This is a genomic window from Paenibacillus sp. VTT E-133291 (genome assembly GCF_002264395.1).
In the GTDB taxonomy this organism is placed as follows: Bacteria; Bacillota; Bacilli; order Paenibacillales; family Paenibacillaceae; genus Paenibacillus_AQ; species Paenibacillus_AQ nitricinens.
This window is the reverse complement of the sequence record NZ_NFVA01000061.1, coordinates 1-43,157: the sequence shown is the minus strand read 5'-3', so window position 1 is coordinate 43,157 and position 43,157 is coordinate 1. Positions and strand designations below refer to the sequence as shown.

At 43.8% G+C, this 43,157-nt stretch carries 46 protein-coding genes, 1 riboswitch and 1 other annotated feature; of the genes, 28 read left to right on the top strand and 18 right to left on the bottom strand.

From position 1 onward, the window contains the following. The first annotated feature begins 184 nt into the window (after window positions 1-184). Entirely contained in the window at window positions 185-853 is a 669-nt protein-coding gene (locus CA598_RS21555; RefSeq protein ID WP_094877849.1) for a YutD family protein, read from the top strand. Window positions 854-976: 123 nt separating this feature from the next. On the opposite strand, the gene CA598_RS21550 is transcribed toward CA598_RS21555, so the two are convergent. From CA598_RS21550 to ylbJ, 4 genes are all read right to left on the bottom strand, one after another. Beyond that, window positions 977-2,416 carry a S41 family peptidase gene (locus CA598_RS21550; protein ID WP_094873290.1) on the bottom strand — a complete coding sequence of 480 codons (1,440 nt, stop codon included), beginning with the start codon at window positions 2,414-2,416 and terminating at the stop codon, window positions 977-979. 20 nt (window positions 2,417-2,436) lie between these two features. Next, the gene (locus CA598_RS21545; protein ID WP_179283728.1) at window positions 2,437-3,618 is read right to left on the bottom strand and encodes a copper amine oxidase N-terminal domain-containing protein; all 1,182 of its coding nucleotides are present in this window, start codon (window positions 3,616-3,618) and stop codon (window positions 2,437-2,439) included. 157 nt (window positions 3,619-3,775) lie between these two features. Next, complete coding sequence (locus CA598_RS21540; RefSeq protein ID WP_042191633.1) at window positions 3,776-4,579, bottom strand: NAD kinase; 804 nt, start codon at window positions 4,577-4,579, stop codon at window positions 3,776-3,778. 76 nt (window positions 4,580-4,655) lie between these two features. Then, the gene (gene ylbJ, locus CA598_RS21535) at window positions 4,656-5,918 is read right to left on the bottom strand and encodes a sporulation integral membrane protein YlbJ (RefSeq protein ID WP_094877847.1); all 1,263 of its coding nucleotides are present in this window, start codon (window positions 5,916-5,918) and stop codon (window positions 4,656-4,658) included. 412 nt (window positions 5,919-6,330) lie between these two features. On the opposite strand from ylbJ, the gene CA598_RS21530 reads away from it, so the two are divergent. Continuing rightward, window positions 6,331-6,714: a globin domain-containing protein gene (locus tag CA598_RS21530; protein ID WP_094877846.1), complete on the top strand. Its 384-nt coding sequence runs from the start codon at window positions 6,331-6,333 to the stop codon at window positions 6,712-6,714. A gap of 36 nt (window positions 6,715-6,750) precedes the next feature. Then, the gene (locus CA598_RS21525; protein WP_094873295.1) at window positions 6,751-7,461 is read left to right on the top strand and encodes a DUF2225 domain-containing protein; all 711 of its coding nucleotides are present in this window, start codon (window positions 6,751-6,753) and stop codon (window positions 7,459-7,461) included. A gap of 92 nt (window positions 7,462-7,553) precedes the next feature. On the opposite strand, the gene CA598_RS33050 is transcribed toward CA598_RS21525, so the two are convergent. Continuing rightward, on the bottom strand, window positions 7,554-7,784 hold the full coding sequence (locus CA598_RS33050) for a hypothetical protein (protein ID WP_042130921.1): 231 nt from the start codon (window positions 7,782-7,784) through the stop codon (window positions 7,554-7,556). Continuing rightward, the gene (locus tag CA598_RS21515; RefSeq protein ID WP_042130920.1) at window positions 7,781-7,972 is read right to left on the bottom strand and encodes a YycC family protein; all 192 of its coding nucleotides are present in this window, start codon (window positions 7,970-7,972) and stop codon (window positions 7,781-7,783) included. The genes CA598_RS33050 and CA598_RS21515 overlap by 4 nt, the downstream gene beginning before the upstream one ends. A 118-nt stretch (window positions 7,973-8,090) precedes the next feature. Here CA598_RS21515 and CA598_RS21510 point away from each other — a divergent pair, with 118 nt between their 5' ends. Both CA598_RS21510 and CA598_RS21505 read left to right on the top strand, forming a co-directional pair. Next, window positions 8,091-9,890, top strand: a complete 1,800-nt coding sequence (locus tag CA598_RS21510) for a M3 family oligoendopeptidase (RefSeq protein WP_094877845.1) — start codon at window positions 8,091-8,093, stop codon at window positions 9,888-9,890. 426 nt (window positions 9,891-10,316) lie between these two features. Further along, window positions 10,317-10,727: an O-methyltransferase gene (locus CA598_RS21505; RefSeq protein ID WP_094873297.1), complete on the top strand. Its 411-nt coding sequence runs from the start codon at window positions 10,317-10,319 to the stop codon at window positions 10,725-10,727. Between the two features lie 139 nt (window positions 10,728-10,866). Here CA598_RS21505 and CA598_RS21500 read toward each other — a convergent pair whose 3' ends face one another. Next, a complete protein-coding gene (locus CA598_RS21500) occupies window positions 10,867-11,097 on the bottom strand; it encodes an alpha/beta-type small acid-soluble spore protein (RefSeq protein WP_042130917.1) in 231 nt (76 codons plus the stop codon). Window positions 11,098-11,298: 201 nt separating this feature from the next. Further along, on the bottom strand, window positions 11,299-12,273 hold the full coding sequence (locus CA598_RS21495) for an aldose 1-epimerase (protein ID WP_094873299.1): 975 nt from the start codon (window positions 12,271-12,273) through the stop codon (window positions 11,299-11,301). A gap of 134 nt (window positions 12,274-12,407) precedes the next feature. Continuing rightward, window positions 12,408-12,647: a binding site (T-box leader), on the top strand. A 61-nt stretch (window positions 12,648-12,708) separates the two neighbouring features. On the opposite strand from CA598_RS21495, the gene trpS reads away from it, so the two are divergent. Next, a complete protein-coding gene (gene trpS / locus CA598_RS21490) occupies window positions 12,709-13,695 on the top strand; it encodes a tryptophan--tRNA ligase (RefSeq protein WP_094873300.1) in 987 nt (328 codons plus the stop codon). 1 nt (window position 13,696) lies between these two features. Here the strand turns inward: trpS and CA598_RS21485 are convergent, their stop codons facing one another. Continuing rightward, window positions 13,697-13,885, bottom strand: coding sequence for a hypothetical protein (locus CA598_RS21485; protein WP_042130914.1), 189 nt, complete (start codon window positions 13,883-13,885; stop codon window positions 13,697-13,699). 108 nt (window positions 13,886-13,993) lie between these two features. Next, window positions 13,994-14,995, bottom strand: coding sequence for a metal-dependent hydrolase (locus CA598_RS21480; protein WP_094873301.1), 1,002 nt, complete (start codon window positions 14,993-14,995; stop codon window positions 13,994-13,996). Window positions 14,996-15,236: 241 nt separating this feature from the next. Between CA598_RS21480 and cyoE the strand changes: the two genes are divergently transcribed. Together cyoE and CA598_RS21470 are read left to right on the top strand one after the other, a co-directional pair. Beyond that, complete coding sequence (gene cyoE, locus CA598_RS21475; protein WP_094873303.1) at window positions 15,237-16,169, top strand: heme o synthase; 933 nt, start codon at window positions 15,237-15,239, stop codon at window positions 16,167-16,169. Window positions 16,170-16,186: 17 nt separating this feature from the next. Then, window positions 16,187-16,810 (top strand): SCO family protein, encoded by a 624-nt coding sequence (locus tag CA598_RS21470; RefSeq protein WP_306440482.1) that lies wholly within the window; start codon window positions 16,187-16,189, stop codon window positions 16,808-16,810. 122 nt (window positions 16,811-16,932) lie between these two features. On the opposite strand, the gene CA598_RS21465 is transcribed toward CA598_RS21470, so the two are convergent. Together CA598_RS21465 and CA598_RS21460 are read right to left on the bottom strand one after the other, a co-directional pair. Then, on the bottom strand, window positions 16,933-17,280 hold the full coding sequence (locus tag CA598_RS21465; RefSeq protein WP_094877844.1) for a DNA primase: 348 nt from the start codon (window positions 17,278-17,280) through the stop codon (window positions 16,933-16,935). A 131-nt stretch (window positions 17,281-17,411) separates the two neighbouring features. Continuing rightward, complete coding sequence (locus tag CA598_RS21460; RefSeq protein ID WP_094873305.1) at window positions 17,412-18,599, bottom strand: MFS transporter; 1,188 nt, start codon at window positions 18,597-18,599, stop codon at window positions 17,412-17,414. Between the two features lie 270 nt (window positions 18,600-18,869). Between CA598_RS21460 and CA598_RS21450 the strand changes: the two genes are divergently transcribed. From CA598_RS21450 to CA598_RS21390, 13 genes are all read left to right on the top strand, one after another. After that, window positions 18,870-19,307, top strand: a complete 438-nt coding sequence (locus CA598_RS21450; RefSeq protein WP_042191604.1) for a hypothetical protein — start codon at window positions 18,870-18,872, stop codon at window positions 19,305-19,307. 61 nt (window positions 19,308-19,368) lie between these two features. After that, window positions 19,369-20,514, top strand: coding sequence for a transglutaminase domain-containing protein (locus tag CA598_RS21445; RefSeq protein ID WP_094873308.1), 1,146 nt, complete (start codon window positions 19,369-19,371; stop codon window positions 20,512-20,514). A 263-nt stretch (window positions 20,515-20,777) separates the two neighbouring features. Next, window positions 20,778-22,853: a peptidoglycan D,D-transpeptidase FtsI family protein gene (locus CA598_RS21440; protein ID WP_094877842.1), complete on the top strand. Its 2,076-nt coding sequence runs from the start codon at window positions 20,778-20,780 to the stop codon at window positions 22,851-22,853. Window positions 22,854-22,879: 26 nt separating this feature from the next. Further along, on the top strand, window positions 22,880-24,985 hold the full coding sequence (locus tag CA598_RS21435; protein WP_094877841.1) for a peptidoglycan D,D-transpeptidase FtsI family protein: 2,106 nt from the start codon (window positions 22,880-22,882) through the stop codon (window positions 24,983-24,985). Window positions 24,986-25,062: 77 nt separating this feature from the next. Continuing rightward, a complete protein-coding gene (locus tag CA598_RS21430) occupies window positions 25,063-25,818 on the top strand; it encodes a Cof-type HAD-IIB family hydrolase (RefSeq protein ID WP_094873314.1) in 756 nt (251 codons plus the stop codon). Between the two features lie 36 nt (window positions 25,819-25,854). Further along, window positions 25,855-26,340: a DUF456 domain-containing protein gene (locus CA598_RS21425; RefSeq protein WP_076285251.1), complete on the top strand. Its 486-nt coding sequence runs from the start codon at window positions 25,855-25,857 to the stop codon at window positions 26,338-26,340. Window positions 26,341-26,367: 27 nt separating this feature from the next. Beyond that, window positions 26,368-27,996, top strand: a complete 1,629-nt coding sequence (locus CA598_RS21420) for a putative polysaccharide biosynthesis protein (protein WP_094877840.1) — start codon at window positions 26,368-26,370, stop codon at window positions 27,994-27,996. Window positions 27,997-28,074: 78 nt separating this feature from the next. Beyond that, the gene (locus tag CA598_RS21415; RefSeq protein WP_042130904.1) at window positions 28,075-28,419 is read left to right on the top strand and encodes a thioredoxin family protein; all 345 of its coding nucleotides are present in this window, start codon (window positions 28,075-28,077) and stop codon (window positions 28,417-28,419) included. 90 nt (window positions 28,420-28,509) lie between these two features. Further along, a complete protein-coding gene (locus tag CA598_RS21410) occupies window positions 28,510-29,487 on the top strand; it encodes a COX15/CtaA family protein (protein ID WP_094877839.1) in 978 nt (325 codons plus the stop codon). Window positions 29,488-29,596: 109 nt separating this feature from the next. After that, entirely contained in the window at window positions 29,597-30,331 is a 735-nt protein-coding gene (locus tag CA598_RS21405; RefSeq protein ID WP_094873320.1) for a Cthe_2314 family HEPN domain-containing protein, read from the top strand. A 101-nt stretch (window positions 30,332-30,432) separates the two neighbouring features. Further along, window positions 30,433-30,572, top strand: a riboswitch (SAM riboswitch). A gap of 100 nt (window positions 30,573-30,672) precedes the next feature. Next, entirely contained in the window at window positions 30,673-31,689 is a 1,017-nt protein-coding gene (locus CA598_RS21400) for a methionine ABC transporter ATP-binding protein (RefSeq protein WP_094877838.1), read from the top strand. After that, window positions 31,689-32,348 (top strand): methionine ABC transporter permease, encoded by a 660-nt coding sequence (locus tag CA598_RS21395; protein ID WP_094873324.1) that lies wholly within the window; start codon window positions 31,689-31,691, stop codon window positions 32,346-32,348. The genes CA598_RS21400 and CA598_RS21395 overlap by 1 nt, the downstream gene beginning before the upstream one ends. A 58-nt stretch (window positions 32,349-32,406) precedes the next feature. Next, a complete protein-coding gene (locus CA598_RS21390) occupies window positions 32,407-33,255 on the top strand; it encodes a MetQ/NlpA family ABC transporter substrate-binding protein (protein ID WP_094873326.1) in 849 nt (282 codons plus the stop codon). Window positions 33,256-33,409: 154 nt separating this feature from the next. Here CA598_RS21390 and CA598_RS21385 read toward each other — a convergent pair whose 3' ends face one another. Then, entirely contained in the window at window positions 33,410-33,658 is a 249-nt protein-coding gene (locus tag CA598_RS21385; protein WP_042130899.1) for a NifU family protein, read from the bottom strand. Between the two features lie 81 nt (window positions 33,659-33,739). On the opposite strand from CA598_RS21385, the gene CA598_RS21380 reads away from it, so the two are divergent. Next, window positions 33,740-33,994, top strand: a complete 255-nt coding sequence (locus CA598_RS21380; RefSeq protein ID WP_094873330.1) for a YuzB family protein — start codon at window positions 33,740-33,742, stop codon at window positions 33,992-33,994. A gap of 68 nt (window positions 33,995-34,062) precedes the next feature. Here CA598_RS21380 and CA598_RS21375 read toward each other — a convergent pair whose 3' ends face one another. Continuing rightward, the gene (locus CA598_RS21375) at window positions 34,063-35,124 is read right to left on the bottom strand and encodes an NAD(P)/FAD-dependent oxidoreductase (RefSeq protein ID WP_094873332.1); all 1,062 of its coding nucleotides are present in this window, start codon (window positions 35,122-35,124) and stop codon (window positions 34,063-34,065) included. A 49-nt stretch (window positions 35,125-35,173) separates the two neighbouring features. Further along, window positions 35,174-36,280 (bottom strand): aminofutalosine synthase MqnE, encoded by a 1,107-nt coding sequence (gene mqnE, locus CA598_RS21370; protein WP_094873334.1) that lies wholly within the window; start codon window positions 36,278-36,280, stop codon window positions 35,174-35,176. 374 nt (window positions 36,281-36,654) lie between these two features. Between mqnE and CA598_RS21365 the strand changes: the two genes are divergently transcribed. Beyond that, window positions 36,655-37,014, top strand: coding sequence for a HesB/IscA family protein (locus CA598_RS21365; RefSeq protein ID WP_094877837.1), 360 nt, complete (start codon window positions 36,655-36,657; stop codon window positions 37,012-37,014). Window positions 37,015-37,115: 101 nt separating this feature from the next. Further along, window positions 37,116-37,568 carry a GNAT family N-acetyltransferase gene (locus tag CA598_RS21360; protein ID WP_094877836.1) on the top strand — a complete coding sequence of 151 codons (453 nt, stop codon included), beginning with the start codon at window positions 37,116-37,118 and terminating at the stop codon, window positions 37,566-37,568. Between the two features lie 164 nt (window positions 37,569-37,732). Here the strand turns inward: CA598_RS21360 and CA598_RS21355 are convergent, their stop codons facing one another. Beyond that, on the bottom strand, window positions 37,733-37,942 hold the full coding sequence (locus tag CA598_RS21355; RefSeq protein WP_094873338.1) for a hypothetical protein: 210 nt from the start codon (window positions 37,940-37,942) through the stop codon (window positions 37,733-37,735). A 332-nt stretch (window positions 37,943-38,274) separates the two neighbouring features. Between CA598_RS21355 and CA598_RS21350 the strand changes: the two genes are divergently transcribed. Both CA598_RS21350 and sda read left to right on the top strand, forming a co-directional pair. Continuing rightward, a complete protein-coding gene (locus CA598_RS21350; RefSeq protein ID WP_042191569.1) occupies window positions 38,275-38,937 on the top strand; it encodes a YheC/YheD family protein in 663 nt (220 codons plus the stop codon). 314 nt (window positions 38,938-39,251) lie between these two features. Beyond that, window positions 39,252-39,395 (top strand): sporulation histidine kinase inhibitor Sda, encoded by a 144-nt coding sequence (gene sda / locus CA598_RS21345; RefSeq protein WP_036685584.1) that lies wholly within the window; start codon window positions 39,252-39,254, stop codon window positions 39,393-39,395. A gap of 131 nt (window positions 39,396-39,526) precedes the next feature. On the opposite strand, the gene CA598_RS21340 is transcribed toward sda, so the two are convergent. Beyond that, a complete protein-coding gene (locus CA598_RS21340; protein WP_094877850.1) occupies window positions 39,527-40,501 on the bottom strand; it encodes an NAD(P)/FAD-dependent oxidoreductase in 975 nt (324 codons plus the stop codon). 331 nt (window positions 40,502-40,832) lie between these two features. Between CA598_RS21340 and CA598_RS21335 the strand changes: the two genes are divergently transcribed. Together CA598_RS21335 and CA598_RS21330 are read left to right on the top strand one after the other, a co-directional pair. Then, window positions 40,833-42,026 (top strand): NAD(P)/FAD-dependent oxidoreductase, encoded by a 1,194-nt coding sequence (locus CA598_RS21335; protein ID WP_042130890.1) that lies wholly within the window; start codon window positions 40,833-40,835, stop codon window positions 42,024-42,026. 1 nt (window position 42,027) lies between these two features. Then, on the top strand, window positions 42,028-42,306 hold the full coding sequence (locus CA598_RS21330; RefSeq protein WP_094873340.1) for a hypothetical protein: 279 nt from the start codon (window positions 42,028-42,030) through the stop codon (window positions 42,304-42,306). Between the two features lie 51 nt (window positions 42,307-42,357). On the opposite strand, the gene hemQ is transcribed toward CA598_RS21330, so the two are convergent. Next, complete coding sequence (hemQ, locus tag CA598_RS21325; RefSeq protein WP_094873342.1) at window positions 42,358-43,110, bottom strand: hydrogen peroxide-dependent heme synthase; 753 nt, start codon at window positions 43,108-43,110, stop codon at window positions 42,358-42,360. Window positions 43,111-43,157: the final 47 nt, after the last annotated feature.

The following is a 43,157-nucleotide window of genomic DNA, read 5'->3' as shown; positions in this document are numbered from 1 at the left end:
GTTCGCCTGAAAGCTTTCCGAAGGAAAGCTAGCATCGTAAGCATACACTGTTGATTGATTTCAACCGCTGATGCGGTTCAAATAAAAGAAATTAATCAACAACAGCGACCGAAAGCCCAATATTTCTCGGAAATGACGGTATAATCAACGCACCCTCCCCACAGAAAGGCAGGCGACAAAAGGTTTGATCGTTATAGGCGGAAAAGGCTACGAACTAATGTTAGATCATAAGGATGGTTGGAATCCGGAGGCGTTTCGCGGAAGATATAGCGAGGTGCTGGAAAGATACGACTACATTATTGGTGACTGGGGTTACAGTCAGCTGCGTTTGAAAGGCTTTTATCGGGACAACCACCCAAAGGTGAATCGGGATACAGCGATTTCTGGTATGGTCGATTATATTAATGAATATTGCAATTTTGGCTGCGCATATTTTGTGTTGCATAAGTTAAAAGAGGTACCACAAGAAGGTTTGTTCAAGGATATTCTGATCAAAGAAATACCAGAGCCGAGTGAGGAAGAAGATTCGGAGCTAGAAGCTGAAGATAATGATGGAGCGGCTATAGATAAGGAGCTTTCCTCTAAAGAACCATCATCTAAGCAAGGCTCGAATTCATCTGCTGCATTTAAAGAAATGACTTCTGCTAAGGAACGACCTTTGAGAGAACATCAAAGCCGAAATCACCGGGGGAAAGATTCGCAAGGGAAGAAATCCAAAAAGGAATTTCAAAGCAGACCACCCCAAGGTCAATCCCAAAAGCCCCAACATACACAAAAGCCTCAAAATAATCAAAACACACAGAACACAGAAAACACACAAAACACACAAAACATAGAAAATCCACAATCTTAATGATTAAAGCTGACCATAAGTAGAGTCCTTCTACGAATGAGACAGCTTTTTTCTTTTGAATAGACAGGTACAAAAAAGGCAGCAAACCTCCATCTCCGGAGAATTGTTGCCTTTTCTTATGGATTATTTTATAGATAATTTCAATTGCTTCTGTGTAGCATTGTAACTCCATACGAGGGCCGGAAACTTCTTCTTAAAGGCATTTAATTCAATGTAGGTCTCACCATTCTGAGATAGCGCCTCTTTGGAGGAAAGCGTAAAGCCGGTGGACGCGCCTGTTCCGCTCTTTACGATGACCTTCTTGTTCTTGGCATCCCAGGTGATTTCGCCCTCGACAAGTGCAGCCAGCACAAGCGATGAAGCATAAGTTTTATCACCCTGTTTCACAAGACCAACATTACCAGCAAAAGGAACGCCATTGATATTTAAGATATGATGATCTCCGGTGACTTCTAAAGTCTTCATTCCAGCAATCTGCAGGGCGGTAATCAGCTGTGCAGTTTTTCCCTTTACCTCAATATCCGGTGCGAGACCGATGTGATTAAAGTCTTCTTTTTTAGGTGTTAGATATTTCTGCGTGGTCAATTTCAGCATGTCGCCATTAGACACTGGAAGTAGGCTTTGAATACGCGCTTTGCCGTAAGAACGAGTGCCTACAACAGTAGCCAGCTTGTTGTCGCGCAGGGCCCCCGTAAGAGCTTCCGACGCACTTGCAGTGTATTCGTTGGTTATAATTACGACGGGCACACCAATTTTGCTGCCACTAGTAATCGTAACAGGAGTTAACGCGCCACTTTGATCAGAGGTATACATCATGATGCCTTTATCCATAAAACTAGAGGCAATGTTGTATGCCGAATCCATGTAGCCACCCAAGTTATCACGTAAATCAAGCACCATGGATTTCATTCCCGCTGCACGCATCTTCTTCAGCATAGCGGCGAATTCTTCATCAGAATTCTGTGTGAAACCACTTAGTGAAATATAGGCAATCTTCGGACCAATGAGGGTTCCAAAAACGGAAGTCGAGTTCAATTCATTTCGGGTGACAATATAAGATTTTGTGACCCCATTTCTGAGGATCAGCAGGGTGACCTTAGTGCCCGCGGCTCCACTCAGTTCCGAATCATCCGTTTCGTCAACAGGTATTCCGTTGATTTTGAGAATCGTATCGCCGCGTTTCAAGCCTGCCTTTTCAGCAGGAGAACCTGGAGAGATTTCTTCGATGTAGAGCTCTATCGGCGTATATTGAAGTTTAACACCGATTCCAACGTATTCGAGATCAACCGCATGCTCAAATTGCGCCGCTTCCTCGGAATTGAAGTATTGGCTGTATGGATCATCCAATGTGTTCACCATGCCGTCAATTGCTCCGCGAATCAAAATATCTTTATCTACATCTGAAAGGTTATAGTTCTCCAATAGCTTCATTACTTCATTAATAAGATCACTGTTGTCTGTGGAAGCTTTAGCGGCATCTGCGGCGGAAGCCAGTGGAGCAAATGTAATAGATAAAGCTAGACAGCTCGTTAACAGTGCACTTATTATTTTTTTTGATTTCATGGAATCAAACACCCTTTTTATTAGGATTTCACAAGTTTATTGTAGACGTTATATGTGTCATCGATTGTCCATATACCGGCATCCGACTTGGATAGAATATAGATAAGGCCTTGCTCATAAGTCTCTTCTTCACTAGCTTCCTTGTCTTTGCTTTCTACATATATAGCAGCTTCTTTGGCACTGTAATAATAAATATTTGAAATGCCTGGAGTATAGGTAATATCATACGAAGCAAAGAAATCATCCAAATCTGCCTTAAGAGAGGAATCATATTCTTCTCCATAGGAAGTCATCGTGGAAAGAACTGCTGTAGGATTCTGTTCGTTCATTGCTTGATAATACTTGTTAACAGTACCTTTGATGGCATCCGCATCGTTTTGAGGGATGTTGGCTGCTGGTTTTATACCTTGTTCATGCGTAAGGAGAATGGTCGAACTTTGGGATTCCACGGATGAGATCTTCCAGCTTCCGTTCTTGCGGACCAGGGTATATACGTATTCATTCTCTGTATCAGGAGTATAAGCCCCACCTATTCTGCGAGAACTTTCAAGTGTATACACAGTGGCTTCGTCAGCCTTTATGTCGAGGATTTCCAAGCTATCAATCGTATTCTTTATGTCGAAAGCTTTAAAAGATTCCTTGAGCTCGGCCACTGATGCTGCGTCAGAGGATTCCTCCATAAGGGAATAGAAGCTAGTCGCATTTTCTTCATTGAAATATTTATTAGCCAAACGAACTAATGCTGTAATGGCTGCTTCGTCCTTATCTTTGGAGACAGGAGTAGTAATCTGTACACTTCTATTGGTGGAATTCCAGACGGCCGTCCCCCCGGTTGCCTCAGCAATAAAACGCAAAGGGATGTATGTAGTGCCAGCAGAGGAAACTGGTGCAGTGGTTAGTTTTTTAACGGTTCCATTAACAGTAGCACGGTTACTGCCAATTTTGAGGGTAATCGCAAGATTTGAGCCTTTACCTGTTACTGTTCCAGTCTTAGCATCCCAGAGCACTTGAAGTCCAAGCTTCTCAAAGACAACCCGGAAAGGTACAAGTACAGAATTGTTCGCTAAGTATGGGGATCCAGCGGTGAAGGAAACCTTACTTCCGTTAATATAAACATCAATGGGTTTCGAAGCTGCAAAAGCCGGGACTGCAAGTATAAGGGCCAGTAGACTTATGCTAATGAGGGATAAAAATTTTTTCAACAGTACTCTCTCCTTTTATGTAACTCTTTGTAAAATAGCCTCATTATACCATTTGGCTTCTCTCTCAGTCTATCAGTTGGTGTTAGTTTTGTCACACAAAAAAGCCGGAGAAATGGATATCTCCAGCCACTGAAAATCGTTGGATCGAAGGTTAATCTTAAACCAAAAAAGCTTCACGTACACGGTTCCAGAACGGAAAAGGACGGTACCGGGCGAAACTGACCTTCTTGTCCGATACTTGGCAGCGTACTGAAATCAGATCATCTACCGGGATATTATTATGATCTATCGTGAGTAGTAAGCGCTGATCCTTACATGAAAGAATATCGCAATGGTGATGCTTCGGCAGTAGTAATGGCGACCCCATTGTTCGAAATACACGGTTGTTAATGGAGGCGATTTCGGCAATCTGCAGCGCTTCTATAGATGGGTGAACCATGGCTCCCCCAAGGCTTTTGTTATAGGCCGTGCTACCAGAAGGAGTAGAAATACAAAGTCCATCACCCCGGAACATTTCGAAGGTAACATCATTGATGTCAACTTGAATCATTATAGTTCCATCTACCCCTTTAAGGGTGAATTCATTTAGGGCAATGTGGGACGAAGAACCGGATTTCTTGTGAATTTCCAGCTCAAGTAACGGATATTTCACGATACGAGGTTTCTGAGGCTCAGAATCTTCGGTTCCGCACATGTAGTCGATTAACGTGGGAAGCTCTTCGGCTTGCCAGTCCGCATAGAAGCCTAAGTGTCCTGTGTGCACACCTACGAAGGCTAGATTGGGGATTTGATCGATAAAGGTATGAAAAGCGTGCAGCATTGTGCCGTCTCCGCCAATAGAGATGACGATTTCGGGAGACTCGGCATCCAGTTGCAGGTCCCGCTCCGCCGCCAGCTTGTGAAACTGCTCGGCAAGTTTGATTGATAGTTCATCACCGCGGTCCAGAACATAATATCTCAAGATGTACAGGCTCCTTTTGTATAATTCAGTCATACACCGATCATAATCAATCTTGACCCGGAACACAATATGTTAATCAACTTCGCCGTACCCATCGAATCATTGTAATGAATACAGGGATAAGCAGTGAGACTAGAATTGCAGCTGTTAATAATAGGCTCAGCAGGGCGAGGCTTGCCGTGATCCCTGAGGCAGAAGGAGTAAAGGCCGTAGAGGCTGGTAATGATATCCATGTGGTAGACAGTCCTGTGTTCATCACAGGCTTCCAGAGCAGCAAGACCAATCCTGATGCGAGTATGGCGTGAATTAGCCGTGCAGTCAAAAATGGCAGATACCGAAGTCCCGTACCGTTCAGAATACTTGCCACCTGGGCATGTACAGATAATCCGCCCCAGGAGAGGATGAAGGCAGCAGCTGCTACCTTGAACTGAAGCGGGATGGAAGCTGCGGCTTCACCTGCTGAACGGGCACCGATCGTCACCTCAAAGAATCCGCTAATGAGAGCCTGAGCTAGTTCTGGAGGACCGCCTACAAGGGACACAAGATGTCCTGTCATGTTAAAGAGGGAGGATAGGATACCGGCACGGGCCAGCAGTTCCATTAGCACATTGAAGAATACAACCAAACCGCCTACGACAATAATCAGCTTTAGCGAGGACTGGATTGCTCCCTTTAAGAGCTCCCCAAAGCTCCGTCCATCTTTACGCCGAGCCTCCTCCATGGCAAGAAGTGCTGCATGGATTCTTCCAAAACCTTTTTTGGCTGGAACAGAGGGGGCAGTAGAACTAGTTATGGATGGGTCTTGGGAGGGGGATCTCTGTTCTTTGCGTCCATGGAACGACATTAGCAAGCCAACAATCAAACCGCTCCCATAGTGAGCAAGGGCTAGGATGAGCCCCAACGATGCGTCTCGAAAAAAGCCTACAGACACTGCGCCTAACAGAAAGATTGGATCAGAGGAGGTTGTGAAAGCGACTAATCGTTCTCCCTCTACTCTGCTAATCAGATTCTGTTCCCGCAGCTTAGCGGTTAATTTAGCGCCAACAGGATATCCTGATACATATCCCATCGCAGCGACAAACCCGCCGCTTCCCGGTATACCAAAAAGAGGGCGCATCAATGGATCTAACAGTGCACCAAAGAGATGAACGATCCCTAGACCTAGCATGATTTCGGATATGACGAAGAATGGAAATAGGGAGGGGAATAACACATCCCACCAGATGGCCAGGCCTCGTAAGGCTGCGCCAAGGGATGCCTCCGGATGAAGCAACATCAGCAGCATACAGCCCGCCAATATTAATCCCAGCAGTGGGCCGCCAATCTTTTTAAAAGTCATAATTAACGCCTCCTGATCTATGGTTAGATGTATGCGAAAAGAAGGACAAACAGCACAAAAAAAATAAAGGAAGCGGTTACATAAATCGGTGCTTTTTCGCTCGAAATATGATATTATGTAAATAAGAAATGCACCCTCTGTTACAAGAATAAATGGGATGGAGTGATGGCGATGAGCGTTGTAGCCGGAGTTCTCGTTTGTGCTTTTGTATATGTGATCCGTGTCTCTCTCGTCCCTGCAGGTGATGAAGAATTTCGGACCTACTGACAATAACCTCCAGGCGCTAAACTATAGTTTAGCGTCTTTTTTCTGCCGTTTAGGGGCACTTTCGACGGATATCCGAGCCGTGCTTTTTTTTGGTATAATAAAATAAGAAACGTTTCATTAATATGGAAGAGAGCTGGTTACCTCAATGAATCCAAATGAGAGTATATATGAGAACTTAGGAGGAGCTGAAGCGCTACATAAATTGGTGGAAGTGTTCTATGCCAAAGTGCAGCTTCATCCGCAGCTGGGTCCGTTATTTCCTGAAGACATTTCTCCTGTTCTGGAGAAGCAGTATCAATTCCTGACACAGTTTTTTGGCGGTGGCCCATTGTATTCAGAACTGCATGGACATCCCATGATGAGAGCAAGGCATATGCATATTCCCATTACTCCAGAACGTGCTGAAGAATGGTTGCAGTGTATGAAAGAGGCGCTTGTGGAGACCGGCGTAGAAGAGCCGCTGCGTTCCTTCGTGCTTAGCCGCCTTGCAGGTCCCGCACATCATTTTGTTAACATGCCCCAGGAATAATAAGGGACAGGTTGATCCTGAAAGGAATGAGAGTACTTGCCAGACTTAATACCCCTATATTCTATTAAGGTCAAATGTTGCAATTGTGAACATGAATTTTCAACCTCTCGCGTACGCCCTAGTCTAAAAAAGGCTATTCGCCGCGATGCTGATTTTTGTGCATATTACAAAAACGAGAATCCGGATTATTATGTTGTACGTGTCTGCCCAAGTTGTGGGTTTGCCTCTACAGAAAATTCAGCGGACAAGCTGACGGATCTGCAGCGAAAAGCATTCAATGAACAGGTAGGAAAACGATGGAAGAGCCGTGACTTTGGGGATAAACGAAGCTGGGAAACTGCACTCGAGACCTATAAACTGGCGCTTTTATGTGCTCAAAGTATTAACGATAAGGATCGAATTATTGCAAGTCTGCTTCATCACATTGCCTGGTTGTACCGGTATCAAGGGAATACGGAACAGGAACAACGCTTTTTGCGCTATTCATTAGCTGAATATGTGAAGGTATACGAAAAAGACGGAATAGCTGGCAATGATGCCCGGCTCATGTATCTTATCGGCGAACTTAACCGGCGCATTGGAGAGTTCTCTGTGGCTGTAATGTGGTTCTCCCGCCTGATTAATGATCAGAAGATTATGGATGCTGCGATGATTCGAGCTGCCAGGGAGCAGTGGGTTGTGCTAAGAGAGCAAATGCGCGGCGAAGCTGTAGATATGGATGCCGATGGATTGCCTTCAGGTTCTTAAAGCTTTACAAACAACAAAAAGCGCAGAAGAGAGTAATGCTCTCGTCTGCGCTTTATAAAAATGGTAAGATTGGGATTTAGATGAACTTCTCTTTATCGAACTGCCCGATCGAATAGGAGGTAATCTCCGTCGTTATCTACAACTGTAGGGCTAGCGCTGCAACATGGGAAGACAAGTAGTTTTTTCTTGCCGTCACGAACGATTTGCAATTCTTTTGGCTTCATAGGGAGAAGAACATTCTCCGAGTTGCAGAAAGGGCAATACTGCACATACATATCGCCTAAAATAATGTCATAAGGCCAGGTATGACTAAAAGGAATCATTGTGAATCCTTTCCAGAAGGAGACTCTTCATTTCCATCCTCAGCTTGCGGTGAATTCTGCTTTTTGGATAGCTCAGCTATTTTTTGCAGTAAAATATGTTGGGGCATATGCATCAAGTGTTCCAGTGGAACGCCTAGTTGCTTGGATAACGTTATGGCTGTTTCCGGTGAAATTTGTAGTGGCTTCATATGGATGCCCTCCTAAAGTTTATCGGCTATGAATGTTCCGGTATCGTTATTCACTTTACCATGGTGTTAAGTCAATTACAAAGAAAACCAAATGAGAGCAAAGGAATGGTGAGAAGACATGAAACAACCATTATCACTGACTTGGGAACTTGATTCCATATTTCATGGAGGATCGTCCTCTACTGAGTTAGAAAGCTTTTTAAAGAATCTTGAACAAGATATTGCAGCCTTACAGGGTCTGGTGAAGAATGCCGTAGCTCCAACGGATGTTGAGTCTACAAAGGCGCTGGACAAGGTTATAGAACTGCTTCAGAGCTGTTCAGGAAGACTTGTGGAGGTCTCTTCCTTCGCAGACTGTCTGGGCGCTCAGAATCAAATGGACAAAGGTGCGGTAAGACTGGCGGCTCGAGTGACAAGTATGCGTGCCGGATTCGAAGGCATTAACTCACAATTCAGTAACGTGCTTCGTCAGACTACGGACAAGGTATGGGCAGAGTGGATGTCACGTCCTGAGATTGCTCCATTAACGTTCGTGCTGAGCGAGAGCCGTGACTTGGCCCGTGAGAAGATGAGTCCAGAGTTAGAAAGCTTAGCGCTTGAACTAGCCGTTGACGGATATCATGGATGGAGCGGGCACTATGATACGATTGTAAGCTCGATTAAGATCCCATTTGAGGATGAAGAAGGAACAAAGCTGCTCTCCGCAGGTCAAGCTTTTAACAAGCTGGATGATCCAGATCCGAAAGTACGTCAATCCATGTTCCATAAATGGGAAGAAGCATGGACCGAAGCAGCAGATAACTGTGCGGATACCTTGAATCACTTAGCAGGCTTCCGTCTGAAGCTCTATAAAGGAAGAGGTTGGGAAGATATTCTGAAAGATCCGCTGAGCATCAATCGCATGTCACAAGATACTTTGAATTCGATGTGGGACGTGATTACGAATAGCAAGCCTGCACTCGTGACCTATCTTCAACGTAAAGCCAAGCTGCTTGGACTGGATGCTCTTTCCTGGGTAGATGTCGAAGCGCCAGTGGGTAAATCTTCAGGTAAAATCCCATATGATCAGGCTGCTAAAGATATCGTTACCCAGTTCCGCAAATTTAGTCCGAAGATGGCGGAGTTTGCAGAGCGTGCTTTTGATCATAACTGGATTGAGGTGGAGGATCGTCCGGGGAAACGTCCTGGAGGATTCTGTACTTCCTTCCCTGAGAGTAAGGAATCGCGGATTTTCATGACTTATAGCGGTACAACGTCCAATGTTTCAACCTTGGCGCATGAGCTGGGACATGCTTATCATTCTTATTTACTGGATGATCAACCTGTATTTAATCAGAACTACGCTATGAATGTTGCAGAGACTGCTTCAACCTTCGCAGAGGTCATTGTGTCTGACGCTCAGGTTAAAGCCGCTAGCAACGCTGAAGAGAAACTGGCGCTGCTTGAAACGAAAATTCAAAATAGCGTAGCCTTCTTTATGAACATTCACGCCCGATTCTTATTCGAGACTCGTTTTTATGAAAAACGTAAGGAAGGCCTTGTAAATGCTGAGGAGCTGTCTGAATTGATGGTGGAAGCACAGAAGGAAGCCTTCTGTGGGGTGCTTTCGGAATACCATCCCCATTTCTGGGCTTCTAAACTGCATTTTTATATCACCGATGTGCCGTTCTATAACTTCCCTTACACCGTTGGCTACATGTTCAGCACAGGCTTGTATCGACTGGCTCTGCAAGAAGGAGCGTCCTTTGCAGACAAATACGATAGCTTGTTGCAAGATACTGGTGTGATGACTTTAGAGGATTTGGTACTTAAGCATCTGGGTGTGGATCTTACGAAGCCGGACTTCTGGCAAGGTGCTACAGATCTGATTGTAGCTGACATTAATGAGTTCTTGGAGATGACGGAGCAATTAGTTTGAAAAAGTCTAAACTAAGACAAATTTAACGGTAGAAAAAACAATAATTTTTCAGCATGAACACGCAAAAGCCCCTGAAACAGGGGCTTTTTTTAATGATAAAATGTCGAAAAATCACGATTTATAAAAAGAAATATGCGATTAATCTATGGATTTTGCGCATACATAGGGATAATAACCCAATTTTGCCGAATAATGTTGTTTGCCATTTGTCAGTAACCTATAATGAGTCTTAAGACTTATATAAGGCGCGCTAGAATACCACTTGGCTAAGCTCACAAAACTAAGCAAGCGCTTACGAAGTCAGTTCTGCGAAGTGAATTTGAATGAAGCTATGCTCACAAAACGAAGTAAATGCTTTCGAAGCAAGTTTTGTACGAAGTGAATTCGAATGAAGCTATGCTCACAAAACTTTTAGGAGGAAAAGTAATGCTTAAGACGGAACAACTATCATTAGCGAGACAGATGGACATGGTGTTTAAGGAGCTACAGGAAGAATTATCGGGATTAACTTCTGGTACGGTTTTTGTGCAAATACGAAATAACATGATTGGAAAATTCGGGATACGACATAATCCTCTTTCTGGGCGAAGTGGGGGATTCACTGATGCAAAAGAAGGGATGACAGATGGACAGCAGTCTTCTTTTCGACTAATGGCGCTGGAAAGCCTGAAATACAAGCGGCGTTGGACGCATGGCGAGATTTCTTATGAATTCGCCATTAGACAGGGAATGGTGATTGTAGATGCTACATTGGAGTCCAATTATAATATGGCAAATCTAATGATTCGATCGCCTCGTAATGCCTATGCTGAAAGCTCTGAACAATTTTTCGGTTAAGCGTTGTTTACATAAAATTTCAATATATTGTGAAAATCAAAAACCCTCCCACAGCTTCAGAAAGAAGTGTAAGAGGGCTCAAAAGCTACTCGGCTTTAGGCTTTATACCTAGCCGGATAAAACACTTAAGATAACGTTGTTACTGACGACCAGACAGTTGTTGTTCTGCCAGTTGTACTAGACGTTTAGTGATGTAACCGCCCAGAGAACCAGTTTCGCGAGAAGTGTAGTTCCCGTAATAACCGTCAGCTGGGATCGTTACTCCAAGCTCCTGTGCTGCTTCATATTTCAACTGTTGCAATGCTGCAGTTGCTTGAGGAACGACCAGGTTATTGGAACGGCTGCTACGACCTTGACCTGCTTGACCCATGTGTGTCACCTCCTTCGCCCGTTGTGAAGATAGTATGAGCGCTAAGAGGTTAATTCATGCATCACTTCGAAAGGTTTTAAGGATGGTAATTATTAGTGGAATAAAAGTGAGGATAGGAATCCTTTATTGCTAGGGATTTACAAAAAAATCGGTCTTCCCTTACGTAATCGCAAGGCAAGACCGATATAGTGTATATGTGCTTTAAATCTCAGGATAGATCATTTCCAGCACGGTGGATAGATTCTGACTCTGACCAGGTTCTATCGTTAAAAGACCTGTGAAGGAAGCATCCTCGGATACATTCGGTGCATTCGCGAGCCAAGTATAGGGCTCAATGCACAGAAATTGTTCGGCGGGTCCTTTGGTATATAGCACCCAGTGACGGAATAGATTCTCGTCAGCAGTATAACGAAGGCCATAACCATCATCGCGTAATAATAAGGCTTCTACAGGTTGTTTTTCTCCAATACGTAGAGCAGTATCAAAATTAGTTCCCTGCATGTTCATTCCGGTGTTCAAGGCTTCCAGATCACCAAGTGGAATTAGATTGCCGCTAGGGAGCAATTCATCATTCAGTTCATAAATACTATTTACCGGGAGCTTAAGATTCCAGCGCTCAGGTTCTCCATCAATCATAAACCAGGTGTGATAACCGATTCCAAAAGGAATTCGGTGATCTCCAAGATTTGTAACCTTTAAAGTTTGGGTAAATCGGGCTTCCTGAAGCCTAAACGTCATTTCGAATTTAAGCGGGATAGGGAATTGCTCCATCCAGTGGGGATCATCTTCTGTTAGAAATTCAGTAGTGACCGCGCAACCATCCTCATCTTCTTCAATATCGCTGACACACCAGGCCTGAGTTCGGTGTAGACCATGAATATGATTGTCATTAGCGGTGTTCTGGTCAAATTGATAACTTGTACCCTCGAACTGAAATTGGCCCTTACGAATTCTTCCGGGTGGAATTAATAGCGGCATGCCAAAATGGTAAGGTTTTTGCATAAAGAAAGCTTGATCGCTTTCATCAGGGCGCCGTAGAATTTCCCGTTGTTTCTTTACATCAAACAATGAAATCACGTTATTTCCTAGTCGCGGCAAAAGCGTGACTTCCAGTTCACGGCTGTGCAAAATATAAGTATCATAACCGCCCCACTGCCCTTTGGTCACCTGTTTCATGAGATATGCTCCTTTATCGTAACTGTAATCGAATAGAACATGGATAACCTTATCATAACAGATTTATACGGTAGTGGTTAAGTGATTTGACAACTTCTCTTTATGGTTCTATGATGAAGGCATTAATTCATGATGATAATGTGATGACGGGGACAAGTAGGCAGGCATTGCACCTTCAGAAAGCCGGTGGTTGATGCGAACCGGTAGGACAAACCTGATGAATGGACCCCTGAGCGCCGAGCTTGAACGGGAGCTAGATGCCCTAGTAGACCGGCCGGATCTTCCCCGTTAACGGAAGACTAAGGCTGTTTTTTTCTTGTCCAAACAAGATTAAGCAGCGAATAAGGGTGGCACCACGGTCTCACGTCCCTTGCGGATGAGGCTTTTTTTGCGTTCTCGGAAACTTAGAAACGAAATCAAACGGAGGTCTATATTATGAAAAAAGTAATGTCAGGTATTCAGCCGAGCGGTTCACTTACACTGGGGAACTACATTGGAGCACTGAAAAATTTTGTGAAGCTGCAAGAGGATCATCAATGTTTCTTTATGGTAGTCGATATGCATGCAATCACTGTAGCACAAGATCCTGCGGCACTGCGTGAACAGTCAGAGTCCGTAGCGGCCCTCTTTATTGCAGCAGGAATTGATCCTGCACGTTCTAATGTCTATATGCAGTCTCATGTGCCACAACACGCTGAACTGGGCTGGATCATGACGACACTTACAGCAATGGGCGAGCTGGAGCGTATGACCCAGTTTAAAGATAAATCATCAGGCAAAGATTCTGTTGGCGCTGGTTTATTCGTCTATCCTTCCTTGATGGCAGCAGATATTCTTGTTTATAATGCGGATCTTGTACCAGTTGGAGAAGATCAGAAACAACATTTGGAACTGACTCGTGATTTAGCTGGCCGCTTTAATAATCGTTTTGGCGAATTCTTTACCATTCCGGAGCCGTACATTCCAGAGGTGGGTGCACGTATAATGTCTCTGGATGATGGCACCAAAAAAATGAGCAAGAGCAGTCCTAACGCAGGCAGCTACATTGCTCTGTTAGATTCACCGGACATAATCCGTAAAAAAATCAGCCGTGCAACGACTGATTCAGGACGTGAAGTGATTTTTGATCCGGCTAATAAACCAGAGATCAGTAATTTGATGAGTATTTATTCCGAATGTTCTGGAATGACACTGGGGCAAATCGCCGATCGTTATGAAGGGCAAATGTATGGCGGCTTTAAGAAGGATCTTGCTGAAGTGGTTGTAGCTACGCTTGAGCCTATACAACAACGATATAATGAAATTCGTAGCTCGGGTGCGATCACAGATATTCTTGCAGAAGGTGCTGGTCGTGCGCGCATTGTTGCCACAGAGACGCTGAATGGAGTTAAAGAGCGGATGGGATTTCTGCCAGCCCGTTAATCTAATCAGCGCTTAGGCTTTCCTGCTTGCGTCTGATCTTGGCCTTAAGAATAAATCCCCAGCCGATATTCATGACACAGAGAAATCCGAGCAGAAGTGCCAACCAAAAGCTATAACTGATCGCGATTGAAGCGGCAGTAAGAATAAGAATAGAAGAACAAGCGAACCAAAGTGAAAGTCCTTTACCCATTAAGAGAGCCTTCCTTTCTATGTCTGCTAAAATGAATCCCGGAGTATGATAATAATACTCCGGGATTTTTTGTGATTATAGAATAGATCTCTGCGTAAGTCTACAGTTTCATCGTAAAGATCCAGGGTCAATGGAAAATCGTTTGTCGAGCTTCTCGCTGCTAAGCCAACCTACATAAGTATTTAAAGGTCGATATTGATTGTCCATCACTAATACAGCCACAAATGGGTATTGTTTACGATGTAAATAACGTACGTCCCCCCAGCGCACCATATATCCTGAAGGAAGTTCTTCGACTTCGGCTACTGCATAAGAGGTGAAGTATAGAAAGGACTGAATATCAGGGTGCGACTTGGATATTTCCACAGCGGGATGATTCGAGCATACAGCATGTTTGAACCATTCCAATCGATGATTGACTAACTGCCCAACATCATAGCTACCATCTTTTTTCACTTTTACTACGTTCCAGCGCTTTAGAGAAATTGTAGGGATTACAATATAACGTTCGCCGGCATTATGATGTAAATCCTTGAGTTTGATATTACGCGTAAGGCGTGCGTGAACGACGGTTCTCCAAATATAATAAAGAATTGTACAGGCATACAGCGTAATAAATAAAGGTTGCGGCGGAACGATACCGGTGATCCAGAGAAGGATGGCTGCGATATGGCTACCAAATATAAACGGGTCAAAAATGTGGATGATGTTCCAGGCAATCCATTTCTCTGTGAATGGACGTGCAGCCTGAGTGCCATAGGTATTAAATAGATCAGAAAATACGTGAACACCTACGCCAATGAAGCTCCAGAGTGCGATGTGGCTTAGGGCTTGTAAATCAGTAAAGCCAAATAAAGGCCCCAACACGAAGGAAATCAGGGCGGGCCACAGAATTAGAAAGGGTAGGGAATGTGTGATTCCTCGGTGATTACGAATATACAACGCATTATCCTTCAGTCGTAGCGCAGTATCGGCATCAGGAGCCTGAGAGGCGAGCACTGTTGCCAGCATAACAGCCCCGGCCAGTTTCGGATCAGAAGCAACGATGGGATCAACGAAGGAAAGCCCGGCTAAGCCTAGGCCCATAACTAAATGTGTAGCAGTATCCATTGGTCAGTTCTCCTTTGTTGTTCGGAAGTTCTCTATTAATAATTACCCAAATACAGCTCTGGTTATTAGGGGGATTGAAAGAAAAATTAAATAAATATTGTCACGTAATTGTCGAATTCATGAACTTACTGCCCCATGACTGTCAAAGTCTTCACGGGTTTGTTATGATAAAGTTAACAGCGAAGTAGTGAATACTTCGGTTAGAACGTTAGATTTTCGTTTAGAAGGAGGATCATTAGGTGTGGACAATCATATAACATTTCAAGCTTCTTCCGATTCTGCAGCCATGTCTGCAAAATCTCCACCGGAAGGTGCTAGCTGGCGTGATTTCATTGCTGTAACAAAACCCGGTATTATCCGATCTAACCTTATTGCGGCGTTTGCGGGATATTGGTTGGCCTCGGGTTGGGATGTTCATTACGGCAGATTAGTTCTGACTCTGCTCGGTACAATGCTGGTTATGGCTTCGGCCTGTGTTTTTAATAACTATTTCGACCGGGATCTGGACATGAAGATGGAAAGAACCCGTGAACGGGGGCTTCCTACAGGACGACTGAAACCAAACACTGTATTATTATACGCCATTGGGCTTGGTATTGCAGGTTTGATCGTGCTGTTTGCTTTTTCAGGTATGCTTGCTGGTTTGTTTGGAATTGTTGGCATGTTCGTTTACGTAGTAGTATACACGCTTTGGTTGAAGCGGACATCCACATGGAGCACCTCTGTAGGTGCGATTTCTGGAGCAATGCCCCCGGTAATTGGTTATGTTGCGGTTTCAGGAACGGTTGATCTAGGCGCTTGGCTGATCTTTGCCATGTTGTTTCTATGGCAACCCCCTCACTTCTGGGCGTTGGGCATTAGACGTAAAGAAGAATATAGAGCGGCAGGATTTCCATTACTACCTGTAGTTAAAGGAACACGACGTACGAAATTTCAGATGATTCCTTATGTTGCCCTTTTGCTGCCTATTCCAGTGTTAATGTACGCCTACGATTACGCAGGCATATTTTTTCTAATCATTTCATCAGCGTTGTCCTTGGCTTGGTTAATATTGACCTTGATGGGTTTTAAGGCAAAGGATGATGAAGTTTGGGCGAAGAAGAACTTCCTCTTCTCCATTAACTACCTGACGGTTAGTTTGATCGTACTTGTATTAAATACGATTCACGGTTAAGAAGAGGGAGGGTATACGTGTCCGTGCAGACCTTTAAGCGTTATAAATGGACTTGGCTTCTGCTAATACTTGCTTTGATTATGGCTGGTTATCTGGCAATTAACGCTTTAAATTTAGGAAAAGAAAAATTGCCAGTAATCGGAGAAGTACAGGACTTTTCTCTTGAAAATGTGAATGGAGACCAGGTTACTCTGGCTGATACACAAGGTAAAGCACGGCTGGTATACTTCTTTTTTACACAGTGTCCGGATGTATGTCCCATAACTACGTTTTTGTTATCTCAGACACAGAAGATTCTGGTCGAGGATGGCAGTTTTGGTAAAGATACGGAGTTTGTTTCTATCTCTTTTGATCCGAAGAATGATACTCGGGAAGCTATTAAGATTTTTGCAGACCGTTTTCAGGCGAATTATGATGGATGGTATTTCTTGCGGGGGGATCAGGAAGAAGTTCGTAAGTTAGCAACGGATTCTTTTAAAGTATTAATCGCAGGGAATTCCAGAGAAAATTTCGTACATGCCAACCGTATAGCGCTAGTTGACCGAGATAATCGACTTCGTGCATTGTATGACGCAGGAGATACGGAGAATGTAACGCCTGAATTTCTTGCCGACCAGCTGAAGGAATTGGCTCGGGAATAGAACATCAAATCTTAAAAACGCCTTTTTCGAATCCCTTTTTATTGGGGGATAACGAAAAAGGCGTTTTTTTATATACGATAGTATAAGTTTCCTGCAATACATTATCCTTATACTTGCTTCAGCTAAAATGGAAGTGGTTCAGGGTAGATGATAAAATCTTCCAAACCGGCTTTTTCGAGCTGAGTGATGTTGTATTCATCAGGCGTACCTTCCACACCTGCATATCCGCGGCGAGTATAAATATGATCGGCATCTGGGAAGGCATCCCGGAGCACACTGCGTATTTTTTTGCCAGAGCTGTCGTTATCCAAATAAAGGTATACCTCTCCATCTCCTACTTGTTGCCGGAGGGATTCTAATTTTAGTGTATTTAATGTACCAAAGGTACATAGGATTTCTACTTCCGGTACCAGCACGCGTCGTAATTTGCTGCGGTCGTTCTTACCTTCGACAATAATCGTTATGGACATTAGCTGACAATCACCTCCGGGAATGGGTCCAAGCATCAGGCTCATTATAGTTTACCGAAGGATCGTCATTTTTAACAACTGTTTCGGCAGGAAAGTCTTCATTCCCCGGGAAATGTCGTAAAAGCCAAGAATCATGCGGCTCGCCCTTTCCATTTGGAAGTAAGGTTCGATAGTTTCCCTGTGTTTTTAGGTGGAAGAAGAAGCAATGCTACCATTAGAACTAGAAAGGCTATGAAGTAAGGAGAAACAAAGGACCTTAGCTGTCCGGCAGCCACGGGACCAGCGAATGCACCAAGTGACATGGCTATCGATTGCATGGAGAAAGTCCGACCCATTCGCCCAGGACCACCTAGACTAATGAAGAGTGAGGCCATTGCAGGAAATAGCACTCCTTTGGCTGCACCGAGCACAAAAAGAATCGCAGCAGTCGGGATACTGTGGAATGAGGCGAGTCCAAAGAAGCAGATAGCCATTCCCAGTAATGCCGCTGCTATTCTTCCTCCTGGTGATAGACGGTTCAGAAAGAGCATGCTAAGCGTTACCAAAGCACCTAAACTGAGGAGTGACAGGAGTATACCTGTGGAAAGGATACTATTACTCCCTGTTTGAGATAGTGGGAGCTCGAAAAAGAGAACGCCTTGTGAACAGGAAACGAAAAAAGGTAAAAGGTAATACCGTTTGGATACCTGATCGTCATCTTTCGCTGGAATAGAAGGTTTATCTGGAACTTTTAATGAGGATTGCGCTGAGCTTAGCGGCTTTAAGATATGTCTCGAAGGTGCAGGTACACTAAAAAAAGCCATGATTCCTGTTGCGATAAGGAGCCATCCAAGTGTGGTGAAGGTACCAGAGTAGCCGGCTTTTGCTACGATAAAAGCTCCCGCAGCAGGCGATACAACGGAAGCTAACGTATGAACGATACCATGTCCTGACATATATTTACCCTGCTCTGTGGCATCCGATGATAAAGAAGCTAGTAACGTCATACAGGCTGGAGAGAGAAAAGCGAGCACGAATCCACTTGCTGCTCTTAGCATTAGCAGATGCCATGGAAGCTGTACATGAGCTTGCAGCAGTAGGATAGCTCCCGCTGCGACAAGGCTGAAGACGATGTAGCGGCGGGAGCCATTACGATCGACGAGTACGCCTGCAAGCAGATTGCCGGGAAGGTGGGTCAACGAGTACATGCCCATCATCCAGCCAATAAAGGTGGGTCCCGCGCCAAGAGAGATGGCAAAGGGCGTAAGGACGGGATACTGAGCATGTAAATCGAAGAACGCCAAAAAGAGAAATAAGTATAGCCACAGCGCAGTTTTCACAGGGGAACACCTCCGAGAGCCACCTACAGCACAAGTGAATGCAGGACGGCGTAATAATGAAGAACCAATTCTTAAGCACTACTTGTACTTTACGTGGGACAGAGAGGGCTTATACCGCTTTTTTAATTCCACTCGTAGGTATACCTTTTACGGAGGGTGGAACCATGAATTATGATGGGTATTCATGTATAATAATTAATATTGGCGTTATGTCTATGGGAAGAGAGAATCCTTGGGACGAAACTAGGCGATAGGGGTGTTGTGAGATTGATGGATCCAGAGGTATGGTCACAGTTTATAAGGGAAAATTGGCTAGTTATTGTAATTGCGCTTGTCCTGCTGTTTGCGGTTGTTAATTTGGTTAAAACCGTTCTGAAATGGGCGATTGTCATTGTGATCGTTGTAGGCTTGTTCATCTATAGTGGTGTTACAATGGACCAAATTGGTAACGCTGTGAATAAGGTGGCAGATGGAACGGTAAGCACGCTAAAGAAGGAAGCGCAAGAGGTTATGCTTAAAGAAGCGCAGGATGCGAAGTACACTTCAAATGGAGACGGGACCTTTACGATTACAACGCCGAATATTGAAGTGAAGGGCGCAGCGGGTGAAGATAAAGTAGAGGTTACTTTCCGTGGTGTTAGTCTTGGGAAGTGGAGTGTTACTGATACGACAAAAACATTTATCGAGGAAGCCCGCAAACATCAATAACAGGCTTGGGCTCAAAAATATAACAAGCGAGCAAGCGCGCGACTGAAAGGAGAGAGCGAATATGATAAACGGATGGATGACTAGTGTGAGTGATGCTAATATCATCTCGATCGCCCTCCTGCTGGTTGTAGTCTTCTCTCTATTGCAAGGCTGGAGCAGAGGTTTCTCAAGTGCTACCGGAAGATTATTTGGGCTGCTGGGAACAGGATTATTTACTATAGCATCTTTGGTATTAGCTATCCCAGCTGCAGCCTACCTCAATCCCTATGTAGAGACTTGGGCGTCGGGGATTAGTCTTCCTGACACGAAGCTTACACAGTGGCAGCAAATTTATTATACGGCGGTGTCTGTGTTATCAGAATCACCGCTAGTTAGATTTCTGTTATTACTCCTGATTTCTTATCTGTTAATCCGTATGCTCTTAGGGTTGTTATCCATGTTGCTTCCTTTTCCACAATTGCGGCGTGCTAAGAAGTTTAAAGACAGAAAGATTACGCAGGTTAGCCGTATGGGAGGAGCAATCGTTGGATTAATTATCGGTTTAATGCGTAGTCTGGTAATTGTTCTCGCTCTTTTCATCTGTGTTGGATTAAATCCGGAGAGTGGATTTAGTCGTTATGTGGAGTCCTCTCCAATCTATAGTCAGAGCGCTGCAGCTGTATTTGAACCTATTGTTGGTGAGACTGTGCAGAAGAAACTCCCTATTCTGACGAAGACCGTTGCAGCAGAGATGAATGATATCCTTCGCAGGAAATATGAGGTTATCGATCATGAAATTCCTCAGGATATTATAGGAGCAGCAGAAGACATTGTTGGACAAGCGCAAGATGAAGAGAAAAAAGCGAGACTTCTCTATGATTGGGTAGGTACACGCGTGACTTATGATTATGCTAAAGCTGATAATTATTTGCAAAACAGGGTCTGGCATGAACAAACACCACAGGATACATTCGACACTCGGCAAGGGGTATGTATAGACTATGCCCGACTGTACGCTGTGATGGCTCGTTCACAGGGCTTGCAGGTTCGGGTTGTAACAGGTCAGGGTTATGATGGGCGTGGCGGGTATGGTGCACATGCTTGGAATGAAGTATATATAAGTGATCGGCAAGCTTGGATCCCGCTGGATCCGACTTGGGCTAGCAGCGGAGATTGGTTCAATCCGAAGGATTTTGATGAAACGCATATTAGGGAGAACGCCCTCTGAGTGAGGGCGCTGAACTCCTGGGGTGTGGTACAATAAACTCAAGTAACGTCAGTTCTAACTTAAATGCGAGGGCATGCTCACAATAAGCAGCTAAGAACTCACCTTCATCATAAGAGTAATGTCACAGGCAAAGGTATGTCAGACATTTTCAAATATAAGAAAGTATAAGCACTATACTTTATGTCTTATATTTCTCGCATAAACACTTACCGTCCTTATAAGGACAGTCAAGGCGTTTATGCTTGTAGAAGGGGAGAAAGCTGGTGAGTTTGTTTGGTAAGCAGCCCCCGCCTAAGGACGGGATATCTTCAAGAAATTCTGTAGGTCTGAGACTGAATGTTTTTTTCTTTGGCACTTTTTTTATTTTTTGTATTATTATTGTACGTCTTGCAGGTTTACAGTTTACTGAGGGAGCTCTGTTGAGTGAAGAAGAAACGAGCCGGGAAACGAAAATTGTTCCGCTCGCAGCGATGCGTGGGATTATTTTTGCTGCCGAAGGAGAGCAGATTGCCTATTCAACACCTACGGAGTCGCTTTACCTTACATTAACTAAAGATTACACAGCTAGAACGACAGATAAAGTAACAGGTGAGACCTCACTTACGGAGAAGGCGAAGTACAACTCCGATATGCTTGCAGTAAGGCTTGCAGCTGATTTTGCTAAATATGGAGATCCGAATGCACCGAAGCTGACGCAGCAAGATATCTTGGATTCATTAGATTTAGATTTCAAAAAGTATTTAGGTTATGTGCCGCGACGGATCAAGACTGGATTAATTCCAAAGGAAATAGCCTATTTTATGGAGCATAAAGACAATTATCCGGGGCTAACGATCGTGGAGGAGAGCGTTCGTCACTACGATAAAGATACGGTAGCGGTGCAGACAGTCGGCTTTGGAAAGCCATTTAAATCGACTGAAGATATAGCGATGTATAAGAATGTCCGTAGTGAAATGAAAAAAGATTCTCCCCCTGGACTTATGTATAAAGCAGAAGAATATGTGGGGTTTGATGGTCTGGAAATGCAGTATCAACGAGAGCTACGAGGAGAAAATGGTTATCAGGTCATTTCGGTGACTCCTCAGAATATGGCTGAGAAGGTTGAACAGAACGTTGCTCCTGTAAAGGGTAATAATATTTGGATGACCCTTAATAAGAAGATTCAGATGAAGACAGAACAGGCCATATTGGATCAGATTAAATGGCTGCATACCAATGCTGTTCAAGGTGAGACGCATCCAGATGCTTTAACCGGATATGCCGTAGCCATGGAAGTGGAGACTGGAAATATTGTCGCCATGGCAAGCATGCCGGATTACGATTCAAATGTATGGACCAAAGACTCCTTACCGACAACTGTCTGGAATAAAATTATGAATAATCATCTAAATGGTACGATTACTTCAAATTCATCTGGTAGATCAGGTCATGATTTTAGTTCACTTGTGTTTATGGGATCTACGATCAAACCATTAAGTGTGTTAATTGGTTTAAATGAAGGTTTTTTTAATACCTCAACAACCTATTCAGATGTGGGCATTACTTATTTCGGTAAGGATAATAAATCATCCGTACGAAATTCATCGGGTCACGTATATGGTCCACTAGATCCAGCTAAAGCTATTAGAGACTCTTCTAACGTATTTATGATTGATATGGTGGGTAAGCAGCTTTACAAGAAATATCCGGGGGATAAAGGCATAGAGGTCTGGGACAGATATATGAAAGAATTCGGGCTGGGTGTATCAACGAAAAGTGGTCTCCCAGGCGAATCACCGGGCCAGATTAACTATACTGATCTTAAGGCCGCAGGCAGCTCGCAGGCCGCACTTATCTATGCTTCTTTTGGCCAACAGGGCAGTTATACTACATTGCAGCTTGCCCAGTATGCTTCTACGCTTGCTAATGAAGGGGTGCGTATTAAGCCTCAACTTGTTAGTAAGATCACGGATGCACAAGGGAAGTTGGTTAAGGAATTTAAACGAGAAGTGCTTAATACAGTAACATTTGACAAATCCTACTGGAAAGAGATCAAACAGGGGATGAGCAGTAAAGTTAGTGCTTTTGATGATTTCCCTTATGATTTTGCACGTAAGACAGGTACCTCTGAAAAAACAGATAGAAAAAATATTAACCGCGATAATGGGGTATTTATTGCTTTTGCTCCGCGAGATAATCCGAAGCTGGCCGTAGCGGTTGTTATACCAGAAGGGGGCTTTGGCTCCAACAGCGCTGCTCCGGTGGCTCGTAAAATTTTTGACGCCTATGATTGGGAGTACGGGCTCGATGGTGTGCCGAAAAAGAATGTTGCTCCTGCGTCAGGCCCCGTTCAAGAATAATTAGAGAAAAAGGAGAGAAATAAACTGTGAGTTTTTTCCGTAAGCAGGCCTCGCCTCCAGATGAGACCAACAGTAAAAGTTCCATAGGCCTGCGACTCAACGTGTTTTTCTTTAGCACGTTTGTTATATTTTGCGTAATTATTATACGCCTGGCTGTGTTGCAATTCGTGGAAGGACCCACTTTAACTGAAGTGGAGACAAGCAGAGATACCAAAAATGTACCGCTAGCTTCCATGAGAGGTGTAATTTATGCTGCTGAAGGTGAGAAGTTAGCGTACTCTACGCCGGTTCAATCGCTGTATATTACGCTTAATAAGGAGTTTACCGCCAAGCAAACAGATAAAATTTCCGGTAAAACTACTCTGACCCCTGAAGCGAAAGCTAAATCAGATGCATTGGCGGCTAAGCTGGTAGCTGATTTCAATAAATACGGTGATCCAAAAGCTGAGAAAATGACAGAAAAAGATGTTATTGAGGCACTGGATTTATATTTCCGGAAATCACTAGGCTTTATGGCACGGCGAATTAAGGCTGATCTAACGACTCAGGAAGTAGCCTATTTCATGGAACATAAGGATGAATACCCAGGCCTTGAGATTGTCGAGGAAAGCATTCGTCATTACGACAAAGATACGGTTGCCGTACAGACGGTAGGTTATATCAAGCCTTTTAAATCAGCAAACAGCCTTAATATTTATAAGAATATCTTAAATGCAATGAAGAACAATCCGGAGCCAGGACTAACTTATAAAGACGACGAATTTGTCGGATTTGACGGCCTGGAGCTGCAGTATCAGAGAGAGCTTCGGGGACAAAACGGCTATCAGGAAATCTCCGTCAATCCACAGAACATGGCAGAAAAAGTCGAACGTGTAGTTCCTCCTGTAAAAGGTAATGACGTCTGGACAACCATTAATAAGAGCATTCAGATGAAGACAGAGCAGGCAATTATGGATCAGATTAAGTGGCTGCATTCCAATCCTGTACAGGGAAAAACGCATCCTAATGCTTTAACTGGTTATGCTGTAGCGATGGAAGTCGATACGGGGAATATCGTCAGTATGGCAAGTATGCCGGACTACGATACGAATATTTGGACATCAGGCTCTTTATCAACAGATGTCTGGAACAGTATTATGAATAACTACCAGAACGGAACCATTAATCCGATTTCTTCAGGAACTTCAGGGAATGGGCTTAGGTCTGTATTGCTATTAGGTTCAACGATTAAACCTTTAAGCGTTCTCGTCGGTCTGAATGAAGGCCTCTTTACACCTTCAACTTACTATTCAGATAGAGGTTTCGCGACTTTTGGTAAAGCTGGTCATGAAACCAAGGTAAGAAACTCTGGAGGACATGTGTACGGTTCTATGGACCCTGCAAGAGCGATTGAGAAATCGTCGAATGCGTTCATGGTTGATATGATCGGTAAACGATTGTATGACAAATACAAAAGCAAAGGCGTAGATATCTGGGATAGGTATATGAAAGAGTTTGGTCTTGGTGTATCCACGGGAAGTGGTCTGCCCAATGAATTCTTAGGACAGATTAACTATACCAATATAGAGGCGGCAGGTAGTGCCCAAGCGGCACTTGTATATGCTTCTTTCGGGCAACAAGGTAGTTATACAGTGTTGCAGCTTGCGCAATACGTAGCTACACTTGCTAATGAAGGACAGCGGATCAAACCTCAGCTAGTTAGCAAGATTACAGATGCTGACGGAAAAGTAATTAAGGAGTTCGGTCGTGAAGTGCTAGATGAGGTAACCGCCTTCGATAAATCCTATTGGAAAGAAATCCAACAGGGTATGCGAAGTGAAGTGAGTGCTTTTTCTAATTTCCCTTATGATTTTGCTCGTAAGACGGGAACATCCCAACAAGTGGCAAAGGGTCAAATTCGCGATAACGGTGTATTTATTGCCTATGCCCCACGAAATAATCCTAAGCTGGCCGTAGCCGTAGTTATTCCAGAAGGGGGCTTTGGTTCCCAGAGTGCTGCGCCGGTCGCACGCAAAATTTTTGATGCTTATGATTGGGAATATGGACTTGATGGCGTTCCGAAGAAGAGTCTACAGTCAGGTAATAATACGAATGATCTCGCGAATGAAGGAACGACTACAGGTACTCAGTAACTTCGACTCTAAGGTGAATAATGATTAAAAAATAAACAGCTGCTCTATTGAGAGCATAAAAGAATGGAGGGGTGGCAATGACTGCCAAATACCGCCTGCTTGCTTTGGATATGGATGGAACCCTACTGAATGATGAACAGATTATTACACCTACAACGGTGAAATGGCTTCAAAAGGCGGTCGACGCAGGCGTTCATGTCTGTCTATCGACAGGCCGGGCTTTTACAAGTGCATTTCCATATGCTGAGCAGCTTGGACTAGAAACACCTATGATTACTGTGAACGGTAGTGAGGTATGGCGAGCACCGCACGAAATTTATCGGCGATCCTTGATGGACCCTATGCTGGTACAACAAATGTATGAACTTGCTAAAGAAGATGACATCTGGTTCTGGGCCTATTCTACGGAAAAGGTCCACAAACAGGATAACTGGGATGGGGATGTAACAGGCAGAGAATGGCTTAAATTCGGTTATCACACCGAAGATGATGAGCTTCGTCATAAGCTGCTGCTTCGTCTTCAAGATATGGGTGGGCTGGAGATTACGAACTCCTCTCCGCATAACCTGGAGATTAACCCTCTTGGAGTGAATAAAGCAGCCGGAATCATGGAAGTCTGTAAGCTCCTAGGACTAGACATGTCCCAAGTTATAGCGGTTGGTGATAGTCTCAACGACCTTGCAGCGATTCAGCAGTCAGGGCTTGGGGTTGCCATGGGCAACGCTCAGGAGACGGTTAAAGAAGAGGCTGACGCTGTGGTGGCTTCTAATAATAATGATGGAATTGCAGAAGTCATTCAAAAATATATTTTTAATGAAGCTATTGCGAAGTGAATCCATAGAGCATATTTGCTATTAGGAGGTTAAGTATTGACGATCCTGGGTTGGATTCTTATTATTGCTTTATTTGCCGTAGGGCTAGCCGGGGCAGTGTATCCTATACTGCCGGGTGCACTTGCGATTTATCTTGCTTTTTTCGTATATGGCTGGTTCTTTTCTTTCGAGCCTTTTGGTGTTTGGTTCTGGATCATTCAAACGCTGATCGTTGTAGTTCTATTTATTGCTGATTACGTTGTAGGGGCGTGGGGCGTTAAGAAATTTGGCGGCTCACGTTCATCGATTATCGGGAGTACGATTGGGCTAATCATTGGTCCTTTTGTAATCCCAGCCTTTGGACTTATTATTGGTCCGTTTCTGGGTGCCTTTATAGGAGAATTGATCGTGGGTTCTTCACCAGCTAAAGCTGCCAAAGTAAGTGTAGGATCCATACTTGGGTTGTTTAGTAGTACTGTTGTCAAAATTGTGCTACAAATTATTATGGTCGTCCTCTTTTTTATATGGGTCGTCCGGTTTTAATTTTAACAGTGAAGAAGGGGAAATGGTTTGTCCAAGAAAGAGTCTTTCGTAAAAGGCACGCTTATCCTTGCTGCTGCAGCTTTGGTGGCAAGGGTACTCGGGCTTGTTCAGCGGGTGCCGCTGGATCATATTTTTGATGATGTGGGGAGAGCATCATTTGGGGTATCGAACAATATCTATTTAATGCTGCTCACCGTGGCTACAGCAGGTATTCCAAGTACGCTCAGTAAAATGGTCTCCGAGCGGTACGCTCTGAATCGTCCTGAAGAAGCGAGACAAGTATATCATGCAGCATTGATATTTTCAGTAGCAGCAGGGGTAATCATGACTGCCTTGCTGTACTTCGGCGCTCCGTTCTATGCGACACATATTGCTGACGTACCTGAGTCAGCGATGGCAGTTAGGGCTATTGCACCTGCACTTTTACTTTTTCCGGCAATTGCCATGATGCGCGGTTATTTTCAAGGGCGCAACAATATGATGGCCGGTGGTATTTCACAGATTGTAGAGCAGTTCGCTCGCGTACTAGTCGCTATTTTATTAGCTTATATTCTATTACAGCAGGGATATAACAATACAACTATAGCAGCAGGAGCATCCTTCGGTAGCGTAATTGGTAGTATAGCAGCATTTGGTGTCATGATTTATTTTGCAATCAAGCTGCGCCGAGAGGATAAACAGCAAGGATTAAATTACAATACCACTCAAAAATTGCCGATTTGGGGAATTTACAAGGATATTTTCACACTATCAATTCCGATCGTGCTCTCTTCACTTACGATTCCCGTAGTGAATGTGATTGATACTTCTTTGGCTGTTCCATTGCTTATCGATCAGATGGGGAGAGAGAGTGCAACAGCAGCTTTGGGTATACTAACCACGCGTGCACAAAGTGTGGCCGGAATTCCACCGGTATTAGCCATTGCGCTAGGTACCTCGCTGATTCCGATCATATCAGCTGCCTATGCCCGTCGTGATGAGGGACACTTGAAGAAGCAAATTACACTTGCTTTGCGGATTTCTATCCTGACAGGGATGCCAATTGTATTGGCGCTTGTGGCAGCGGCCTATTCTGTGAATGGGTTACTGTTCAGCAGCTTGGACGGAAGCGGAATTGTGGCGATGCTTACGATTGGAACGATCTTTCAGATCACCATGATGACAACGAACTCCATCTTGCTCGGTATGGGCAAATCACGTATTTCAATGTATTATGTGCTAGTGGGTATTATTGTTAAATTAGCCGCGAGCTTCTTACTAAGTAAGGTATTTGGGATCTACGGGATTATCGGTGCAACAGCACTTTGTTTCGTAGTCATTACTATTCTTAACTTACGGATGCTGAAATCCATTGTACCTTTCGAAATTATGGGTAAACGGTGGGGCGGCTTCGCAATTGCAGTTCTGGTGTCCGGTGGTATTGGTTTTGGTTTGAACCAAGCTGGAATTCTGTTAACAGATCTAATACCTGCACGTCTTGCGTTTCTGATCACTTGTCTTGTTGTAGGGGCAGCAGTTGTTATTATTTATCTGGTCATGCTAATTGTACTGGGTGTGCTTACTAAACAGGAAATCTCCAGTTATCCGCGTGCATTGCAAAAATTGTTGAATCCGCTGATGAAATTACAGCCTGCGCGTGTTCGTATGCGAGAATAAGTTTGACTTCTGCATGACATTTTGCTTCACTTAAAGAATAGAAATTTGACAGATATGGAAGAAAGGACTGAATTAACAATGGACAAAATTAGTTCTCCTGGTGAATTTCAAGTAGCCATTCAATCTCCTCGATTAACTGTAGCCATATTCAAGGCGGACTGGTGCTCGGATTGTAAATTTATCGATCCCTTTATTCCTGAGGTAGAGCAAGCCTATGCAGATCGTCTAACGCTGGTTGAGGTTGACGTTGATGCTGTAGGTGACGTTAGTCAGGAACAAAATATTATGGGTATTCCAAGCTTTGTAGCGTATTCCGATGGACGTGAATTGGTTAGATTCGTTAATAAATTACGTAAATCCCGCGAGGAAATTGAGAATTTCCTGGATAAAGCGGTTCAAGTGCATCAAAGCCTTCAACAGTAATTCCGGAAAACCACCGCTTTCGCCTGTTTGAGCAAAAGCGGTGGTTTTTTAAGATGCTTCTTCATTCCTAAAAACTGCGGGTGATATTTTTTGACGACAAATCAGTTGAAATGGCTTAGTTATCTTACTTGCCTTATCATGTTCCTCGCTGTACTAGGGGGAGCGGTAGTAACGAAGACTGGATCGGGATTGGAATGCGGAAATGAATGGCCGCTCTGTCATGGGAAATTAATTCCGGCTTATACTGTAGGTTCGATGATTGAATACACCCATCGCTTGTTTAGCGGCTTGGCTGGGTTATTGTCACTTGCCTCGATGTTTGCTTTTTGGCGTTATGCCCGAAATCGGAAGGACTTGTTAGCATATGCATTCATGACTTTACTGTTTGTAATTGTTCAAGGTGGTATGGGAGCGCTTGCAGTAATTAAATCCCAATCAGCTGCTGTGATGGCACTGCATATGGGCTTTTCCTTAATCGCTTTTTCAAGTTCTCTGATGCTGGCTCTCGGAGCTAAAAGGCGACATGAAGCAGGTGAGTACGATTCTAAGGTGGAGCTACAGAAGAAACCCGTCAGCAAGGCTTTCCGCAATTTAACCTGCTTAACGGCCTTATATTCCTATGTTGTTGTTTATATTGGAGCCTTTGTTAGTCATACGGATTCGCGCGGTGGATGTTCTGGCTGGCCGCTCTGTAACGGTGAATGGGTTCCCGAGCTTTCCGGGGGAGTAGGTATTGTTTTTACACACCGGATTGCGGCTTTGATCTTATTTATACTTACTGCGGTGCTTGGTCATTTAGCCTTTTGGAAGCATAAGGATTACCCAGAGCTAAGAGCTCTTGGCGTAGCTGCTGTTCTGCTATGCTTGATGCAGGTGTTTAGTGGAGCTGCTGTTGTTTACACGCTTGATAATGAAAGATTGTACATATTTGCCGCCTTGGCTCATATTTTGTTGATTGCCTGTTTGTTTGGTGTTCTATGTTATATGAGTGTAAGAGTCTGGCAGCTGAATCGCGCGAGAAATGTTGTTGTTGAAAAAAATAGAGCAAATCCAATGACACCGTTGTAACGCCCTTAGTAGAAAGTTCCCACCGTGGATAGAGTCGCTTTACCTGCGGAATAATAAAGTGGAAATCGGTATATCGTGGTGCTGGATAAAACTTTAGGAGGACTGGGATATGCTGCGGGTTATACTTGGAGAGCCGCCTCGAAAGAACAGCGGTGTATTGGCTGACGCGATGGAGAACATGGCCACATTTGCAGCCTTACTGCGCAAGGAAATGAACGCTCATGAGGATAATGACCATGAATACCGCAAGCTGGAGATTTGGACACGTGGACTGATCTCGTCACTGGATGAATTGGAGCAAAGCTGGTTCGCGGCCGCTTTTTACCGGAAATCGGTAATCGCTGGTTATATGGACGATATGTCACCAGTGGAACAAGGCGATTATGCGCGTTATGTTTATTTTTATAAAGATGGGTTTATTCGTGTATTCTCTCTTCTGGACAAGCTTGGAACGGTGCTGAATCATTTTTATGACCTCAAAACCTCCAAATTAAAAACGCATTTTTCTTATTTTACAGTGCTGCGTCAACTTCAGTTATTGAATGTGCATCCTGCGTTAGCGGATCAACTGGAACAGATCAAGAACTCTTATCGTGATCCACTGGAGAATCTACGCAAGCGCAGAAATGCTGAAATTCATTATATGAATTCCGAAATGCAGGATGATTTATGGCAGCGACATCAAGGCTTGCATGACAAAATTCAGCTTGAGGATTTAGATAGCCATCTTGAGGATTTAAAGCAGTCCCTTGAAATGAACTGTAAAACATTAATCGCGGCATTCAGCTACAGCAATGAACAGCTGCGTAAGGAAATCAGCAAGGCAAAGAGCATACAATCCTAAGCGTTCAAGATATTTCCTTTTGACAAAAAACAAGAAACTTACTATACTTATGCTTGCATTAAAGTCTGTACGAATTCAAACATAAAAATTTCATACTCTATATCTTATCGAGAGTGGCGGAGGGATAGGCCCGATGAAGCCCGGCAACCGATTTGTATACAGCGCGATTAGCGTTATATACAAATGTCATGGTGCTAATTCCTACAATGACGCAAGGTTTGTGGTCGTTGGCAGATGAGAAGGCATTGTCTAAATAAACACACAGAGCCTCTTGCGATCTGCATCGATCGTCGGAGGTTTTTTTGTATGGAATAAGTGAAATATAAAGGGGGCGACGAGCGTTGATTAATCTAAAAGGAATAACAAAGGTATTTGGAAAAGGCAGCCATGCGGCTACAGCACTTTCCGGATTGAATCTGTCTATCGAAAAAGGTGAAATATTCGGAGTCATTGGCCATTCTGGCGCGGGGAAAAGTACATTGATCCGATGCATTAATCTGTTGGAACGTCCGACAGAAGGAGAAGTTTGGGTTGATGGTGTAGAGCTAACCAGTCTTAGCCAAGCTCAGCTGCAGGAACAGCGGCGCAAAATTGGGATGATTTTTCAACATTTCAATCTGCTATCTTCAGCGACGGTGTACGATAATATTGCTTTTCCTCTGCGACTCACAGGCGTTTCGAGAACAGGTATTGATGCAAAAGTAAAAGACTTGCTTGCCCTAGTGGGGCTTGAAGATCACAAGGATAAGTATCCCTCTCAATTATCAGGAGGGCAAAAGCAACGGGTCGGCATCGCACGGGCACTTGCCAGCGACCCTGATGTGCTGCTGTGTGACGAGGCAACCTCTGCGCTTGACCCACAAACGACAGACTCTATTCTTAAGCTATTGCTCGATATTAATAAACGATTCCATCTGACCATTGTGCTGATCACTCACGAAATGCACGTGATTCAGAGCATCTGCGACCGTGTTGCGGTCATTCATGGTGGTGGTATCGTTGAGCAGGGTAAAGTGACGGAGGTATTCCTGAAGCCGCAGCATGAGGTCACTCGCGATTTCATTCGCAGTGAATCACAGAATGAGGGCCCCCTTCGTACGGCGCTTGACGCTGCTGCTGGGGACAACTCTCAGGCCGTCAAAATTACCTTTTTCGGAGAGAAGACCTACGGCTCTGCCCTTTCCAATGTAGTACGTGAGACAGGTGTTAGCTTTGCCATTCTGCATGGTACCATCTCAACGATTAAAGACGTACCTTATGGGCAAATGATTGTTCGGTTCGAAGGACCCGCTGAAGCGATTGCTGTGACGATAGCTGAACTAACCGCTCAAGGGCTTGAAGTGGAGGTGATTTCGTAATGAATTTCGCAGATTTAAACTGGCAAGAAATGATGGATGCTACCGTTGCTACTTTGGAAATGTTACTATTTTCCGGAATATTCACAATTATTCTTGGTTTACCACTCGGAATTCTATTGTATTTATGGGGAAGATCGAATAGTATAGTAATCAGAGTAACTTACTCGGTCTTATCGTTCATTGTAAACATTCTACGATCCGTACCATTTATCATTTTGATGGTGGCATTGATTCCTTTTAGTAAAGCCGTTGTTGGTACCGCCATTGGTGTACTGGGCACGATTCCACCGCTTGTGATTGGTGCTGCTCCGTTTTTTGCCCGTCTGGTAGAGACGGCACTAAGAGAGGTAGACCGCGGAGTGATCGAAGCGGCACAAGGTATGGGGGCATCGACGAATCAAATCGTTATGCGTGTTCTTTTGCCAGAGGCTCGTCCAGGTCTGCTCGCCGGGGTTACGATCACACTGGTTACACTGGTCTCTTATACGGCCATGTCCGGGATGGTAGGCGGCGGCGGTCTAGGTGATCTAGCGATCCGTTATGGATATTACCGTTATGAGAAGGAAGTTATGATTATCGCTGTAGTCTTGATGGTCATACTGGTGCAACTGCTACAGATGGCCGGTGATCGACTAGTAAGACATTTTACACGGAAATAAGGTACGTCTATATATAGCCTTATTCATACAAATACCAAGGATAAGAGGGGGATTTAAAATGAAAAAATTACTACTTACTTTTTTTAGTCTGACATTGGTTGTGGTGCTAGCTGCTTGCGGCAATAACAATAATGCTTCTAACTCGGCTGCCACTAATGCACCTGAAAACGGTGCTGCAACTACAGAACCAGTGAAATTGGTGGTTGGTGCTTCACCTGTTCCACACGCTGAGATCTTAAAAGCTATTAAGCCATTGCTTGAAGCGCAAGGAATTACATTGGAAATCAAAGAATTCACTGACTATGTTCAACCAAACGTTCAGCTTTCAGAGAAGAATCTGGATGCTAACTTCTTCCAACATCAGCCTTACCTGGATGACCAGAATCAAAAGAACGGTTCGGATCTAGTTTCGGTTACAGCTGTTCATGTTGAACCTTTTGGTGCATATTCCAAGAAAATCAAATCCATCGACGAGCTGGCTGATGGTGCGAAAGTAGCCATCCCTAATGATGCTACAAACGGTGGTCGTGCACTGATCCTGCTTGCCAAAAATGGACTGATTAAATTAAAAGATGATACCAACATCACAGCTACTCAAGCGGATATTACTGAAAATAAGAAAAACCTTAAAATTATCGAGCTAGATGCAGCAATGTTAGGCCGTCAATTAGATGAAGTGGATCTTGCCTTGATTAACACTAACTATGCGCTGGAAGCTGACCTAGTGCCAACTAAAGATGCTTTGTTCATCGAAGGTACGGATTCCCCCTATGCTAACATCCTGGTAGCTCGTCCTGACAATAAAGATTCTGATGCAATCAAAAAGCTGGTCGCTGCTCTGAATTCTCCAGAAGCGAAGGCATTCATTGAAGAGCAGTATAAAGGCTCGATCATTCCAGCATTTTAAGACAGAAAGATAACTTATTCTCTAAACAGCATAAAACCCGCTGCCTAATGGCATGCGGGTTTTATGCTGTATGTTGTAGGGAAAGTGTAAATCCTCTATAATAAGAAAATCCCGATCTCCTGAAGAGGAGGATCGGGAATGATATTGAATGGGATTAGAATACTTGCATAACTTCTTGTACGCCTTCTACTTCTTCAAGAAGGGCGCGTTCAATCCCGGCTTTCAAGGTGATCGTGGAGCTTGGGCAGCTGCCGCAGGCACCCATAAGTTTCAACTTCACAATGCCGTCTTCTACATCGACTAGTTCAACGTCACCGCCATCGCGTTGTAGGAACGGACGAAGTTTATCAAGCACTTCCAATACTTCATCATACATTTCGGTGCTTTGTGCATTCTCACTCATTTCTCAATCACTCCTTTCGTAAGTTCATTATAGTACAAAAAGTTAAAAAATAAAATGGTTAGGCGGAATAGGGAGATCATCATGAGACCAATTATTGAATTTTGTGCCAGTAACATGGGTCACGGAACAGACAAGCTAATGCAAAAGCTGGAAGGAAATCCAGATTACGATGTGATCGAATACGGATGCCTGAACAATTGTGGGGAATGTTATTTAACTCCATTTGCAATGGTTGAAGGAGACATCGTTGCAGCAGATACGGTTGCTGAGCTCGAAGAGAAAATTGATGCTAAAATCAAAGAGCTAGAGGCTTGGTTCAATATGGACCTTGATTAAATGCTTTTTGTGGAAAATAAAGGGCTGCTCTTTTTCGTATTTATAACGGAAAAGAGCAGCCCTTAGGTTTATCCTAAAGTGCGTTTTGACATCCAGAGCACCCCGCTCTTAAGGATACGGGGAACCCGTCCTTTGACGGAGCGTTGGCCCATCAGACCAAATCCAGCTTTCTTGCCTAGTGAACCTAAAGTACCCTTTAGACGAATAGGATGAAGCTTAGGGGTCTCGCCGCGCCACATGGCTTGAATAACCTGAGCAACCTGCTCACCCTGCGCTCCTGCTGCTTGTGCGCTTGGAGCGAATGGCAGGCTGGCACAGTCGCCAATTACATACACTTCTGGATAATCAGGTACACGATAATATTCATCCAAAATGATCCGTCCTCCGCGATCCTTCGGGACTGTTAATTCCTGAACAACCTTCACCGGTTGAATCCCTGCGGTCCATACCGTAACATCTGAAAGAATTTCCTCTGTACCGTTAAAAAGCGCATCTTTCTCTACATGGGATACTGAGACACGTCCAAGTGTCTGTACTTGGTGGTGGTGAAACCATTCCTCCACGTACTGTGACAGCTTCGCAGGGAAGGCAGATAAGACACGTTCACCACGATCCAGAATAGCAATATTAAGATCTGGCCGGCTCTCCCGAAGCTCTGCCGCCAATTCCACTCCACTTAGTCCACCGCCTACAATGTTAATTGTTCCATAAGGCTTCACATCGTTTAAACGTTGGTAAGTTTCGCGTGTTCCTGCAAAGGTCTGGATACTGCAAGTATATTGATCAGCTCCAGGGATGTTATGGTAATTGTCGGTACAACCTAGTGCAATGGCAAGTATGTCATAAGACACAGTCTCATCAGGCTCCATTGTAATGATTCTACTCTCCAAATCAATGGAACTCACCTCACCGTAACGGATAGTGAGACGGGGATGAACCGGAAACTGGATCCGCAAGTGATAGTCAGTTACTGTACCCGCGGCAAGCGCATAATATTCCGTTTTGATTCCTTGATAAGGCATTCGGTCAATTAAGATAATTTCAATATCCTGAGGAAGGTGATTATTGAGCAATTCTTGAATTAGGGCCAAGCCGCCATAGCCGCCGCCCAGAACGAGTAGTGTTCTCATGCTGACCGAACTTCCTTTCCAATATAGGGTAACGGATCTAGGTAGTCTTTTATTCGTATACCTTTATCGCATTGTAGAACGTGTCACGTTCTACTGGAATTCGTCCAGCACCTTTTACTAACCAGATCAATTCATCGCGAGTGAGGCCTTCAGGTGTTAAGGCACCAGCCGCATGGCTAATGCGTTCTTTAAGAATAGTACCATGTACGTCAGAAGCACCGAAGTTCAGTGCAACTTGAGTAAGCTGAGGACCGATATTAATAAAGTACGCTTTGATGTGATCGAAATTATCCAGCATTAATCTGCTGATCGCAATCGTCTTCAGATCCTCATAAGCGGAGTTGCGGCGCATAATCCCTGCATTCTTGTTCTTAGGCTGCATAGATAATGGAATGAATACCATAAAGCCATTGGTTTCATCCTGTAGATCGCGGATCTGCATCATGTGCCGGATACGATCTTCATGAGATTCAATCGAGCCGTAGAGCATAGTTGTATGTGTCTTCATGCCAAGCTGATGTGCTGTCCGGTGAACTTCCAGATATTCTTCCACATTAGCCTTATCTACACGCATTTTTTTACGGTATTGATCAGATAATATTTCTGCGCCACCACCAGTAAGTGTCTTAAGTCCTGCTGCACGCAGCTGCTCCAGTACTTCACGAATACTCAATCCGCTAATTCGGGTGAAAAAATCGATTTCGGCTGCAGTGTATGCTTTTAAGGTTACCTCAGGGAAACGTTCATTCAGGGCTTTTAAAGAATCCACGTAATACTGGAAAGGAACCTTGTCATTATGACCGCCTACGATATGGAATTCGCGCACACCTGGATGAATATGCTGTTCGACATATTGCACCATTTCCTGACCAGAAAGGGTATATGCACCCTCTTCTCCATCATCTTTGCGGAAATTGCAGAATGCACAGTGAGATTCGCAAACATTGGTGAAATATAGACTCATGTTTTCGATAAAATATACCCTGTTGTTGTTCTTTGCGACATTGACTTCATTTGCTAACTGGCCAATCGTTAGCAGGTCGTTACTTTGATATAAATAAACGCCATCTTCTAAATTCAATCTTTCGCCGCCGCGAACTTTTTCAATAATGTTCATCATTCGGGCGTCTGTTTGGGGGGTGAAGAGAGTAGACATATAATAAATTCCTCCTGAAAGTTTTACGGGGTCCATTGCCCGCAGATAATTCCCAGACTTACCCAGACGGTAGCTGTTCATTCATGAAAATAAATCAGAGGTTTAGCCTCCGTGACAAATTTCCGAATTTTTACTTATGTTTGCCTTCCTTATTATAAACCTCTCTTATAAGGGGATCAACAGCTGGATATGGATGGCTTAATTTGGTGTGATAGGTCAAGCATAAGGCAGTTGTGACTTGAGGGGAATGGAATAGTCGGTTATACTGAGTTTATTAAGTATATATTTTTAAGAAAGTAACTTTTGGCCGGATGGCCTCTTAAACATAAGTTTTTTTCTTGTGAAGTCAGTCTAATTTATAGGAGGATATGATCATGATTAATATTAGCGAAAAGGCAGCAGAACAATTAAAGGCGATGCTGGCTGAACAAGAAATGCCGAACATGTTCCTCCGTATTGGAGTAACGCCCGGCGGTTGCAGTGGATTCTCTTACGCTATGGGCTTTGATGATAATGAAACCGATCAGGACGTATATATGGACATCCAAGAGATGAAGGTTGTCGTGGAGAAAGAGAATCTTCGTTACCTGGATGGTCTCGAAATCGATTTTGAAGAATCCGGCATGACGGGCGGCTTCACCATCAACAACCCTAACGCTACTGCAACCTGTGGCTGCGGTTCAAGCTTCCGTACAGCTATGGATGCGGGGAAACCGAACGAAGAGCCTTGCTAATCGCGACGTTACGCCTTCAAGCCCCATGTTGATTTCTACAACACGGGCTTGGAGGCTTTTTTTATTCTCAATGACAAAAGTCATCACAAGGAGCTCAAAGCATGCTAATTAGGAAATTAAACGAAGAAGAACAACCTCCCTTACATTTGTTGTTATTAGCCGATCCTTCCCTAAGTCTTGTTGAAGCGTATTTAAAAAGAGGGCAATGTTTTGTAGCTGAAGTGGAGAATTGCATTATAGGTGTCTATGTTTTGCTACAAACGAGGCCTGAGACAGTGGAGCTAGTGAATATAGCCGTTGATGAGAATCAGCAAAGTAAAGGGATAGGTAAGCAGTTGGTCTATCATGCGATTCAGAATGCGAGATTACTTGGTGCGAAGACAATAGAAGTGGGTACGGGAAATTCTAGCGTAGGACAACTGGCTCTTTATCAGAAATGTGGATTTAGAATTACCGGAATCGATAGAGACTTTTTTATCAGACACTACAGTGAAGAGATTGTTGAAAATGGGATCAAGGTAGTGGATATGATTCGTCTTTCGTTAGATATATGAGTGACATACAAGCAAAAGCCCTCCGATGGAATTCCTCGAGAGGGCTTTTGCTTGTTCAAATATAAGAAAGTATAGGTTTCATGTTATACATTATCCTTATATTTCTCGCAAAACGCATACCGTCCTTAAGGGACGTTGAAGGCGTTTTTGCTTCCTGCGTACAATTAGGCTGGAATAATAAACTTGTAATTAATCATAAACACGATGAGCGCTGCGGCTCCAAGGGAAAAGGCAATACAGCCAGCACCCAGTGCTCTGCGTCTGTCTTTAATGAATTTTAAGCCGATAGCGCAGATCAGTATAGTCGTTCCAGCCAATACGATGGACATCCCAAGCATGGCCACCCAATATAATACCTCAAAAAACTGAGCCATTCCGAGCCCTCCCCGCGCTGTTTTTTAGCAAGCCTTTAATTCATTATTATAATAGTAGGAATTGAAAATGTAACCGCTATTAATAATACAACGATTTTGAAGATTATTCTAGTTATAGTGAACTCATCCATTGTGATTTAGATGTCGAATGTTCAGAAATAAGGTTCTACAAAATCTGCAATGATACCCTGCAGGGTTGAGAATGTTGTCGATACAAGCTCTATGCCCTTTTTGCTAAGAGCTTCTTCCTACACGGACAATCATACAAGAGGGCGGGGCCTTTTCTGAGTAATGTATAGGGTAGGCTGGAATGTGAAAGGAGGGAAAGGACGATGTCGGGAAGACAACTGGCTAGCAAATGGTTGAAGACAGAAGCATTGCTCAGTGACGCGAGGGTTTCTCATTATATACCAATGACGAGGGTGTATTCGGCTGACTCACTGTTAGCCATGCTCCGGAGATACGGAAATGTTGTTATTAAACCAATAGTTGGCGGTGGAGGCTACGGTGTAATTAAAGTGTTTCGGGATAGCCGGGGTTATGGATTTACTTATATGGACAGAACTCGAATTTACAAGGACTTTAGATCCATGAGACGAGCGCTTCATTTCGTCAAGGTTAGACGTAAATATTTGATTCAACAGGGGATTTCTCTCGCCAGAATTGGTGGGCGTCCTATTGATTATCGGGTCAAAGTAGTGAGAAATGGTGGTGTTTGGGAGTTTCGCTCTATGGTGGGAAGATTGGCCCGGCCTGGCCTGTTCGTAACTAATTTATGTAAAGGAGGCACGATGCTTTCTTGTCGAGAAGGGCTTCGCAGATCGTTGCCTCGAATTAAAGCCTCAGCGAAGAAAGCAGAAATGCGCAGGCTTACGCTAGTATGTATCGAACTGATGGAGCGGCATTTCCCGGGAATAGGCGAACTGGGTTTTGATTACGCCGTGGATTATTCAGGTAAAATATGGATTCTGGAGGTTAATACAAGACCTCAGTAAATTAACAAAAATTTTAGAATTGACGATAATAGAGTAGTAAGATAAAATTGCGTTTAGTTGCGTTCTTTTGGGGTAAATTATATTGTAATTTATTTACAATAAAAATATATTTTTAGCTGTATGCAAGTGGTTCAGTCCTGTGTATAACTATTATCCCCATATTCCACTGTGCAGTTATCACCTTTATAACGCTTACGCACATATTATACACAGGATTTCCACATGTACTTGTGGATAACGCGAACGCTTGTTCGAAAAATGATAGTTTGATATGATAGATTCAGATCCAAATACAGGAAAGGTAGATGAACGTTATGGTTGAATTGTCCGATGAGATGCTTCTAGACTCTTACCATAGAGCGATAGAACTGCAACTAGAGCATGATTTCATCGCTCTTCTACTCGTTGAGATTCGCAAACGAAACTTACACTCTCCAGTTCATGCGGTTCTTCATTAAAACAGCGCAAAGTATACCTTTGTAGCAGGCTACATATAAATAAACCGCGAGTCACAAACATAAAAGGGTATCCTGATAGGCTGGTATTGATAGGCCTGTCAGAATACCCTTTTTTATTGTAGTAGATAGAATTAGAGTTTCATATTACTACTGTGTCCTGGTGAAAGCTTGGCTTCCGGATCGATGTAGACTTTTGCGTTATTCACAGCCGTTGGGGCTTCGCCGAATCCAACAGCAATTAGCTTCAGCTTACCTGGATATGTGGTGATATCGCCGGCTGCAAAGATTCCCGGAATACTCGTTTCCATACGTGAGTCAACGACAATGGAGTTTCCTTCAATATCGATACCCCATTCTGCAATGGGTCCCAGAGAGGAAACAAATCCGAAATTGACGATTACACTGTCGACTTCGATTTCTTGTGTTTCCTTGGTCTTGATATGGGATAAGGTAACCTTAGTAATAAACTCGTCACCATGCAGTTCTGTAATTTCAGTAGGTGTAATTACGTTAACTTTGGAAGCCATCAGATTCTCTACACTGTGCTCATGCGCACGGAATTTATCCCGGCGGTGAATTAGGGTTACTTGCTCCGCGATCGGTTCCAGCATTAGTGCCCAGTCTACTGCGGAATCCCCGCCACCGCTAATCAGAACTTTTTTATCTTTAAAGGCATTTAAATCATTTACAAAATAATGAAGGTTGGCTTTTTCAAACCGTCCTGCGTCTGGCAGTTCTAAACGACGAGGTTCAAAAGCACCTACGCCAGCTGTAATGATAATAGCTTTACTGTGATATTCTGCTACATCGGTTGTAACTACAAAATGGCGTTCGTCCCGTTTCTGAACAGAAATTACTTTTTCCTCCAGCCGGATATTCGATTGAAACATATCCATTTGCCGTGTCAGGTTGTCAACCAGTTCTTGTGCAGTTACTTTTGGGAAACCTGCTACATCATAAATGTATTTTTCAGGATAAAGTGCAGCAAGTTGTCCTCCCAATTGGGGCATACTTTCTATAAGTGTTACGGATGCCTGACGCATCCCGCCGTAAAATGCGGCAAACATGCCAGCTGGACCGCCACCTATGATTAAAAGGTCGCTCATAGGAACGCCGGATTGCTCTTGTGTCACGGGATATTACACCTCCGAGTTGATATATTCATTTTGCCATACTTGTATTCTTTCTTATTATAAACATTGTGACACATACCTGCAAAGAAAGACTTTAGAACACAATAAGAATGTGACGTTTTTTAGTATTTTAATGTTTGATTAATAGTACACTAAGGTTTACAATGGATATGGTCAATTTAGAAATCCTTTAAGTTTGATTGGAATTTCTTCTAAATATAAGTGTATAAATTCACAAAAAGGACCATACATTGTTTCAATAAAAAATACAAAGACAGATTTACCTCTTGGAAGGAGCCGGAACATGAGTAGTATTCCCAAAATCGTAATCTTAGGCGCGGGCTATGGGGGTATTTTGACCGCACAGCGCTTACAGAAGGCTTTGAACTATAATGAAGCGGATGTCACGCTCGTAAACCGTCACGAGTACCACTATTTTACTACCCATCTACATATGCCTGCCGCGGGTACAGATAGTATTGAACACACTCGGGTGTCTATTTCTAAACTAATCGATGAATTCAAGATCGATCTCGTTAAGTCATCTGTTCAGGAAATTCGTACCCAGCAGAAAAAGATTATTTTGGAGGATGGTACTCTTTCGTATGACTATCTCGTCATTGCTTTGGGCGGAGAGCCTGAAACCTTCGGTATTCCAGGACTTGATAAATACGCACTGACGATCCGGAGCATCAACTCCGTTCGTTTGATTCGTGAACATATTGAGTACCAATTTGCCAAATATAAGAACGAGAACAATGCACAGGAGCATATCAATTTCGTAGTCGGTGGTGCCGGCTTTAGCGGAATTGAATTTGTGGCCGAATTAGCTGACCGCATCCCTGGGTTGTGCAAAGAATTTGACGTTGATCCAAGCATGGTAAATATATATAACATAGAAGCTGCTCCAACAGCTCTGCCAGGATTTGCTCCTGAACTTGTTGAGTATGCGATGAACTTGCTCACTAAGAAGGGTGTTACCTTCAAGATGGGTGTTGCGATCAAGGAATGTCTACCAAACGGCGTAATTCTGGCATCAGGCGAAGAGATAAAAGCTTCTACAATTGTCTGGACCGGCGGAATTCGCGGAAACCGTCTGATTGAAGCTGCAGGATTTGAAGCTATGCGCGGACGTGTGAAAGTAGATGAATATTTACGTGCACCAGGCCAAGACAATATCTTTATTATTGGAGACGGCTCCTTAATGATTAACCCGGAAGGCCGTCCTTACCCGCCAACAGCACAAATTGCTATGCAACAGGGAGAATGCTGTGCTCATAATTTGGTGGCTGCGATCCGTAATCAACAACCAAAGAAATTCGCATTCAGCAATAAAGGAACAGTAGCTTCTCTAGGTAAAGGTCAAGGGATTGCTGTAGTTGGCAGCAAAACTTACAAGGGCTGGACCGCAGCTCAATTGAAAAAAGTTGTGGATATGCGCTATTTGTTCATTATTGGTGGGATTCCGCTGGTTCTGAAAAAAGGAAGATTCTTATAAGATGCGTCACTGCAGCGTGCAGGTGCGTGGACTGCTGACCCGAGAAGAATTGGATCGTTATAACGGACTGATTGAGGTTGGATCTTATCTGGAGGATCAGAATCAGTACGATCTAGCGTATGTTGTTCAAAAAGAAATTGATCTGCTCATTCTCCCTGGCATTGAACGCTTAAAGGAAAAAGGGCGAGCACGTGACCGGGCTACGGCTGAATATTTGGAAAGTCTGCGTGATGATGAAGATGGCAGCGAAGAGGATGAGGAAGCGGGAACTTCGTTATAGCATTTTAAAAAGGTGAGTCTCCATAAAGATCTGGAGACTCACCTTTTTTTGTTACAATTTAAGCATTTCCTCAAAAGAATCCTCAGTCAGCAGGTTGCCGACATAGAAAGGTCCGAATTCGCCGTAGCGGGCACTGACTTCGTCAAAGCGCATTTCGTAGACTAATTTCTTGAATTGCAGCGGATCTTCAGCGAATAGGGTTACGCCCCATTCCCAATCATCCAAACCTACGGAGCCGCTGATAATCTGTTTCACTTTACCAGCATAACCTCGTCCGATTAATCCGTGAGAAGCCATCAGCTCCCGACGTTTATCCATATCAAGCATATACCAGTTATCGGCGAGCTCGCGTTTCTTGTTCATTGGATAGAAGCAAATATGCTTCGCTTGTGGCAAAACAGGTTTTAGACGTGCGATAACATGCGGATTCTGCATAGGATCACTACCATCGCTGCCCCCCGCAAGGTAATTGCTTAATTCAACAATACTTACGTAGGAATAGGCTTTAGTTGTATATTGAGCAAAAGCGATTTTGTTAAAGGCCGTCTCAAGCTTGTTCAGATCTTCCAAGCTTTCGCGCAAGAACATCATTACGAAATCGGCCTTCTGGCCAACGATGGAATATACCGCGGAGCTGCCTTGTTTAGCTTCTTCGACAGGACTCCATTCTTGCATAAAAGCATGTAATTCTTCCAGAGCAACAGCACGTTCTTCGTCATCTGCTGCCGTCCATGCGGTCCAGTTCAGTGAGCGGAAGTCATGCAATGCATACCAGCCTTCCAGTGTCATAGCGGCTTCGTTCATGATCTCACTCCTTAAAAGTTTTACGAAGCATAAGCTTCGTTTGATAC

What these genes read in the sequence shown, in the direction of transcription:
- CA598_RS21550 (WP_094873290.1), bottom strand. Translation starts at nt 2,416, where the DNA reads ATGAAATCAAAAAAAATAATAAGTGCACTGTTAACGAGCTGTCTAGCT.
- ylbJ (WP_094877847.1), bottom strand. Translation starts at nt 5,918, where the DNA reads ATGACTTTTAAAAAGATTGGCGGCCCACTGCTGGGATTAATATTGGCG.
- CA598_RS21530 (WP_094877846.1), top strand. Translation starts at nt 6,331, where the DNA reads ATGAATCCAAATGAGAGTATATATGAGAACTTAGGAGGAGCTGAAGCG.
- CA598_RS33050 (WP_042130921.1), bottom strand. Translation starts at nt 7,784, where the DNA reads ATGATTCCTTTTAGTCATACCTGGCCTTATGACATTATTTTAGGCGAT.
- CA598_RS21515 (WP_042130920.1), bottom strand. Translation starts at nt 7,972, where the DNA reads ATGAAGCCACTACAAATTTCACCGGAAACAGCCATAACGTTATCCAAG.
- CA598_RS21510 (WP_094877845.1), top strand. Translation starts at nt 8,091, where the DNA reads ATGAAACAACCATTATCACTGACTTGGGAACTTGATTCCATATTTCAT.
- CA598_RS21505 (WP_094873297.1), top strand. Translation starts at nt 10,317, where the DNA reads ATGCTTAAGACGGAACAACTATCATTAGCGAGACAGATGGACATGGTG.
- CA598_RS21500 (WP_042130917.1), bottom strand. Translation starts at nt 11,097, where the DNA reads ATGGGTCAAGCAGGTCAAGGTCGTAGCAGCCGTTCCAATAACCTGGTC.
- CA598_RS21495 (WP_094873299.1), bottom strand. Translation starts at nt 12,273, where the DNA reads ATGAAACAGGTGACCAAAGGGCAGTGGGGCGGTTATGATACTTATATT.
- trpS (WP_094873300.1), top strand. Translation starts at nt 12,709, where the DNA reads ATGAAAAAAGTAATGTCAGGTATTCAGCCGAGCGGTTCACTTACACTG.
- CA598_RS21485 (WP_042130914.1), bottom strand. Translation starts at nt 13,885, where the DNA reads ATGGGTAAAGGACTTTCACTTTGGTTCGCTTGTTCTTCTATTCTTATT.
- CA598_RS21480 (WP_094873301.1), bottom strand. Translation starts at nt 14,995, where the DNA reads ATGGATACTGCTACACATTTAGTTATGGGCCTAGGCTTAGCCGGGCTT.
- CA598_RS21465 (WP_094877844.1), bottom strand. Translation starts at nt 17,280, where the DNA reads ATGTCCATAACGATTATTGTCGAAGGTAAGAACGACCGCAGCAAATTA.
- CA598_RS21450 (WP_042191604.1), top strand. Translation starts at nt 18,870, where the DNA reads ATGGATCCAGAGGTATGGTCACAGTTTATAAGGGAAAATTGGCTAGTT.
- CA598_RS21445 (WP_094873308.1), top strand. Translation starts at nt 19,369, where the DNA reads ATGATAAACGGATGGATGACTAGTGTGAGTGATGCTAATATCATCTCG.
- CA598_RS21430 (WP_094873314.1), top strand. Translation starts at nt 25,063, where the DNA reads ATGACTGCCAAATACCGCCTGCTTGCTTTGGATATGGATGGAACCCTA.
- CA598_RS21415 (WP_042130904.1), top strand. Translation starts at nt 28,075, where the DNA reads ATGGACAAAATTAGTTCTCCTGGTGAATTTCAAGTAGCCATTCAATCT.
- CA598_RS21405 (WP_094873320.1), top strand. Translation starts at nt 29,597, where the DNA reads ATGCTGCGGGTTATACTTGGAGAGCCGCCTCGAAAGAACAGCGGTGTA.
- CA598_RS21395 (WP_094873324.1), top strand. Translation starts at nt 31,689, where the DNA reads ATGAATTTCGCAGATTTAAACTGGCAAGAAATGATGGATGCTACCGTT.
- CA598_RS21390 (WP_094873326.1), top strand. Translation starts at nt 32,407, where the DNA reads ATGAAAAAATTACTACTTACTTTTTTTAGTCTGACATTGGTTGTGGTG.
- CA598_RS21385 (WP_042130899.1), bottom strand. Translation starts at nt 33,658, where the DNA reads ATGAGTGAGAATGCACAAAGCACCGAAATGTATGATGAAGTATTGGAA.
- CA598_RS21380 (WP_094873330.1), top strand. Translation starts at nt 33,740, where the DNA reads ATGAGACCAATTATTGAATTTTGTGCCAGTAACATGGGTCACGGAACA.
- CA598_RS21375 (WP_094873332.1), bottom strand. Translation starts at nt 35,124, where the DNA reads ATGAGAACACTACTCGTTCTGGGCGGCGGCTATGGCGGCTTGGCCCTA.
- mqnE (WP_094873334.1), bottom strand. Translation starts at nt 36,280, where the DNA reads ATGTCTACTCTCTTCACCCCCCAAACAGACGCCCGAATGATGAACATT.
- CA598_RS21365 (WP_094877837.1), top strand. Translation starts at nt 36,655, where the DNA reads ATGATTAATATTAGCGAAAAGGCAGCAGAACAATTAAAGGCGATGCTG.
- CA598_RS21360 (WP_094877836.1), top strand. Translation starts at nt 37,116, where the DNA reads ATGCTAATTAGGAAATTAAACGAAGAAGAACAACCTCCCTTACATTTG.
- CA598_RS21355 (WP_094873338.1), bottom strand. Translation starts at nt 37,942, where the DNA reads ATGGCTCAGTTTTTTGAGGTATTATATTGGGTGGCCATGCTTGGGATG.
- CA598_RS21350 (WP_042191569.1), top strand. Translation starts at nt 38,275, where the DNA reads ATGTCGGGAAGACAACTGGCTAGCAAATGGTTGAAGACAGAAGCATTG.
- sda (WP_036685584.1), top strand. Translation starts at nt 39,252, where the DNA reads ATGGTTGAATTGTCCGATGAGATGCTTCTAGACTCTTACCATAGAGCG.
- CA598_RS21340 (WP_094877850.1), bottom strand. Translation starts at nt 40,501, where the DNA reads ATGAGCGACCTTTTAATCATAGGTGGCGGTCCAGCTGGCATGTTTGCC.
- CA598_RS21335 (WP_042130890.1), top strand. Translation starts at nt 40,833, where the DNA reads ATGAGTAGTATTCCCAAAATCGTAATCTTAGGCGCGGGCTATGGGGGT.
- CA598_RS21330 (WP_094873340.1), top strand. Translation starts at nt 42,028, where the DNA reads ATGCGTCACTGCAGCGTGCAGGTGCGTGGACTGCTGACCCGAGAAGAA.
- hemQ (WP_094873342.1), bottom strand. Translation starts at nt 43,110, where the DNA reads ATGAACGAAGCCGCTATGACACTGGAAGGCTGGTATGCATTGCATGAC.